This is a genomic window from Acinetobacter sp. 809848, from assembly GCF_000581275.1.
GTDB classification, from domain to species: domain Bacteria; phylum Pseudomonadota; class Gammaproteobacteria; order Pseudomonadales; family Moraxellaceae; genus Acinetobacter; species Acinetobacter pittii.
This window is the reverse complement of record NZ_JEXG01000016.1, coordinates 1-57,671: the sequence shown is the minus strand read 5'-3', so window position 1 is coordinate 57,671 and position 57,671 is coordinate 1. Positions and strand designations below refer to the sequence as shown.

Genomic DNA, 57,671 nt, shown 5'->3' with positions numbered 1-57,671 from the left:
ATAATAATTCAATAAAGAAAGCAATTTTATTCTAGCTGCGCTTTACCCATAAGAGATATAGATAAATTTTACATAAATAGAAGGATTCAATAATGAAAACAATCGGCTTATTAGGCGGAATGAGTTGGGAATCTACAGCGCTTTATTATCAACAAATCAATAAAATGGTTCATTGTAAATTAGGAAAATTGCACTCTGCTAAGGTCATTATTAATAGTGTCGATTTTGAAGAAATAGCAGCCTTGCAAGCGAAGGCTTTATGGCAAGAAGCTGGCGCATATTTAGCTGAGCAAGCGCTAAATTTAGAAAAAGCAGGGGCAGATTGTATTTTGGTGTGTACTAACACCATGCATAAAATTGCTGCGCAGATTGAAGATTCAATTTCGATTCCTTTCTTACACATTGCTGATGCAACGGCAAAAGAAATTTTGAGTCAAAATATTGGTAAAGTTGCACTGTTAGGAACAGCTTTTACAATGGAGCAAGATTTTTATAAAGCTCGATTGCAGGATTATGGAATTGATGTTGTTATTCCAAATGAAGCCGACCGAAAGACAGTTCATCGCATTATTTATGAAGAACTTTGTTTAGGCGTGATTAACCCTGATTCACAGCAAAAGTATATCGCTATTGTAGAAAGACTTATAGCTGAAGGCGCACAAGGCATTATCTTGGGTTGTACTGAAATTTGTATGTTAATTGGTGAGCTTAAATTCTCGGTTCCTTTATTTGATACTACGACCATTCACGCCAAAGAGGCGGTGAGTTTTAGCTTGAATGAAAATAAAAATTCTCATAGCACCAATTTAAATATATCTGCTGTAATTGCTGGGAATACTCTTTAGCAATATTTCGAATATCCTTTGTCATTAAACGTTAAGCTTGTGTCGTCAAATGTAAAGTGGCCCATATCCTAACTGTTGTAATTTTGGTTATTGCTTTTATAGGCACTCAATAAAAAACCAAAATATGGAATAGGACATGACGTTGACGAAAGCTATACGTTTCTATGGAACAGGAACGCCAGAAGTATTGCGCTATGAAGATGTAGAAGTAGGAGATCCAAAAGCTGGAGAAGTACGCCTACGTCATGTGGCAGTCGGTTTAAATTATGCCGATACATATTTTCGTAATGGAACCTATCAAATTCCAATGCCTAATGGCATGGGCGTCGAAGCTTCAGGCGTAATCGAAGCTTTGGGCGAAGGAGTGACTCAGCTTAAAGTCGGTGATCGAGTTACTTATACAGGTTTTTTAAATACCTTAGGTGCATATAGTACGCACCGTCTAATTCCAGCAAATGCTTTAATTAAATTACCTGAAGAAATTTCTTGTGAAACAGCGGCAGCCATGACCATGCGAGGGTTGACCGCTGCTTATTTAATGCGCCGTATTTATGACTTTAAAGCGGGCGATTCAATTTTATTACATGCAGCCGCAGGTGGTGTTGGGCTGATCGTTTCTCAATGGGCTAAATTACTTGGCTTGACTGTTATTGGTACCACATCTTCAGAAGAAAAAGCTGCCGTAGCGCGAGCTCATGGTTGTGATCATGTCATTAACTACAGTCATGAAAATGTTGCTGAGCGTGTACGTGAGTTAACAGGCGGCGTGGGTGTAAATGTCGTTTTCGATAGTGTTGGCCAAGCCACTTTTATGAGTTCATTAGACTCGCTCAAACGCCGTGGTTTGTTGGTTTGTGTAGGAACAGCGTCTGGTCCAATCCCTGCTTTTGATCCGGTATTACTCGCCGTGAAAGGATCATTGTTTGTCACACGTCCAGCTTTAGCAGATTACATTGCAGATCCTGCCGAGAAGAAAGAACTGGCAAATGAATTATTTGATCATGTTCGGCATGGACGAATCAAAATTGAAATTAATCAGCGCTATGAGTTAAAGGATGCCGTGCAAGCTCATCGTGATTTGGAAGCACGTAAAACAATAGGTTCATCAATCTTTGTAATTTGAAGGGATTTCTTATGCAAATTGAACAGTTAACTTGCAATATTGGTGCAGAGCTCAGTGGCGTCAAACTTGCTGATGCGATTTATGATGATGGATTATTTGCTGAAATTCGCACACAACTACTTAAACATCGTGTGTTGTTTTTACGAGATCAGCACTTAACTCGTCAGGATCATGTCGCATTTGCAGAAAAATTTGGACAGTTAGAAGATCATCCTGCGGTAGGCAGCCATCCTGATCATCCGGGTTTGGTGCAGATTTATAAACATCCGGAAAGTCCTGTCGATCGTTATGAAAATGCTTGGCACAGCGATGCAAGCTGGCGCAAGGTTCCACCGATGGGATGTGTGTTGCATTGTGTTGAATGCCCACCTGTAGGTGGTGACACCATGTGGACGAATATGGTCATGGCCTATGAGTCTTTACCCGACGATATTAAGGATAAGATTGCTGACTTACGTGCCTACCACAGCATAGAAGCGAGTTTTGGTGCGGCTATGCCACTTGAAAAACGCTTGGACTTAAAAGCAAAGTTTCCCGATGCTGAGCACCCTGTGGTACGTACTCATCCTGAAACGGGAGAGAAAATTTTATACGTCAACGCGTTCACAACTCACTTCAGTAACTATCACACCAAAGACCGAGTCAGATTTGGACAAGATGCCAATCCGGGCGCAGCTGAACTACTGCGTTACTTAATTTCTCAAGCCTATATTCCTGAGTTTCAAGTGCGTTGGCGTTGGAAGCCTAACAGCATTGCCATCTGGGATAACCGCAGCACACAACATTATGCAGTCATGGATTACCCACCTTGCCACCGAAAAATGGAGCGGGCCGGCATTATTGGTGACGCAACCTATTAAATCTATAGGTTAATAATTTTATCTAATTGAAAATTCTAAAAAATATATGAGGAGATGCACATGCAATTCTTTGACGACTCATTGCACCCGGAAAATATGGAAAAAGTGGTGATCACGGTTGCGCCGTATGGACCCGAATGGATGCCAGAAGACTTTCCCGAAGATATTCCAGTGACCATGGATGAGCAAATTCAAAAAGCGGTTGAGTGCTATGAAGCGGGCGCGACAGTGCTGCATTTACATGTCCGTGAGCTTGATGGCAAAGGCTCTAAACGCTTGTCAAAATTTAATGAGCTCATTGCAGGGGTTCGTGAAGCTGTGCCTGACATGATTATTCAGGTGGGTGGTTCGATTTCATTTGCACCAGAAAGTGAAGGTGAGGCAGCCCTATGGTTAAGTGATGATACCCGACATATGTTGGCAGAACTCACTCCAAAGCCCGATCAGGTCACGGTGGCAATTAACACCACACAAATGAATATTATGGAATTGCTCTATCCTGAATATTTAGAAGGGACTTCATTGGCACATCCAGCGACTCAGGCAGCATATGCAGAGATGACTGTGCCTGCAGGGCCTGCATGGGTTACCGAACATATTAAGCGCTTATGTAAAAACAATATTCAACCGCACTTTCAGTTAACAGGTATGCATGGGTTTGAGACGCTAGAACGTATGGTGCGTAAAGGGTTGTACATGGGGCCGTTAAACTTAACTTGGATTGGAATTGGCGGTGGTTTTGATGGTCCAAACCCATTTAATTTCTTTAATTTTATTCATCGCGTACCTGATGGATGTACTTTGACATCAGAATCTCTGCTCAAAAATGTATTACCTTTTAACACCATGTCGATGGCAATGGGTTTACATGCACGAGTGGGTAACGAAGACACGATCATTGATCATCACGGACGCCGTTTTTCATCTGTAGAGCAAATTAAGCAAACCGTTCGGATTGCCCATGAATTAGGCCGTGAAATTGCCTCAGGAAAAGAAGCCCGTGAAATTTATCGTATTGGGGTGCAATACAACAGTATTGAAGAAACTCTAATCGCAAATGGTATGGCACCCAACCGTAAAGCAGGGCAAAAAGGCGTGCCGCAGCGTAACTAATGTGACAAGGTCTAACGGAATTTAGACCTCAAATGTAGTGCAGCTTATTCACTTTGTTTTTAAAAGTGCGCTGCTGCACTAGCTAAATAGAAATTATAAAAAATACAAGGAGGTCGTATGAATACACATCAGTATTCAGATCAGATGAGCGATGTTGATACGTCAATCAGTATACCTCGTCGTTATGCATGGCTTGTTTTTGCTTTGACATTTGGTTTGCTCATTTCAGATTACATGTCAAGGCAAGTCTTAAACGCAGTCTTTCCTTTACTTAAAAATGAGTGGTTGCTCAGCGATAGCCAGTTAGGTTTGCTCAGTGGCATTGTCGCGTTAATGGTGGGTTTATTGACTCTGCCGTTATCTTTAATGGCAGACCATTTTGGGCGAGTGAAAAGCTTGGCTATTATGGCGGCTTTATGGAGTTTGGCGACTTTAGGATGTGCACTGGCTGAAAATTATGAGCAAATGTTTATTGCTCGTTTTATGGTTGGTGTGGGTGAAGCTGCTTATGGCAGCGTTGGAATTGCAGTGGTTGTGGCTGTTTTTCCACGAGAAATGCGCGCAACACTCGCCAGTGCTTTTATGGCGGGTGGCGTATTTGGTTCATTTTTGGGTGTAGCTTTAGGTGGTGTACTCGCACAGCACTTCGGGTGGCGTTGGGCATTTGGAGGCATTGCTTTATTTGGTCTCATTTTGGCTTTTCTATATCCAATTTTAGTGAAAGAAAACAGAATAAATGCAGCACCTCAAAATAAAATTCGTAGTAAAACCCAGCACATAAAAAGCCCTTTAAAAACTTTATATTCAAGTCGTTCAGTCATTGCCACTTACATTGGTAGTGGTCTGCAATTATTTGTTGGTGGCACAGTGATTGTCTGGATGCCGAGTTATCTCAATCGCTATTACGGCATGAGTACCGACAAAGCAGGCGTAATGGCAGCGATCATTTTGCTATGTAGTGCAGTAGGCACAATTCTATGCGGCATGTTGTGTGATTATTTGGGCCGTAACTGTCCAGATCGTAAGGTCAGTTTAGCGATTACATACTGCTTGCTCGGTTGTGTTCTTTTATCAATTGCTTTTGCTATGCCTGTGGGACGTAACCAGTTACTTCTCATCTGCCTCGGAATGTTTATTGCCCTAGGAACCAATGGGCCATCTAGTGCCATGGTGGCCAATCTCACACATAACTCAGTTCATGGCTCTGCATTTGCAACACTCACCTTAGCTAACAATTTTCTTGGTTTAGCTCTTGGTCCTTTAGTGGTTGGCAAAGTATCTGATGTGATTGGTTTACATAGCGCATTTCAACTCATGCCATTGGTCAGTATTGCAGCTGCAGCAGTATTTTTTTATGCCAAACGCCATTATCACAAAGATATCTCACGCTTTGAGCAGCAAGCAATAACTGAGCTTGAAAATCATTCAGGTAACCAAATACAAAAATGCGGGATGAATAACAAATGATGATTCGGCAATTACACATTGATGTATTTTTTGACTTTATTTGTCCTTGGTGTTTGATCGGAAAACGTCAGTTACTGATCGCTATAAATAGATTTTATCAGCTTCACCCCAAAGTCAAAGTTATCGTGCACTGGCGAGGTGTTCAGCTTATACCTGACTTAGCTGTTGAAGGTGTACCGTTTCAAACGTTTTATTTGAAACGGTTAGGTAGCTTGACAGCAGTTCGTATGAGACAAGAACAGGTCAATAAAGCTGCAAATAAAGTTGGGCTCAAGATCGATTTTGAGCAAATTAAACGAATGCCAAATACGGCCAAAGCTCATCGCTTATTTGATAAAGCTTTAAAGATAGGAACTCCTGAGCAGTGCAATGCGTTGTTAGAACAACTCTTTGCTGCATATTTTTATGATGGGTTAGACATCGGAAATACCACTACTTTATACAAAATCGCCAAACGCTGTGGTTTCCCGCGTGAACTGATCAAAGATTTGCTTATTCAAGATCATCAAGATTTTATCTCTGCAAGTACAGGAGGTAATGGCGTGCCTTACTTTATTTTTGATCGGGCTTCTGCCTTGGTGGGCGCGCAATCAGCAGATGCACTTTATCAAGCGATGCAAGAGGCAATGCTGGCACAAGGAGAGTTGATATGACCAACCGATTTCAAGTGCCTTTTGAAAAAATTCCAAATTCAGGTGAGCGGGCTTTTTTTAAAATTGGAGATAAAACTCTCGCACTATTTAACGTTGCGGCTCAATTTTATGCAATCGATGACAGTTGTCCTCATCAGGGCGCATCGCTATTTAGCGGACGTCTAGAAGGACGAGTGATTCAGTGCTGTGCCCATGGTCTACGTTTTGATTTAACAAATGGCTGTTTGGTTAATTCCTCTCAGCTCAAAGTTGCAACCTATCCCGTAGAAGTGATCGAGGACAAGGTATTTATTGTGATGGGCTGTGGGGAAAATCATGAGTAGTTTAGTTTTGAAAAATTTTTCCCAGCGTACAAGAGAATTAGCACCAGGTTTTGTGGTCAGTTCGGTCGTTGCAGCAGCTGCCTGTTTTTTATCAGAGCACTATGGCGCGCCAGTTATGCTATTTGCATTATTACTCGGCATGAGCGTGAATTTTTTAGCTGCTGAAAGTAAATGTAAGGCAGGTATCGAGTTTACTGCACGTAGTGTGCTCAGAATGGGTATCGCGTTACTCGGAATGCGTATAACTTTAGGACAAATTACCGCACTAGGTTGGCAACCAGTTGCGTTAGTTATCACTTTGGTTGTTGTCACAATTACAGTTTCTGTTATTGCCGCTAAAATTTTAGGCTTCCAAAAACTATTTGGCATGCTCACTGGTGGATCAACGGCAATCTGCGGTGCCTCAGCCGCACTGGCGCTATCCGCTGCTTTTCCAAATCATCCGCAAAAAGAAAAGGCGACTTTGTTTACCGTGATTGGCGTGTCGGCACTTTCAACCTTTGCAATGATTGTCTATCCGATGATTGCGAAGTGGCTAGAGCTATCTCCACAAGCGGCTGGTGTGTTTCTTGGTGCTACGATTCATGATGTGGCGCAAGTGGTCGGCGCTGGTTATAGCATGTCTACTCAAACTGGCGATACGGCGACTGTAGTTAAACTTATGCGTGTGGCCATGCTGCTTCCAGTAATCGTTTGTGCAGCCATGATTACCCGCATGCAAGGAGCAGATTCAACCGGAGAGCGACCACCATTACTGCCTTGGTTTGCCGTTGGCTTTCTACTACTCGCTTGTATTAACAGTACAGGATGGGTGCCAACGATGGTTCAAAATGGAATCAATGATTTATCGCGCTGGTTTTTAGTCATCGCAATAAGTGCTTTAGGAATGAAAACTCAGTTAAAAGAATTAGCATCTGTCGGCATTAAACCGATTCTTTTAATGATCGGCGAAAGCATCTTTTTAGTGGTATTGGTTCTTGGGCTTATGCGCTTGTGGTTTTAATTTCAAGAATTAGATTTTTAAGGAAGTTCTGGAGTAGTTTCCCAGCTTCCTTATACTTTAAATGACTTTATGGGGTGTCAAATAAAGAGAAATTAATTGAGCAGGGCTTTATTGTGACTACGCCACATATTTGGTGACATACCAAATTGGCTAATGAACCAACGGGTAAAAGAACTCGGCATTGAGTAACCTAAAATATCAGACACTTGAGCAAGTGAATAATTTAGATTTTTTAAATAACGAAATACGAGATCTTTGCGTACTTCATTCATTAAATCACTAAAACTCGTCTGAGCTTCTTCTAATCGACGTTGTAAAGTTCGTACATGAATACCATGTGTTTGAGCGACTTGATCAATAGTAGCGCGGCCCATTGGCAAAAGAAGATAAATACTTTTACGAATATCAAAAATCATGGTCGATTCATTGCTATTCTGCAAAATATCTAAATAACGTTGTGCATGGTTAGCCATAGCCAAATTTGCTTGAGGGTTTGTTGTATCAAGTTCGGCCGCAGTACAAACAATGCCATTAAAGTCACTACCAAACTCGAGCGCACAGCCAAAAATTCGCCGATGCAAAGTTAAATCACTAGGCGGGTTATGAGTGAAGTGTACACTTAATGGTCGCCATTTTTGCATCATGAGTGCTGCACAAAAACGATGGGTGATTCCTAAAGCAAGTTCTGTGGCTTGACGGCTATACCCGCAAGTTGTTGTTACAACTTCTTCTCGAATAACTACTGTATCGTCAATTTCTTCTATATATATTTCAAGTGAGTTATTGAGTAAATTCCTGTAACGAACAATCGTTTGCAGCGCTTCTCTCAAAGTATATTGGTAACTTAATAATAGGCTCAGTTCACCAAAATCCGCGATTTCGCGTTGCTCTGCCATATGTAAACCGAAAACATCGCAATTACTCATTTGGGCTGAGTCTTCAAGCAAGGTAATGGCTTTATCTACAGGAATACGTTGTTTAAGATCATTCAATTGAGTTTGGCTAAGCCCAACACGTGATAATAAATGGTAGGGATTTAGATCTAATTGCTGAGCAACTGCCAAATAATTTTTTAAAGAGGCGGTATGCGCAAGAGGCACCATTTTATTATCTCCTGTTCTTAATCAGCCATATTCCTTACAGCTCATATCTAGTTATAACTAAAATATCCACATTACAAAAGCTTTTATTTAAGCGCCTAATCATGATGTCGATTTAATTTTAAAGCTGTTCTCTTAATTCATTTGTAATTACAAAAACTATTTTAATTAATTTACGAAATTTTAAAAAGATGTGTCGTCAAATGAAAAGTCCGTGACGTCTTATGTACACCATTAACTGAAATGAGCCTTTATTGTGAATAGAGTTTTATAAAAATTCTTATGCATCCTAGATGGCAAAATTCACAGGCGTCGAAATGGAAAAAATACAAACCAAAGCAACAATTTTAATTATTCCGGGGTTACGCGATCATGTTCCCGAGCATTGGCAAACGATCTTAGAAACAAAGCTAGCAAAGGTTCGCTCTGTACCACCTGTAGAAACTAATAAACTCAATTGTGAAAATAGAGTTGCTGCTATTCAGGCACAACTCGAACAAATACAAGGGCCTGTCATTTTGGTCGCACACAGCGCTGGTGTGCTGATGACAATACACTGGGCTGCAAAATATCAACGACCAATTCAAGGAGCTCTACTTGTGGCTCCACCTGACTTAAACGAAAGCTGGCCAGAAAATTATCCAAGCCCAACTGTACTTCATCAAGAAGGATGGAGTCCTTTACCAGATCAAGAACTACCTTTCCCCAGCATTTTGGTTGCAAGCACCAATGACCATTTAGCTTGTTATGAAGCTGTCAGTGAAATGGCAGAAAAGTGGGGTAGTCGACTCGTAAATTTAGGTGAAGTGGGACATTTAAACCCTGCATCTGGCTTTGGCTATTGGCCTTTAGCTGAACAATTCATTCAACAGTTAGATCAGGTCGAACAACCAGCCTAGTGCAAAAAAATACCTGCTTATGTAAACCATTTAAAGCCAATGGATGGCTTTGAGTAATAAGCAATAAATAAAAAAATCATAGTTATAGGGAGATAATATGATGGGTCAGTACGTCTATTTAAATCAAAGAAATAATCACGTTCTATATATTCAAAAAATAGGTATTTCATTAAGCCTAATTTTATTCATGTCTAAAGCAAATGCAGCCAATTTTGATATTGATAAAGACTGGAAGTTCGAGACAAGGACGACATTAAGCTTAGGTGCCAGTTGGAGTACGCAAGATCCATCCGTTTCATTACTTTATCGGCCTGACGCAAACAAAATAGGTAAACAAGGCGCTAGCATTGATGTGAATGGTGATGATGGGCGTATGAATTTTAGTAAATATGATGCCATTTCACAGATCATCAGAGGCATAACCGAAGTTAAGCTAAATGGAAAACAGCAGGGTGCGGTCATTAGCACTAAATACTGGTATGACCATGCCTATGAGACAGGGCACGGAGACTTTAAACCCTTTAATGATTCAGCGTGGCCAAGGCTCGCAAAGTTCAAAGGTATCGATTTATGGAATGCCTATATATGGAAAGATTTTGAATTAGACGATGGAAAAAGCATCAATTTAAAATTAGGCAAACAGACTTTAAATTGGGGGAAATCTCAGTTTTTTCAAAACGGTTTAAATTCGGTGAGTGCTTTTGATTTTGCTGCAATTAACCGACCGGGTGGTGATGCAAAAGAAAGAATCATTCCAACCGAAATGTTTTCATTCGACACAAGCATTAATAAAAATTTGAAAATAGAAGGGTTCTATCAATTTAAATTTAGACCTTCAGTTGTTGATGGTAACGGAACTTTCTTTGAGATTTCAGACTTTGTGCCCGAAAATGCAGGTCCAGTTCTGATTGCTGGAGGTGGAGATAAATTATCGGATACCGCAATTCGTTTACGTACCTATATTCCACGTGCAGAAAGTAGAAAAGCAAAGGATAACGGCCAATATGGTATTGCTTTAAAACAGACATTACCCAGTTTAAATAATGCTGAGTTAGGTATTTACTATGCGAATTACCATAACCGTAATGCAAACTTTGATGGAACGGCCGTAACAGCTGCAGGACCCGAACATTTTAATAGCGCGAGTTATTTTTCTATCTATCCTGAAAATATCAAAATGTTTGGATTAAGTTTGACTGGTAAAGTTGGAACAACAAACGTTTTTAGTGAGTTAACCCACAAACCTAATCAACCTTTGCAACTAAACGGTACAGACATTGTCTATGCTCAAGTATTATCAGAAGGAACACCATTTGCACCGCCGGGAAAAACTGTTGGATTGGGTCAATATATCCAAGGATATGTACGCTTACCTGTAACACAATTTTCGGTTGGAGCAACTGGCAGCATATTCAATATTTGGGGTGCAAATTCGATGACATGGTCTACAGAGTTTGCCTTAAACCATATTGCAGATATTGGTAATCATCGGATTGGCCGGACAGGCGCATTTGGTCGTAGTGAGCTTTCAACAGGTGCTTATAATCCTGAAACAGGTGAGTTTAAATGTACGCCGTATGGTACAGCTCATCTTACCAATGCAGAAATTGATAACTTGAATGAACGCTTTTGTAATAAAAACGGTTTTTTTAATGAATGGTCATTAGGTTACCGATTACGTGGAGCATTAAATTATCAAGATATTTTACCCTCTACAGTGATTACGCCAAGTCTTAGTTTTAGACACGATGTTTATGGATATAGCCAAAACTTTCAAGAAGGGCAAATGAGTGTAACTGCGGCGTTATCTATGACTTATCAGCAAAAATATACAACAGAGATTGCCTATAATAACTTTTTTGGTTCTAATGAATTTAGCACGATAGATGATCGAGATTTTGTATCATTAACATTTAAAGCTAATTTTTAGTTCAATTATTTTATAAAAAATATAGAAAGGCTCGTTATAAATGATATTTATACGTGGAGGATAACTTTGAAATTTAGATCAAAAATTGATTGGTGGCTTTTACTCATATTTATTGTTGTCACTGGCAATATCCTTATGAAAATTTATGAAGCAAATCATCATTATTCTTTAGCTTCAAATTTTCAGCACCTCTTCATTTATAGTTTAGTCATTTTGGTTATTTGGCTTCCGGTCTTTAACACGTATTACGTAGTAGAAAACAACACATTAATCATTAAGAGCTTGGTATTTCGATGGAAAATTAATATCAATGATATTACTCAAATAGAACCTACCCATAATCCACTTTCTTCTCCAGCATTATCGCTAGATCGACTTAAAATTTATTATATGAAAGATGGAAGAATGGCTACAGTAATGATCTCGCCCAAAGATAAAGAGAGCTTTTTAAATACTTTAAACAATAGTTCTGGGACCAAGTTCTAATTGATAGTTAATTAAGAAAGTAAATTAAGTGCCTAATAAATACTCAGTTATGTATTAGATTTTTGAAAAATACGGTCTGTAATGCTCAGCACAGTTAAATAAATCAACTATAAGTCTCTCTTCTAAAGCATTAACCTGTATTTATTGCGAATAAATAAAATGGAGATAAAAGATGCTTAACGATTTTTTGAAGCCAACTTTAGGCATTACGGTTGTATGTGTACTTGCAGGATGTGCGTCATCCTCTCAATATCCAATTACTGATAGTTATGGCCCAGAACCAAAACTTCCTGAACCAAAAACAAGCTTATTACCGACCGTTAATATAGCCCCAGCAGAAGGTTGGCCAAATGGCGCTATGCCTACTCCAGCAGAAGGTTTAAAGGTCAAAGCCTTCGCCAAAGGACTTGAGCACCCGCGTTGGCTTTATGTATTACCAAATGGCGATGTATTGGTTGCTGAAACAGATGCTCCGCCTAAACCGGAAGACAGCAAAGGTATTAAAGGTAAAATCATGACTTTTGTGATGAGGCGTGCAGGCTCATCTCATCCGAGCGCAAACCGTATTATTTTACTTCGTGATACCAATGGAGACGGCGTCGCTGACCAGAAAACGGTATTCCTTAAAAACTTAAATTCTCCATTTGGTATAGCATTGGTAAGTAATAACTTATATATCGCCAATACGGATGCACTGGTGCGTTTTCCTTACCAAGAAGGGGAAACTCAAATTACAGCCAGTGGAACCAAAGTATTGGACTTACCGGGTGGTGCTTTAAACCACCACTGGACCAAAAATGTAATTGCTAATCGCGAAGGTACAAAGCTCTACATTACTGTCGGTTCTAACAGTAATGTTGCTGAAAATGGTTTAGATCAAGAAAAAGGTCGTGCACAAATTACAGAGTTTGATATTGCAAGTGGTCAGTCTCGCCCATTTGCAACAGGACTACGTAATCCTAATGGTATGGCTTGGCAACCTCAAAGCGGTAAACTTTGGACAGTGGTTAATGAGCGCGATGAAATCGGTAGTGACCTAGTACCCGATTATATGACTTCGGTTCAAGACGGTGCTTTTTATGGTTGGCCTTATAGCTACTATGGTCAACATGTAGATGTGCGAGTAAAACCGCAAAATCCTGAAATGGTTGCTCGTGCAATTAAACCCGACTATGCACTAGGCAACCATACGGCTTCTTTAGGCCTTGCATTTTATGCAGCCGAACTGATGCCACAATTTAGAGGTGGGGCATTGATCGGTCAGCATGGTTCTTGGAACCGTAAACCTCACAGTGGTTATAAAGTCATTTTTGTACCATTTAGAAGTGGTCAGCCTTCTGGTCCACCGCAAGATATTTTGACTGGATTCCTCAGCGATAAAGGCAAAGCGTATGGTCGCCCTGTGGGTGTAGCAATTGATTTCTCAGGTGCTGTGTTAGTTGCAGATGATGTGGGCAATACGATTTGGCGCGTTTCGCCAGTTGCAGAGACAACTTATGAGAGTCCAACCCAGCAATCCATTAGTAGTTCAGTGACTCAACCTTAAAAAGGTTGGACAAAATAGGTTTATTTTATGCAAATATTACGGTTATCTGATTACCCTCAATACAAAGAAATGGCTGCACAGTGGTTTTCTGAAAAATGGCAAATCCCTGTGGAAGCCTATCTTGATAGCATTCAGATTTCCATTGATCAAAAACATGCTATTCCACAGTGGTACATTGTTTTAAATGAAGATAAGCATTTAATTGCTGGAGCAGGAGTCATTGATAATGACTTCCATGAGCGTAAAGATTTAACACCAAACTTATGTGCTTTATTTGTAGAAGAGAACTATCGAAACCAAAATATTGCAAAGCACATTTTAGATTTTATACGTGAAGACTTGAGTAATCAGGGCATCCAAACACTTTATTTAATAACAGACCATACCGAGTTTTATGAAAAATGTGGTTGGCGGTTTTTAATGTTGGTAAAGGATGAGGAAGGCGAGATGGTACGTATGTATGTAGCAGATACTTTTTAATAGAATTTAAAGAGCATCTAAAAAAAAATAGCCTCTATAGAGGCTATTTTTTTATAGGCTTATTTACTTTTAAAGTTTTTAAAAATCAAAAGAAGGGCAACAAACGATAGTAAAATAATAAAACTAATATAACTATTTGCTGTACTCATCAGCCCAATTTTCCCAACAAAATAGCCAGCTAAAATTGCTGGAACACTAAAAGCCAAATAACTTTCAACAAAAAATGCAGCCATAAGTCCTGCGCGTTCCTCTGGTAAAGCTAGAGGCATTACTGTGCGAATTGCTCCCATGAAAGCTGTACCAAAACCCACACCCGTAATAATAGAACCAAGAAATAAAACTACTGCATTTGTAAAATTAATTGCTAAAAATAAAACAGTTGAACCAATAGCAATTGAAAGAGTACCTATTAATAAAATACGATAATTTGTCGACTTTCTAAGCGTTAATATACCTGCCGCACCTGAGAGTGCTAGCGCTATAAACATAACACCGTTTAGCCATGCAGATGAAGTATGGAAAATTTTTGCCAGTAAAGAGGGCATAAGTGATAGGAAGAAACCACTGACCATCCAAAGAGCAATATTAATAGGGCTAATACTCAATAAAGCACTTTTTGTTTGTGGAGGAATAGCCATATTGGGCTTTAAAGAGGCAAGAGCACCCGATCTCTTTTGGGCTGTTTCAGGAGTAAAAAAACTTAAAATGAGTTCACAAATAAGAAGAAGACATAAAAATTCAAAAACAAGCTGTAACGGTTGGGCAGAGAATTGCAAAATAGAACAAGTTAGAAATATACCAACAGCCATGCCGACCATTGGTGCGATACTATTAATAAGCGAACCCTGAAGCTTACTAAAATCTAAAATTGCTGCGCCTATAGCCGAGACAGCAAGCCCTGTTGCGATTCCTTGTAAGCCCCGTGCAATAAATAACATCGAAACATCTGAAGCAAATAAGAAAAAGCTCATCGAAATAATTTGCAGAAAAATGGCTGCAATAATGACAGGACGACGTCCAATATAGTCAGACAAAGAACCAATAATCAGTAATGAACCCAGCAAAGTAAAAGCATAAGTTGCAAAAATTAAAGTCAAAGTGACAGGTGAAAATTGCCAAAGCTGTTGGTATAGACGATAAAGTGGAGTCGGTGCACTAGACGCTGCCATAAAAGTCATGAGCGTGATTGTATTGAGTGTCAATGCACTTGCACTATCTAACTGAAAAACTGATCCAGACCGTTTTGAACTTGAATTGTTCATATAAGATGAATAACATAAAAGCGAATATTTAGCTTTTATACATTATTTTCACACTAAAGCAAATCTTTAGCTTTAGTGTATTTTGTATATAGATATAAATATTTATAAATTTTTTGATTCCTTTTACAGAGTTTATAAATGGCAAAAGTTGTTACTGGTTTACGTCCTGGCGGTCGTAGTGAAAGAATTCAAACTGCGGTGCACCAAGCGGTAAAAGAGCTTCAAAAAACCTTAGAGCAGAGCCAGATTACCATACCTATGATCGCTCATGAGGCAGGAGTAACACCTTCGACAATTTACCGCCGTTGGGGCGATATTAATCAGCTATTTTCAGATGTAGCCCTAAATGAACTTAAACCTGATATGGAACCAAAAGATTTAGGTTCATTTCAGCTAGATATCACTGCATGGATTGAACAATATTTTGAGGAGTATTCTTCTGAAGTTGGTCAAACATTATTGCGTGATGTGCTATATACAGCCGACTCTTCAAATGCAAGAAAATGTGAAACCTTAATTATTCAACAACTTGATATTATTCAAGCCAGAGCTAAATCGCGTAATGAACCCACTATAAATAATGAAGAAATTATCGAAGCTGTTATTGCCCCTATGCTATTTCGCATCTTATTCACTGAACGTACCTTAAGCTTAGATTACGTCCACATTTTATTGGAACGGTTATTTAACGCTCCCTAATTTGAATTAATTTATCAAAGCCTATTAGTAGGATTTTTTTAACAAAAAAGAGACACTTTATCTTGTTAAAAAATTATATATCAATTTTTCTTATTATTTTTAAAATAAATTTTCATAATTTATAATTTACATGTTTTTTATAAAATCATTTATTTAATAAATGTTGTGCTGGTATGAGACAATTAAACTTCTACAGCCATTTTTGTGCATGTTTTTACTTAAAATATTAAGATTAAATAATGCTTTATAACGAATTTTGGTTGTTTTTTTATTTTTTAAAACTAGAAAATTAAAATGATTTTATATAATTTATTGCATGATTATTGAATTTGACATTTTTTAAATTTATAACACAGGCCGTTTTTTATTCTTTACAATGGCTTTTCCTTGATAAAGCAGCTTGTGGTGCACGCTTTATATTTTATTTTTTTATCCCCATCGAAAAGGTATTTAGATAATGGATTTCAATACCCTTGACCAAGAAACGGTACAGAAAAAACAGAAGTTTCACCAAATTTTGTATGTACAGGTCATCTTTGCAATTATTTTGGGCATTTTAATTGGTCATTTTTACCCAGAACTTGGCGAAAGTTTAAAACCGCTTGGTGATGCATTCATCAAGATCGTTAAAATGATTATTGCTCCCGTCATCTTTTTAACCGTTGTTACAGGCATTGCCAGTATGACAAACATGAGCCGAGTTGGCCGTGTAACTGGTAAAGCTATGCTTTATTTCCTTACCTTCTCAAGCTTGGCGCTAGTAGTTGGTATGATTGTGGCAAATATTATCCAACCAGGTAAAGGTCTTAATATTGACCCCGCTACCTTAGTCAACGATAAAGTAAATACTTACGTTGAAAAGGCGCATGCAACAAATATTACTGACTTCTTCATGAATATTATCCCGCAAACTCTAGTTAGCCCTCTGGCAGGTGGCGAGATTTTGCAGGTTCTGTTTGTGGCGGTGTTATTTGGTATTTCTTTGGCTGCATTGGGTGACCGTGCACGTCCAATTACCGACTTCTTAAATAACTTAACAGCTCCAGTTTTTTACCTTGTTGGTATGTTAATGAAGCTGGCTCCAATCGGTGCTTTTGGTGCAATGGCTTTTACCATTGGTGCGTATGGAATCGAATCAATTGGTAATTTATTACTATTAATTATGACATTCTATATTACAGCGGTATTGTTTGTCATAGTGATCCTAGGAGCAGTAGCCCGTTACAATGGCTTCTCAATTATTCATTTAATCCGTTATATCAAAGATGAACTTTGGTTGGTTTTAGGAACAAGTTCTTCTGAAGCAGCTTTACCATCTTTAATGGATAAAATGCAAAAAGCAGGTTGTGAAAAATCGGTGGTAGGTTTGGTGATTCCGACAGGTTATTCATTTAACCTCGATGGTACAAATATCTACATGACTATGGCGGCTCTATTCATCGCACAAGCGTGTAATGTTGACTTATCAATTAGTGAACAAATTGCATTGCTTCTTGTGGCAATGGTAAGTTCTAAAGGTGCAGCAGGGGTGACTGGTGCAGGCTTTATTACTCTGGCTGCAACTCTATCGGTTGTACCGGCGGTTCCTGTAGCAGGTATGGCTTTAATTCTTGGTATTGACCGTTTTATGTCAGAGTGCCGTGCATTAACAAATTTAGTTGGTAATGCTTGCGCAACAATTGTTGTAGCACGATGGGATAAAGCTTTAGATAAAGATCTTTTAGATAAAGCTTTAAAGAATCCTAAAGCAGAATAATCTTATAAAAAATCTGTAGCTGAGGACAATTTGGGAGAGTAGCCCCGCTACAGATTTTTTGTTTAATATCTAACAATATATTTTAATTAAACCATTCTAAAGTTTTGCAATATTACTTATCTTTCAAAAAGACAATACTGTAAATCGAGTCGTAAAAAATTATGCTTTTAAGTGATCCTCAAACTCTTCACCTAATTGCATCGCTAATGAATTACCTGCTAAATCACAGGTCACTAAACCATATTCTTTTTTAAAACTAAAAGTAAAACCTTTTCCATCAGCAAGATTTTTAACTGAATACCCTAACTTTTCTAACCAAATACGAAACGCAATCAAATTTTTAGCTTTAACAACCTTTTTCACGTGAGAACTCCTTCTATCCGTGGCATTACATCTTATTTATTAATAGGGTTTTAATTAGATTTTTTAAAGGGGGAAAACTTTGTTTTATTTTGCAACTTGTAAAAAAAGTAAGATAGAGAAAGAACAGTTTTCATTTTTATAAAAATATGGTGGTGTTATGTAACTAAAAAATAATAACTTTTTATTTAATGGATTGTTTGTTGGCGTGTTTTTAAGAAAATATAAATTCGAGGGAATTTTTAAAAATATGAATAAATATGAAGATACTAAATGTAAAAAATAATTACGATCAACGTGCACTATGCAAAAAGATACAGTTTTTAAAATGAAACTGTATCTCTTAAAAGGAGAGGCTTTAACTTTAAAAGTTATCTTTAAGTGCACGTAAATGAGCAAAGTCTTCAGCACTTTCTGCACGAAGAAAAGGATTGGTGGCTAATTCGAGTTCAATCGTACTCGGAAGGGTGATTGATCCTTGTTTACGTAGCTCACGAACTTCTTCAGCTCGTTCAGATAAGGCGTGGTTATGCGGCTCTACCGTTAAGGCAAATTCGGCATTTGAAAGCGTGTATTCATGCGTACAATAAACTTTGGTTTGTGTTGGTAGCGCTGCTAAACGACTAAGTGAGTGATACATTTGTTCAGCCGTACCTTCAAATAATCGTCCACATCCCATTGCAAACAAAGTGTCACCGCAGAATACAGCTTCTAACTCTTCAATAAAATACACAATGTGCCCTAAGGTGTGACCTGGGGTCGCGATAATCTCTACTTTTAAATCATTAAATTTTAAATGATCGTCATGTTGTAAGGGGTGAGTAATTCCCGGAATTTTTGAGAGCTCATCACGTGGACCATAGACAGTAATATTTTGGCCAGCCGTTAAATCCGCTACACCACCGATATGGTCTTTATGCCAATGAGTGAGCCAGATTTGTTTTAAAGTGAGTTGATAATTTTGACAAAATTGAGTCACAAGATCAGCTTCTGTTGGATCAACTGCAACAGCCTCTTGGGTTTCAGTATCTTCTAAAATCCAGATATAGTTTTGGAGGGCATTCTGTACATCAATAAAATGAATTCTATAACGCATTGTTTTATCCTAAAACCAAATCCAAAGAATAAGTAATCACTGTTTTCGATAATAACAGAAAATGGTATTAAGCCACTCACTCAACCTTTTTATGAAAACGATGTATATAAAACAAAAAAGCCCCCATTTAGGGAGCTTTTTATATGAGTAATTTAACGGATCTTAGAGAGCCAGTTACCTAGCGTCTGTACAATCTGTACTAAGAGCAATAGAACAATTACTGTTAAAATTACAACGCTTGTATCAAAACGTTGGTAACCATAAGAGATTGCTAAGTCACCAATACCACCTGCGCCCACTGCACCAGCCATTGCTGTTGCACCAATCAAACTGATTGTCGCTGTTGTGAGGTTTAAAATGAGTGAACTGCGTGCTTCTGGCAAAATAAAGCGGTAAATAATTTGCCAAGGTGTAGCACCCATCGCCTGAGCAGATTCAATAATTCCTTCATTTACTTCGAGTAGGGAAGTTTCAATCAAACGTCCCATATATGGACCAACGTAAATTGTTAAAGGGACAATCGCAGCCCATGTACCAATTGAAGTTCCTACCAATAACTTGGTAAGAGGAATCACTGCAATAAGTAAAATAATGAATGGGAGAGAGCGTAACGCATTTACAATTGGGTTGAGTAAATGATAGACGAATCTATTTGGCAAAATACCTTCTGGTCGAGTTACAAGCAAGATAACCCCTTGAATGAAACCCCAAATACCACCAAATAAAAGCGCAAAAAACACCATGTGAAATGTTTCTTGTAGAGCTGTTACAAACTGGTCAATTGAAAGAGAACTGTGCCAGAAAGGTTGAGTAAGTTCAGTTAACCACTGTACGATTAAATCTCTCATACTTGATCTCCTGATTGAACTACACTCACTTCATTTTTCTCTAAAAACTCGATAGCCTGTTTAATCAACTGTGGCTCACCTAGAAGCTGTACAAACATTTGACCAATGACAGTACCGTTAATTTCAGTCATGTTAGCGAATAAGATATTTAAACTAATATCAAATTGTTTAATCAGTGACTGAATTACAGGTTCTTGAGCAGAACGGCCCAAAAACTGTAAACAGTAGATGCTATGGTGATGCTGATTTTCGAGTTGATTTAAAATATTCACAGGCAACTGTTGATGTAACACAGTTTGAATAAAGTTTTTAGTCGTCGGATGTTGAGGATTACTAAAAATATCAATCGTTGAACCTTGTTCAATGACTTTACCAGCTTCCATCACAGCTACATGATCACAAACAGTTTCAATGACATCCATTTCATGGGTCACCATAACGATTGTGATTTTTTGCTCTTGATTGATTTTCTTGAGTAACTCTAAAACAGACTTGGTTGTTTGTGGGTCTAGGGCAGAGGTTGCTTCATCACACAAAAGAATTTTTGGATGATTTGCCAAAGCACGAGCAATACCGACACGTTGCTTTTGGCCGCCAGAAAGTTCATCAGGATAAGCATCTTTTTTATGCTTAAGATCAATGAACTCCAATAACTCATTTAAGCGCTTTTCACGTTCTGCTTTATTGTAATTCAGCAGACACATTGGCATTTCGATATTTTCAGCAACCGTTTTGGTTTGTAGCAAATTGAAGTGCTGAAAAATCATACCAATATTTGCACGTTCCTGACGTAATGAACGCGCATCCAAAGCAGTGAAGTCCTTTTGATTAATGATAACCTGACCTTCATTTGGTCGTTCAAGTAAGTTAATCAGGCGGATTAAAGTACTTTTACCTGCACCACTATAGCCAATAATACCAAAAATACTCCCTTCAGGAATTTCCAAATTAATTTGGTCCAGAGCTCGTATGGTTTGGCCTTTAAGCTGATAGTGCTTTGAAATGTTTTTAAATTGAATCATGTCGTCAAAAACTATGCTAAAAAGAAAAAACAGGCAAAGAGTCTTTGCCTGTTTCGCGTTGCAGCTATTATATTACTATTTAGCTTCCGTGAGGTAGCTGATTGGCTGATTCACGTCAACTTTTGTACCACCAAAGTGTTGTTCAACGTATTTTTTAACAGCTTCAGTGTGGTATAGCTGACCAACTTTCTGAAGAATTGGGTCATCTTTGCGAGATTCAGCTGTTGCAAGGATGTTTACATTCAGTTTAGTGCTTTGGTCAACAGGCTCATAGTAGATAGAATCTTTAAGTACGTTCAGACCACCTTCTAAAGCTAACGTATTACCTAAAACAATTGCATCAACTTCATCTTTTACGCGTACAGCTGTCGCCATTTGGATTGGTTTGATATCAATTTTTTTACTGTTATCTATAATATCGCTTGGTGTGCCTTTAGCAGGGTCGAAGTCAGCTTTAAGTTTAATTAAGCCAGCACTTTGTAATAACAATAATGCACGAGCTTCATTCGCTGCATCATTAGGAATTGCAATGCTTGCACCTTGTTGGAATTCTTCTACTTTTTTATGTTTACTTGAGTAGATCCCCATTGGCTCAAGATAAGTTGTAGCAACTGGAGCAATTTTATCTTTATTTGATGCATTGAAAGCCACCAAATATGCATAAGATTGGAATGCATTTAAGTCAACTTCTTTATTTGCTACAGCTGTATTCATTGCAACATAATCAGTGAAATTTTTCACCTCAAGCTTAACACCAGCAGCTTTAGTTTCTGGTAAAGTCGAAATATAACGCCAGATATCAGCGTCAGAACCAGTTGAGGCAATAACCACAGTTTGAAGTTGTGATGAATCACCACTCTTTCCAGCTTGTGGTTCACTTTGTTGTTTACCGCAAGCTGCAAGTAATAGCACAGACAAGCTTAAAAAAAGACTGATCAGCTTTTTCATGTAAAAAAAGTCCTGATTAAGAGAGATATCAACTATTTAGTTGGCTCTCTAGAAAAGAAAATGAGTTTTGTTGTCACGTCACAAAGTTTTGAATGCTAAAAGTTATAGCTTTTAGGTCTTTTCTAATTCCTCAGATACTTGTTTTACCGTTTTTGATCTGTACTAAATAAAACTATTTTCACAACAGTTCTATCATGAGTTGACAGTCTTTAAGCGATTTCTAAAAGTATTTAATGTTAAAAATAAATATTATCCCTAACAGAATTAGATGATGAGCCTCAATATTTAAAGGCACAATAACTTTGTGGAAAGTTCCAACGCTTTATCTAATCATATCAATAAAAACATATTCAATATAGTGGACATGTTTCGATCTTATTGATTGGAAGTGAATAAAAACTGGGATTTATATAAAATTTTCTGATAAATAAGAATGAAATATAAAAAGCCCTCTTTAATAGAGGGCTTTTTATCAGTTGAGAGTTTTTTACTCAGCTTTTTCTCGTGCAATTGCGCGATAGCCAATGTCACTACGATATTGCATACCTGTAAAGGTTACTTGTCCGCATACTTCAAGTGCGTTAATTTGTGCTTCAAGCACGCTGTCGCCTAGCGCAGTTACACAAAGAACTCGACCACCAGAAGTCACGATGTGACCATCTTCACGAGTTGCAGTGCCTGCGTGGAAAATTTTAGTATCTTCAGGTGATTGTCCAATACCTGAAATTACATCACCTTTGCGTACGCTATCAGGATAGCCTTCGGCTGCAAGTACGATACCGATTGACTTACGCTCATCCCATTCAGCTTCTTTTGGCAAATTGCCAGCAATGCCAGCTTCTACCAATTCAACAAGAGATGACTTTAAGCGCATCATGATTGGCTGAGTTTCAGGATCACCGAAACGACAGTTGAACTCGATCACACGCGGTTGGCCTTGTTCATCAATCATTAAGCCAGCATATAAGAAACCAGTGTAGACATGTCCGTCAGCAGCCATACCTTCAACAGTCGGACGCATGATTTCAGTCATAACACGTTCGAAAATGTCAGAAGTTACCACCGGAGCAGGAGAGTAAGCACCCATACCGCCAGTATTAGGACCTTGGTCACCTTCAAAAATACGCTTGTGATCTTGTGACGTTGCCATTGGTAAAATGTTTTTACCATCAATCATACAAATGAAAGAAGCTTCTTCACCTGCAAGGAACTGTTCAATTACAACACGTGAACCAGCATCACCGAATTTGTTGCCTGCAAGCATGTCATCAATTGCTGCAAAAGCTTCTTCGTTGGTCATTGCAACGATTACACCTTTACCAGCAGCAAGACCGTCTGCCTTAATTACAATTGGTGCACCATTTTTTTCAACATAAGCTTTAGCTGCATCAACTTCCGTAAATACTTCGTAAAAAGCAGTTGGAATGTTATGACGCTTTAAAAAATGTTTAGCAAATGCCTTTGAGCCTTCAAGCTGCGCAGCATATTGAGTTGGTCCCCAAATTTTTAGACCTGCTTCGCGAGCAGCATCTACCACACCATTCACTAAAGGTGCTTCTGGACCAACAATAATAAGTTCAACATTATTTTCTTTAGCAAAAGCGATAATTGCAGGGTTGTCTAAAATATCAAGCTGAACATTAACGCATTTGTCTTCAGTTGCAGTTCCCGCATTTCCCGGTGCAACGAAAACTTGAGTAACTTTGGTATCTTGCGCGATTTTCCATGCCAAAGCATGTTCACGACCACCACTACCTAAAACTAAAATATTCATTTTTAATTTGTTCCTTAACTTTAATCCTTTTCATCCCCCTCTATTCCTCAAGGTGGAGTTAGCTCCATTATTGTGGAAAACCCTCCTGAATGAAAGGAGGGTTAGGGAGGACTAAATTTAAATTAGTGGCGGAAATGGCGCATACCAGTGAACACCATTGCAATACCAGCTTCGTCTGCTGCAGCGATTACTTCTTCATCACGCATAGAACCACCTGGTTGAATGATGCATTTAATGCCAGCTTTAGCAGCATTATCAATGCCGTCACGGAACGGGAAGAATGCATCAGAAGCCATTACAGCACCTTCAACAACCAAACCAGCATGTTCAGCTTTAATGGCAGCAATACGCGCTGAGTTAACGCGACTCATTTGACCTGCACCCACACCAATAGTTTGGCGGTTTTTAGCATAAACAATTGCGTTTGATTTTACATATTTTGCAACTTTCCAAGCAAAGATAAGATCATCAATTTCTTGCTCAGTTGGCGCACGCTTAGTAACTACTTTAAGATCATCTTTAGTGATCATGCCCAAGTCTTGATCTTGAACAAGTAAGCCACCATTTACGCGTTTATAGTCAAGTTGCGGTGCACGTGCATCAATTGCAGGTAACTCGCCACATACTAAAACACGTACATTTTTCTTAGCGCCAGTTACTTCAAGCACGCCATCAGCAATACTTGGAGCAATAATAACTTCAACGAATTGACGCTCTACAATTGCTTGAGCAGTTGCAACGTCTAATTCACGGTTGAATGCAATAATACCGCCAAAAGCAGATTCTGGATCAGTTGCATAAGCTAAATCATAAGCAGCTTTAATGCCGTCTAAAGAAACCGCAACACCACAAGGGTTAGCATGTTTCACGATGACACAAGCAGGTTTTGCGAATGATTTAACACATTCAAGTGCAGCATCTGTATCTGCAATGTTGTTATAAGACAATTCTTTGCCTTGTAACTGTTTTGCAGTAGAAACTGATGCTTCTTTTGCATTAGCTTCGACATAGAAAGCAGCCGATTGATGTGGGTTTTCACCGTAACGTAAATCTTGTGCTTTGTTCAATTGAGTATTGAATGTACGAGGGAATAAGTCAGCTTCACCTTCAGTCTTACCAACGCGAGCGCCTAAGTAAGAAGCGATCATGCCATCGTATTGAGCTGTATGTTCAAATGCTTTAACTGCTAAATCAAAACGTGTTTCATAAGAAAGTGAACCAGCAGTTTTTAATTCATTAATTACAGTGTCGTAATCAGAAGCATTAACTACAATACCTACTGAAGCATGGTTTTTAGCAGCTGCACGAACCATTGTAGGACCACCGATGTCGATATTTTCGATTGCATCAGGAAGAGTACAATCAGGTTTTGCAACGGTTGCAGCAAATGGATAAAGGTTTACAACAACAATATCAATCGGATCGATGTTGTGTTCTTCCATAACTGCTTCATCTAAACCACGACGAGCAAGAATACCGCCATGAATTTTTGGATGTAAGGTCTTAACACGACCATCCATCATTTCAGGGAAGCCAGTATGTTCAGATACTTCTACAACCGCGATATTATTATCTTTAAGCAACTTATATGTGCCGCCTGTAGATAATAGTTCTACCCCTAGAGCTGCAAGGTTTTGAGCAAATTCGACAATTCCTGTCTTATCAGATACAGAAATCAAAGCACGTTTAATAGTCATGATGTTTAATTCAACAATTTCAAGTCTACGGATTAAAACCAATAAGCATAAAAAAATGCCCACGACGTCGTGAGCATTTTATCATTTATTCACTCATTAAACCGTGAGCTTTTAACTTTTTACGTAAAGTGCCACGGTTGAGTCCAAGAATTTCTGCAGCACGCGTTTGATTACCACGTGTATATTCAAGAACTACAGATAAAAGAGGTTTCTCCATTTCTGCTAGCACCATGTCATATACCTGAGATGGTTGCTCACCTTGCAATTGTGCAAAATAATGGCGAACTGCGCGATCCACGTGGATGCGAAGAGCAACATCAGATTGTGCAGTAAAAATAGGAGATTTGCTATTCATGCGAGTTAATCCGAAAATCAAATACTAGCTTGGGTAAAGTAGTATATAAATGTGGTCTAAAAATACGGAGTCCTGTTTTAGATCCTAAAACAGTGACTCTAAAACATAAGAACAATTAGCTTGCCATATTTCTTCGTATTGAATAAAAAATAAGCGTAACAATAATTAAATATTTGTTACAGCCCCCTCAAAAACAAAAAAAGTTAGGCTATGCGCTTAAAGTAGAAAAGCACACATGCTTAACAGTATTTTTTTTGGATTGAGAGCGAGGAGTATATGAGTCAAAGCTTTCGTGGCGCGTATCATACCATTGTCTAGGAAAAAGTGAGCAAATTAACTGCATTTTTTTTTATTTTTTTTTTCACTTTTTTTACATTTTAGGGGTGGACAATTTCTAATCGATAATTTACTAGCCTTTTTTTGCTTTTGTTTAGCTCAAATTGGAATCGGAATGGAGTGTTTGATGGAATACGTTGAATACCCCTTAAATTTTCGACTAGGTATTCTTGAGGAGTTAATATGATTTCCTCTGTTTTGTCTGGCTCTGTTGCAAAAATCAAGTTTAGGTTAGGAAGCTCAATACTTTTATCATTCTGGTTGAGCAATATGCCTGAGAACTGGGTATGGTTCGCATCGATCTTGCGGACTTTTAATTTTTCTATATAGATAAGTTGATAAAGTTCTGCTGATTTGTTGCAGTGCAGTATTTGGCAAACGTAATTAAAAGCATGGCTAACGGTTGGGCTTGCATGCATGAGCTTAGGGTTAAACCAGAGAATTTGAAAAGTAAAAACTAAAATTAAAATAAGGTTGGCAGAGCTCCAGAGCGTATAGTAAAGCCAACTATGCTTTTTATTGTTGTCTTGTTCTTGTGGGGATGCCTGCTCAGCTAAATTAAGATTTGGTAGAGCATTAATAGGTTCATTGTGAAAGTAATTTAAGTTGTTGAGGTAAGTTAAAAGATCAATATTAGAGTTTTCTACTTTTTGGTCAAAGATATCTAATACGTGAGAATGCGTCATATATCTTGTCTGCATTGAACCATTGGCTAGAGTCGTTGAGTTGACCATAACTGGCTGTTCAATATTGATTAGATGGGTTAAGGCATTAAAGCTTGAATTACATTTAGGGCAACAAACCATACCCTGGGCGACAGTCAATTGAGTAAGAGATACTTTATAAACTGTTAAACACTTAGGGCAGCGGGTTTGTTTTTCATTCATGAGTTAAAAATCTCAATTTATTGTTTTACGTTTTCCTGAAATGCGACACCAGTTTTCTTCGCGCTTTTCGACATCTAATATATCAAAAAATTCAGAATAAACACGTGAAACATCAGCAACTTGCTCTTCAATCACACCAGCAAGTGCGAACTCGCCCTCAGATTTGATTAAATTTGCAAATTCAGGCGCAAGCATCATTAAAGGTCCTGCTAAAATGTTTGCAACTAAAACATCGGCTTGTTTAGGTGTGAATTCTTGATCAAACTCTTCAGGAAGACCTACATATAGTCGATCTAATACACCATTAAGCTCTGCATTTTGTTTCGTTGCTAAAACAGCTTGCGGGTCAATATCTGTGGCATATACTTTTTTAGCGCCTAGTAATAAAGCTGCTACGCCTAAAATGCCTGAACCACAGCCATAATCAATCACGATTTTATCTTTAACGTCAGTTTTACCCAGCCATTGTAAGCATAGGAAAGTACTTGCGTGATTACCTGTACCAAATGCAAGACCTGGATCTAACTTAATATTAGTTGCATCCGCTTCTGGGGGCTCTAGCCATTCAGGCACAATCCAGAACTTTTCCCCAATCTGAATTGGCTCATAGTAATCCATCCATGCGCGTTCCCACACTTGATCTTCAAGTTCTTCATGACGCATAGGAACATCTGGAAGTTGAGCTTTTAAGAAAGCTTCTAAAGTGTCGACATCAATTGGGTCTTGTTCGTCTTGTTGATAGATGCCTGTCACAATAACTTTGTTCCATAAAGGTGTTTCACCCGGTAATGGTTCAAGTAAAGCCTGATCTTCAGCATCATCCAGCGTTACGCTTACCGCACCTAGAGACATTAAAAGTGTTTCTGTGAACTCAACTTGTTCTTGATCAACGGTAATGTGTATTTGTAACCACTTCACGAAAAGGACCTAAAAATTTTATTTAAAGGCGTATTGTAGCGGACTAGACCATTTTAAAAAAGAAAGCGGCCCATCTTTAATGGACCGTCTTTGAAAATACTGATGAGATATAGCGGAAAATAAATGACTTCTTCTATACCTATGTCAAAACAGATTAAGGAGCAGGGGCCTTAAATTGTAACTTGCCATTTTCATTTGGTTGGCAAGTACCGTTAAAGGTCACACCATTGTGATTGTAAGAAACCCATTCACCTTGCTGTTTTTTTGCACAGACTCGAATTTGTTTTTGCATTTCGGCTTTGCTCGTGTCAGCAGCATGGGTAAAAGTTACGCCTGAAAAACAAATTAGAGATGCAGTTAAGATTTTTAACATGGTCGTTTTCATTTTGTATTCCTTCTCGTTGCGTTAATTTTAAAGTCATAGAAGTGCTGTACATTTTTTATTCTAAGATGAATTAATTTTAAAAACATTCACTTTGTATTGAATTCATGAAACAAAATGTCAAATCATGTGGCATAGCGTAAATTATGTGAAGACAATTTTGTAATTATGTACATCAATAAGCAGATAATTTTGCTATAATGTTCCGTCTTTTTTTTCTGGTGTTTTTGTACTCATGCACTATCCTAAAGTTTATGATGTTATCGTTATCGGTGGCGGTCACGCAGGTACGGAAGCGGCCCTTGCTGCTGCGCGTATGGGACGACAGACTTTGCTTTTGACCCATAACATTGAGACTTTGGGCCAAATGAGTTGTAACCCAGCAATTGGTGGTATTGGTAAGTCTCACCTAGTCCGTGAAATTGATGCACTTGGTGGTGCAATGGCTCTGGCTGCCGATAAAGGTGGTATTCAGTTCCGTATTTTAAATTCGCGTAAAGGTGCAGCTGTGCGTGCAACACGTGCTCAAGCTGACCGCGTGCGCTATAAAGCTGCTATCCGTGATACTTTGGAAAATCAAGCAAATCTTGACATTTTCCAGCAAGCAGCTGATGATCTGATTGTTGAAGGCGATACCGTTAAAGGTGTTGTTACCCAAATGGGTATTCGCTTTGATGCAAAAACTGTTGTGTTGACTACAGGTACATTCTTGGGTGGTGTAATCCACGTTGGTTTAGAAAAATCAAGCGGTGGTCGTGCGGGAGATCCTCCTTCTATTGCACTTGCTCAACGTTTACGTGAGTTAAAATTACCAGTGGGACGTTTAAAGACTGGTACTCCACCACGTATTGATGCACGTTCAGTTGATTTTTCAGTCATGATTCCGCAGCCGGGTGATTTCCCATCTCCAGTGATGTCATTCATGGGTGATGCTTCTATGCACCCTGAACAAGTAAACTGTTATATCACGCATACGAATGAAAAAACCCACGATATTATTCGTGGTGGTTTAGACCGTTCACCAATGTACACTGGTGTTATTGAAGGTGTAGGTCCGCGTTACTGTCCATCAATCGAAGATAAGATTCACCGTTTCGCTGATAAAGACTCACATCAAGTATTCTTGGAACCAGAAGGTCTAGATACACATGAGCTTTATCCAAACGGTATTTCGACTTCTTTACCATTTGATGTTCAGTTCGAGCTTGTACGTTCAATTCGTGGTATGGAAAATGCTCATATCTTACGTCCGGGCTATGCAATTGAATATGACTATTTCAACCCGCAAGCTTTGAAATTTACACTTGAAACTAAAGCGATTAATGGCTTGTACTTTGCTGGTCAAATTAATGGTACAACAGGTTACGAAGAAGCTGGTGCCCAAGGTTTACTTGCAGGTTTAAATGCTGCGTGTCGTGCGTGGGAGCAAGAAGAGTGGACGCCTAAACGTGACCAAGCTTACATGGGTGTATTAGTTGATGACCTCATTACGTTAGGTACTAAAGAACCATACCGTATGTTTACCTCACGTGCCGAATATCGTTTGATGTTGCGTGAAGATAATGCGGATCAGCGCTTAACTTCTATTGGTCGTGAACTTGGTTTGGTTGATGATGTTCGTTGGGCTGCTTATTGCGAGAAAATGGAAGCGGTTGAGCGTGAAACCTCTCGTTTACAACATTTATGGGCAGCACCAAATAACCCTATGGGTAAAAAATTCGTTGAAATGACGGGTGCTGATTTGAGTAAGGAATGTAGTGCGATTGATTTGCTTAAGCGCCCTAATATCACCTTCGGTCAAATTGCTGAACTTACTGGCTCTGAAGTTTCAGAACAAGTGGGTGAGCAAATTGAAATTGCTGTGAAATATGAAGGTTACATTAACCGTCAGCATGAAGATGTTGCTCAATTAAAGCGTCTTGAAGAAACTAAAATTCCTGCCGACTTTGACTATGATGTCGTGTCTGGGTTGTCACGTGAAATCACGCAGAAGTTAAAAACAGTTCTTCCAGAAACTTTAGCTCAAGCAAGCCGTATTCCTGGTGTTACGCCAGCAGCAGTTCAACTCGTAATGATCACAATTCGTAAAAACAATATGATTAAGAAAACAGCTTAATCATTTAAATGTACAAAAAGCCCATTTATTGGGCTTTTTTATTTTCTATTCAAAAAATATATGGAAACTTCCTAAGGAAGAAAAGAGATTTCGCTTCCTTTTTTTCTTATTTCACATATTTTAAGCCGCCAGTTATATTGAATTCACGTTCAAACAAGAGGGCTTTAACCATGACAATGAAATCAATTCGCTACAATGGATATGAAATGGCATGCCAATGCTCATGTTCAAAATAGCGCAAAAGAAAGAGCAGATCAGTTTTGGTGGGGGAGAATACATTGATCTGAAACAAGTAAAAAAATAAGAACAATATAAAATTAAGAAAATTATAATTCAAAATCTAAAGAGAACCTTACGGTTCTCTTTTTTATATCTATTTATTCTCAGTTTCAATTTCTCGCACAGCATTATGTACTTGTACTGGCTCAATATGCAGTAATTTCTTACCAAAACTACGTAGCCACCATACTAGTTGAGATGTAAAAGGTACAGTCGCTGAAACTTCTACAATATTTTCTTCAAGCGGAGTAATCGTTTGGTCTTTACTTAACTGACTTTCATAAAAGGTTTTAGCAGTTTGCTCTGTCATGGTTAAGGTGAGCTGAATTGATTCAGTTGGTTGGTTATAGTCCACTCTAAAGCCTAAAGCCCCTGAGTCAATATAATGATCAATATCAAAATTAACTGGATGTAGTGCTCGACTGTCTAATACTTTTGCTGATTTAAAACGGTGCAGAGCAAATGTTTGAACTTCAGTTTTGTCATGTCGTGTGCAAATTAAATAAATGACTGCACCTTTTTGTACCAAAGCCAAAGGATTTAAAACATAAGTTCTGTCTTCACCCTGATTGACCCGTGCCCGATAAACACATTCTATTTGCTTGTCTTGGAGCAAACCTTCATAAATTGCTTGTTGAGCATTTCGGTCAACTACAGGTGGAATTAACGGTTGGCTTGCCGGAACAATACGTACACGGTTAATCCACTGTCTCACATTATTTTGAGTAGAGAGACTACGTTTGGCCAAATCGAACCATGGTCCCATCTCATCAAGCAGGCTCGGAGGAAGGAGGTGCTTAAGGTGCTCCTCAACCATCATAAAGGTTACCGCTTGAGAACTTGTCATGTGAGGTAAGCTTTGAATAGGCGCATCGGATTGCCACCGCCAGCCTTGAGGTACGGCTTTATTGCTCTCTATCGGAAAACGCTGAGCAATTTGATTTAAGTCACGCTGAATAGTCCTTAAACTAATATCAATACCTTCACGCTCAAGCATTTCTTGCAATTCTCGAGTCCCGATCCATTTGCCGGTCGGTAGGCGAGACAAGATCTGCCATTGGCGATATAAACTATTCGAAGTTTCTTTTTCTATTACAGACATAAGCGTAATACATCTATATCCAATTGCTTTGGTGTCAACACAATAAAAAATCTTTACAGATTTAGCAAGTTTGTCAGATTCAGTTTATAGCCCATTGGGCAAACGATGATAAGATTTAGAAGAAAGTTATAACAATGATGCCGTACAAGTATTACAGATATATAAGTGGCACTGAAATTGCTTATTTAAAAATGAAATATAGATAAATGATAAGACGAGGTGGTTATGTCAGAACAAGAGCATGAATTACATCTAGATAATGATTTTTTTATACAAGAGCAGACAACAACAGCACTCATTAACCCAACCTCTTTTTTAGAACATATTTCTGTGCAAACCAATTTCTTTGAGCAACTCAAATCACAGTTCTTTAATGAGATGCTTGATGATGTAACATCAAATGGTGCAGCTTCTAAAAAAATTGAACAATGGTTGAGCATCCGTACTTTAGATGAGTTAAAGGAGTTAAATACCCAAGCAAAACAGCATTTTCTTTATCATGGGATTACTTTTAATGTTTATGGCGATAAAGAAGGAACGGAGCGCACTATTCCTTTTGATTTAATTCCAAGAGTAATCGAGAAAAAACAATGGGAAAAAATTGCCTCAGGCTGTGCACAGCGTGTTAAAGCATTAAATTATTTCCTAGATGATATTTATCATGGACAACATATTTTAAAAGAACAAATCATTCCCGAAGAACAAATTATGGGAAATGATGCTTTCCAGCCCCATATGCTTAAACATTCTTTAAAAGGAAAAATTTATTCACAAATTAGTGGGATCGATATTATCCGTGATGGTGAAGGGGAGTTTTTTGTATTAGAAGATAATTTGAGAACACCTTCTGGGGTGTCTTATATGATTGAGAGCCGAAATATTAGCCAGAAATTAATGCCTGAGCTATGTACAGCCAATAATTTACAGGGGATTGAGCATTATCCAAAACTTTTAAAAGAAATATTGCAAGAAAATTCTTCTGCAGATCAACCCTTTATTGTGGTGCTAACACCCGGGCGTTTTAACAGTGCTTATTATGAGCACGCTTTTCTAGCGCGTGAAATGGATGTGCCATTAGTTACAAATCGGGATTTATTTGTAGAAAATGATCAAGTATTTGTCAAAACTATTCGTGGGCGTCAAAAAGTAGACGTAATTTACCGCCGTTTAGATGATGACTTTCTAGATCCTTTAGCATTTCGACCAGACAGTGCTTTAGGTGTAGCAGGTCTTATGTCTGCTTATTTACAAAAAAATGTTGTGATTGCAAATGCACCTGGAACAGGCGTGGCTGATGATAAATCTATCTATCCTTATGTAGATCAAATGATTCAATATTATTTGGATGAAACACCAATTCTAAAAAATGTACCCACTTATCAGTGCCGTAAAGAAGAACACTTAGACTATGTACTCTCTAATCTTGATCAATTAGTCGTTAAGGAAGCACAAGGTTCGGGCGGATATGGCATGTTGATTGGACCTAAAGCAAGCTCATGCGAAATTGATGAGTTTAGAAAAAAATTGATTGCGATGCCTCATATGTATATTGCGCAGCCTACCTTAGCTTTATCTGTCGCTCCAACTTTAACTACGGGAGGAGTAGCGGAACGTCATATTGATTTGCGTCCATTTGTATTGAGCTCACCTTATCGTACAGAGATTGTGCCTGGTGGCTTAACACGTGTGGCCATGCAGGCGGGTTGTTTAGTTGTAAATTCGTCTCAAGGTGGCGGTATAAAAGATACATGGGTTGTTGAAACATTACATTCCTGATTGTGGGTTAAAGAGGAACTTTATGGTTTTACTCAATTCGAGTGCGCATCAAATATATTGGTTGGGTCGATATTTGATGCGAGTTAAATTTGCAGCCTCTCATTTACCCTTTACAGAAGATGAGAAAGCAACAAGATTTGCAGCAGCATTTGGTTTGGTCATAGAAAATGCTGAATTACTAAATCACTATATGTTAGACAAGAAGCAAACATTTTCATTACTGAACCAGCTCATTATTGCTAAAGATAATATTCAGGAACTAAGAGGTATTTTGTCATCACATGCTTATGCAGAATTAAATAATGTGATTAATACGCTTCAAGCTCAACCTGATGCATTGAGTAAAGCAGTCGAACAATGCACGCAAATACTAGAAGTGGAACATGAAGACGTTCGTTTATTTCTGCATTTAGGCCAAAAAATAGAGCAATTTGATATAGAACTGCGTTTTGGAGAAGATTTATCTGTTCTCATATCAGAGCTAGATATAGTGGTGCAACAGCTCGCTAATTTGAATTGGGAAAATATAAATGAAAATTGGCAAGCGCTAAAGCAGCAACTTATGTGGGACGCTTACTATACTTTTACACAGCAGTTGGAAAATATGTTTGAGGGCTGATTATGAAATTGATGGTTAATCATCAAACGCATTATAGCTATACTGAAACTGCTCGGAACAGCATTCAGTATATTAAAATGATGCCTCAAACATCGCCTCACCAACATGTTATGAATTGGGCAATTAGCGTGCCGGGTGATAAAACAATAAAGAGAGATATATTTAACAATGTATGGATGACGGCTAGTCAGCGTTATCCATACCAACATCTTACATTTATGGCCCAAGGAATTGTTGAGCTTCAAAATATAGAACTAGGTTGTGTAGATCTCTCTACACCTACTAATTTGTTTTTGCAGATGACAGGTGCAACCCGATGTGATACGGAAATGTTGGACTTTGCAAAAAATATTGTGGTGAATAAAGACCGACAACATATTGCATTATTAAGCGAAAATATCTTACAGAAAATACTTTATCAGCCTGAAAGTACTTCGGTTCAGACAACTGCGATCGAAGCATTTCAAGCTGGACAAGGTGTATGCCAAGATCATGCTCACATTTTAATTGCGATGTGTCGTGCGCTACAATTACCTGCACGTTATGTCTCTGGTTATCTATTTGATCAAAACTATCCGCACCTGGCCAGTCACGCTTGGGCGGAGGTATTTTTAGAAAATCAGTGGTATTGTTTTGATGTAAGCAATCAGTTGTTTACACCCAAACATCATATCTACCTTGCAGTAGGACGTGACTATCTCGATGTGGCACCTATTCGTGGCGTAAGAGAGCAAGGTGGAGTTGAGAACATGATGTCTGTGGTTCAAGTGTTGGCATGTTGAATGTAAAGAGAATGAAATGACCTATTGTTGTGCGTTAAGATTGGAACAAGGTTTAGTGTTTATTAGTGACACAAGAACCAATGCAGGAGTTGACCATATTTCTGTGTTCCGAAAACTGCATACTTTCGGCGTTACCGGAGAACGTTTTATTGCCTTGCAAACTGCAGGTAACTTAGCAACAACGCAAGCTGTTATAGGTCATTTGCAAAATGCCCTGACTTTGCAGCAAGAGCCTAATCTATATAGTGTTAATACGATGTTTGAGGCGGCTGAACTAATTGGAAAAACCTTAAAAACTGTTTTAGAGGATATTAGTTCGGACACTCAAGAACAAATGAATTATGCCTGTAGTATTTTGGTGGGTGGGCAGATTAAGGGTGGTGACATGCAACTTTATAATGTCTATCCACAAGGCAATTTCATTTGCGCAACTACAGATACACCTTATTTTCAAATAGGTGAGAGTAAATACGGGAAGCCTATTCTGGATCGAGCTTTATATTATGCAATGCCACTAGATGATGCATTACGTTGTAGCCTGATTTCTTTTGATTCGACTTTGCGTTCAAATGTTTCTGTTGGCTTACCACTTGATGCATTGGTCTACATTAAAGATAGCTTTGTTATCCCCATGGGAAAACGAATAACCGAAGATGATCCTTATTTCTCACAGATTAGTAAACAATGGTCAGATACTCTTCGTCGGGGTTTACAGGAAATGCCAAAGCCTACAGATGATTACTGGCGATAAATTTTGAATGTTTAAATAAAAAAAATCCAAGCATGCTTGGATTTTTTTTATATTTTATTATTTAAGTACTTTTACGAGTGGGGCGATTGCTTAATCGACAGAGTAATTCATATCCTATCGTTCCGTTTGCATCCGCAACATCATCAACTAAGCGATGTGGACCCCAGAGTTCAACTGGAGTGCCTAATTTTACTTTCATGCCTGTCACGTCGATTGCAATCATATCCATACTCACTCGCCCTACAACCGCACAGGGTTGTTTATCAATAGCGACATAGTTCGGTTTAATATAAGCTCGTGGATAACCATCACCGTAACCTATAGAAACAATTGCAATATCCATTGCTTGAGTGGCACAGAAAGTTGATCCATAACCGACATGTTCATTAGTTTGAATATGGTTGAGTGCAATTACTTCTGCTGAAAAAGTCATCACTGGTTTTAAGTCAAGATCATGGACTGTTTGATCTGCAAAAGGTGAGGCGCCGTAAAGCATGATACCCGGACGAACATAATCAAAATGTAACTCTGGCCATTTATAAATAGCAGCAGAATTACAGCAAGAAGCTAACACTGGATCACAAGCTTGTTTAACTTGTAGAAATTGTTGTTTTTGTTGCTCGTTAAGTGGATGGTCTACATCTGCATTTGCGAAATGCATTGCAAGTACACAAGTAAATCCTTCAGATTTTAAAGTCTTAATAACTTCAATAACTTCTGGATTTTTAAAACCTAACCGGTTCATCCCACTATTAAGTTTAACCCAGACTTTTAAACCTTGATTGATGTACGCTTGTTTGTGTTTAATCAACCATTCAAACTGTTGTTGATGGTGAATGATACATTCAAATTTTTGTTTAATTGCAATTGGCATTTCATCTTCAGAAAATACCCCTTCAATTAAAGTGACAGGTTGTTGAAATCCTAATTCACGAATTTCCAAACCTTCTTGTAGGCAGGCGACACCAAAGGCATCTGATGCATTTAAGGCTGCTAAACAGTCTTTGATTCCATGTCCATAAGCATTGGCTTTTACCATACTTACAATTTTTGAATTTGTTGCGAGTTGTTTGACACGGTTTAAGTTATATTGAAGTGCATTGCGGTCAATATAAACTGTTGCTTGGCGCACCCTCATTTACTCCTTTGGGCTAGAGATAGAGCTTATTCTTCATCATCATATTGGCTGTAATACTCAGGAGAGAGATTACTAAATCGAGTATATTGACCTTCAAAAGCAAGACGAACTGAACCAATTGGACCGTTACGCTGCTTACCAATAATAATTTCTGCAGTGCCGGCCTCTTTTGACTCTTTGTTATAAACCTCATCACGGTAAATAAACATAATTAAGTCGGCATCCTGCTCGATCGCACCGGATTCACGTAAGTCGGACATTACAGGGCGTTTATTTGGACGGTTTTCCAGACTTCGGTTAAGCTGAGAAAGTGCAATAACAGGACATTGCATCTCTTTCGCCAATGCTTTTAAGCTACGAGAAATTTCTGAGATCTCGCCTACACGGTTATCACCCATGCCCGGGACTTTCATGAGCTGCAAGTAATCGACCATGATACAACCGATTTTACCATCATGCATTTTGGCAACACGACGAGCACGGGCACGAAGTTCAGTTGGAGGTAGGGCTGATGAGTCATCAATATACAAATGCATTTGCTGAAGCTGCAAAATTGTACCAGTCACCTTGGTCCATTCATCTGCATCGAGGTTACCAGAGCGTAAATGTCCTTGATGGACTTTACCCATTGCGGAAATAAGACGCATCGCAATAGAGTCTGCTGGCATCTCCATTGAAAAGACCAGAGCAGGTAACTTGTTATATTGCAAAACACTCTCAACCAAATTCATGGCAAAAGTAGTTTTACCCATTGATGGGCGTGCAGCAACGATAATTAAGTCACCAGGTTGCATACCAGATGTTTTATTATCAAGTTCTAAGAAGCCAGTCGTTAAACCTGTAATATTGCCATCTAATTTTGAAAGCTCATCAAGCTTACTAATTACGTCTGCGGTAACAGAACTAATAGATTTAGGACCAGCATCTTTTTTATTGTTATTGTGCTGTTCTGCTAATGAGAAAATACTTGTTTCAGCTAAGTCTAAAATTTCACTTACACCGCGGCCTTTCGTGTCATAAGCATTTTGCAAAATTTCAGTACTAACTTTAATCATGCTACGAAGCGTAGAAAACTCTTTAATTTTAGTGGCATAAGTTTCTAAGTTATAGAAACTTGAAGGTGAGTCAGCCATGAGCTGCATTAAATATTCTTCGCCACCGATAGCATCAAGTAAATTTTGTTTTAAGAGCCAGTCACTTACTAAGACAGCATCATAGGGTGAGTTTTCTTGTGCTAATTTCTCGATTGCACGAAAAATATATTTATGGCGAGTCGCGTAAAAATCATTTTCTTTGAGTACATCGTTAACTTGTTCGAAAGATTCGGCAACTGTCATCAGGGCAGCTAGCACAGCTTGTTCAATAGCTAAATTGTGTGGGGGAGTGCGAAACTCTTTAAGTTGGCCTGATTCACTCGTTTTATTTTCTGTTGGAGATGAAAGCGCTAAAGAAGTGGCATTCGCCTGAGACATAATTAGACCTGATGATAAAGAAAGGTGTACACAAAGAGGCTGTAAAGCCGAGAACTATCTTAAAACAAAATTAAATAAACTACCTAATTAAAAAACCAATTAAACTGAAGAACTGATCAGGAATTAATATATCTTATTTTAAAATTTGAAACATAAAAAAAGAGCATGCAAAAGCATGCTCTTTTTTTGATGAGAAATTACTCAGATACGATAGTAACGAGAACTTCTGCAACAACATCATGGTGCAATTGGATTGCGATGTTGAATTCACCAGTGTGACGAAGCGCGCCATTTGGTAAACGAACTTCTGCACGGTCAACTGTAAGACCAGCATTCGTTAATGCGTCAGCGATGTCACGAGTACCGATAGAACCGAAGAGTTTACCTTCGTCACCAGCTTTAGCAGTGATAACGATGTTAACTTCATTCAATTGTTCAGCACGTGCTTGAGCAGCAGCTAAAACTTCAGCTTCTTGCTTCTCAAGTTCAGCACGACGAGCTTCAAAAGCAGCAGTGTTAGCTTCAGTAGCTGCAACTGCTTTACCTTGAGGGATAAGGAAGTTACGGCCGTAACCAGCTTTAACTGATACTTTATCGCCTAATTTACCAAGGTTCTTAATGCGTTGTAATAAGATAACGTCCACAGATCACCTCACTTATGGTTGTCAGTGTACGGAATCAAAGACAAATAGCGAGCTTGTTTGATAGCAAGTGCTAATTGACGTTGATAACGAGCTTTAGTACCAGTGATACGGCTAGGAACAATCTTGCCGTTTTCAGTGATGTACTGTTTTAAAGTGTCGATATCTTTGTAGTCGATGTACGCAACATTCTCAGCTGTAAAGCGGCAGAACTTGCGACGACGGTAAAAACGTGCCATTGATGTTCTCCTTATTCAGCTTCTTGAGCAACTTGCTGTGCTTCTTCGCGTTGAGCTTTACGCGCACGCTTTTCTTCAGCACTCTTAGCAAGCAATGACTCTTCAGTGATTGCGTGTTCACGACGGATGATAAGGTTACGAATGATCGCGTCGTTATAACGGAATAATTCTTCTAACTCATCAAGCGTAGTTTGACCACATTCAACATTCATAAGAATGTAGTGCGCTTTGTGAATTTTGTTAATTGGGTAAGCCAATTGACGACGGCCCCAATCTTCTAAACGGTGAATTTGACCTTCAGCTTCTTTGATCTGAGAGATATAGCGTTCAACCATACCTACAACTTGATCGCTTTGGTCTGGGTGTACCAAAAGTACGATTTCGTAATGACGCATTGTCAGCTCCTTACGGTTTAAACAGCCCCTAATAAAAAAATTAGAAGCAAGGAGTCATAACTTAATAAGTTATGTCGCAAAATTTGCGAAGGCTGAATTATAGGTAAAAGTTCGACTAAAAACAAATCTTTTGATCAGAAAAGTAAAACTTCTTTACTATAAAGAGGAATCCTCTCTTGTTTAAAAGAGAGGAAGATTTGGAGCAGGGGATTGATAGGTAAAGCTAAAGCTCAAACTTAACAGGGTAATTAATATGACCGAGTACAGGAAAAAACGTTTAGCCCACAATTGATCATTTTCGGCTTTAAATCCAATAACTGATAAATATAACCAATATGCAGTCAAAGCATTAAAGGTAATTAAAAAGAATACATTGGTATAGCCAAAACAATATAACCCATTCAAAACAGCTGCAAATAATAGGATATATATTACACATTCAATTTTCGTACGATAAATAGAACGTGCTACAGGCAAAATTGGAATTCCCGCATTTTTGTAATCATCAAAACGATAAATTGCAATTGCCCAAGAGTGAGGCATTTGCCATAAAGCGTATGCTAAAAACAAAAGCAAGGCTGCCACATCAAATTGATGAGTTACTGCTGTATAACCAATAACAGGAGGGCTCGCTCCGGAGATACTACCAATGACGGTTTGATGGATTGAGGTGCGTTTGGTCCACAAACTATAAAAACCGACATAGACAATAAAACCAATCATTGCAAACAAAAATGCATAACCATTTACACCGAACCACAAAATGCTAAAACCAATTACTCCAAGCACTAATGCATATATCAGCGCAACAGTAGGAGAGATTGTTTTTTTAACTAGTGCGCGGTTTTGTGTGCGCTGCATCTTTGTATCAATATCTTGATCTATAACATTATTAACCACACAACCAGAAGCTACAACTAAAGTTGTTCCAAGTAGGGTGAGAAGTAATAATAAGATGTCTATAGAGCCTTGGGCGGCTAAGAAAAAGCCGCCCAAGGTGGTAATGAAATTACCGAAGAGAATTCCTGGTTTAGTCAGGAATAGATATTTTCTCAACATGACAATCAGTTTAGATCATCATATTGTAGTGAAGGTAATTCATAATCCACACAGAACCGATTAAAAGTACGGCGATACATAGGATTGTGTAGATGAATGCAATCATATTCCAACGTTGTTCAGATGATGTATTCATGTGTAGGAAGTACACAAGTTGTACAAGAACCTGAGCAACCGCAGTGATTGCAATCACTGTAACTAAAAGACCACGACTGAAACCACCCGCCATCACCATCCCGAAAGGGATGATGGTGAGGATAACAGAAAGGATAAATCCAACAGTGTATTGCTTAAAGTTACCGTGTGACGCACCAGCAGCATTATGCTCATGACTACTCATTAGAGAACTCCCAGTAAGTAAACGACGCTGAATACACAGATCCAAACGATGTCAAGGAAGTGCCAGAACAAGCTTAAGCAAGCAAGACGACGTGTATTCGGTAAAGTCAAACCTTTAGTTTTGATTTGATACATTAATACTAGCATCCACACTAAACCAGAAGTTACGTGGATACCGTGTGTACCAACCAAAGTAAAGAACGATGATAAGAATGCACTGTGAGTTGGACCATGGCCTTCATGTACAAGGTGATGGAATTCATAGACTTCCATTCCAATGAACGATGCACCAAAAAGGAATGTAATAAATAACCAAGTGATAACTTGATTTACATTCTTTTTATAAGATGCAAGTACAGCAAAACCAAAGGTTACCGATGAAATCAATAAGGCAAATGTTTCAGTTAACACGAAGCCTAATGAGTCATGGAATAGGTCATATGCGCTTGGAGTGCCTGCTGGAACATGACTGCTTAATACAGCGAACGCAATGAAGAGTGATCCGAAAAGAATCAAGTCACTCATCAAGTATGTCCAGAAACCAAAAACCGTTAAGTCGGTATCATCATGTTCATGATGACCGTCATGGCCGTGGTTGTCGTGATGAAGTACTTCAGCCATTTCCTTAGTCCTTCTTCAAGTGTTTTTCAAGTAAAGCATAGCGTTCGTTTTCAATACGCTCAACTTCAGCAGCAGGAACGTAGTAGTCAACATTCTTAGTGAATGAGCTTACGATCAAGCTAACAACAGCTGCAACGAATGAAACAACAACGAGCCACCAAATATGCCAGATGAGTGCAAAGCCAAGAAGAGTAATGAACATTGCAATGACAAAACCAGCAGCACGATCAGTCGGCATGTGGATGTCTTCATATTTAGTGTTACGTGCGTATGCTACACCATTTTCTTTGTCAGTCCAGAAACGGTCGATACCGCTTGCATCTGGTTCATGTGCAAAGTTGTAGAATGGAGCAGGGGAAGAGGTCGCCCATTCAAGCGTACGAGCATCCCATGGATCGCCAGTAAGGTCCATGTTGTCTTTGCGTTGTAAGAAACCAACGATGATTTGCATTAAGAAACATGCAATACCAATCGCAACAAGAACAGCACCAAATAATGCAATCGCAAGGTACGGATCCCATTCAGGGTTGTCATATGTATTCAAACGACGAGTCATACCCATGAAACCAAGGATATAAAGTGGCATGAATGCAAAATAGAAACCAAAGAACCAGAACCAGAACGCAGCTTTACCCCATGCTTCGTTGAGCTTCCAACCAAACATTTTTGGCCAGTAGTAAATGATGCCGGCAAACATACCAAACACCACACCACCGATAATTACGTTATGGAAGTGAGCGATCAAGAATAATGAGTTGTGTACCAAGAAGTCCGCAGGTGGAACAGCCATAAGTACACCAGTTAAACCACCGATACCGAATGTTACAAGGAAGCCAAGCGTCCATAACATTGGAGTAGTAAAGGTGATGCGACCTTTATACATGGTGAATAACCAAGAGAAGATTTTAACACCAGTAGGAATCGCAATAACCATGGTCATGATACCGAAGAACGCGTTAACGTTCGCACCAGCACCCATGGTGAAGAAGTGGTGAAGCCATACAACAAACGCAAGAACAGTAATCGCGATAGTTGCATACACCATAGACTTGTAACCGAACAACGCTTTACGAGAGAAGGTTGCAACGATTTCTGAGTATAGACCAAATGCTGGTAATACCAAGATATATACTTCAGGGTGACCCCATGTCCAGATCAAGTTCACATAAAGCATTGGGCTACCGCCAAGCTCATTTGTGAAGAAATGGAAGCCGAAGTAACGGTCTAGAGTAAGCATTGCAAGTGTACCTGTTAATACAGGGAATGATGCAATGATTAATACAGCCGTACAAAGTGAAGTCCACGTGAAAATAGGCATGTCCATTAATTTCATGCCCGGTGCACGCATTTTGATGATGGTAACGAAGAAGTTAACACCAGATAAAAGCGTACCTAGACCAGAAACCTGAAGTGCCCAGATATAGTAGTCGACACCTACACCAGGAGAATATTGAATGCCAGATAGAGGAGGGTAAGCCATCCAACCAGTCGCAGCAAATTCACCTAACACAAGTGAAAGCATCATCAAACCAGCAGCACCAGCGAATAACCAGAAGCTTAAAGAGTTCAATAATGGGAAAGCAACGTCGCGAGCACCAATCTGTAAAGGTACAGAGATGTTCATCATACCTACAACGAGACCCATTGCTACGAAGAAGATCATGATTACACCGTGTGCGGTGAAGATCTGGTCATAGTGGTCAGGATGTAGATAACCTTCGCCGCCGCCTTTAGCGAGGAAAAGTTGTAAACGCATCATGATCGCATCGGCGAAACCACGCAGAAGCATGACAACAGATACGATGATATACATGATACCAATCTTTTTATGGTCTACCGTAATAAACCACTCATTCCACAAATATCCCCATTTTTTGAAATAGGTGATACCGCCAAGCACTGCAATTGCACCAATTGCCATAAGGACCATGGTGACAAGTACGATTGGCTCTGTCGGGATAGAGTCCCAACCCAGTTTACCAAAAATCATATCCATGTCTTATTCCCCTTGAGCAGCGTGTTCAGCTGCAGCATGAGTGTCAGCTGTTGCGTGTTCAGCAGAGTGGTCAACACCATGATAGTTACTCATATAGTGGTTGATAATTGTTTCAAACAATTTAGGCTCAACAGTAGAGTAATAAGTCACAGGGTGTGGCTTAGTCGGGAACGGTTTCATAGCTTCAGCTTCAGCAACTGCTTTTTCATCACCAGCAGCTTTAGCACGATTTACTAAATGCTCGATCTGATGCTTAGAACGGTTACCATCACGTAAGGTTGCCAATTCAGCTTGGTCAAGCGTAGTTTTTTGAACTGCTTCTGGGTTAATGGTTGAACCATTACCTGCTTTAACCGCTGCTACCCATTCGTTGAATTGTTGCTCTGTAACACTATGCGCCTTGAAACGCATTTGAGAGAAACCGTAACCTGAGTAGTTAGAAGAGAAACCACGATATACACCAGTTTCATTTGCTAACAAATGAAGGTGAGTTTGCATACCTGCCATTGCATAAATCTGGCCGCCTAACTGTGGAATGAAGAATGAGTTCATTGTAAAGTTAGAAGTGATTTTAAAGCTTAACGGAGTTTTTTCAGGGAAACGTACTTCGTTAACTGTTGCAATGTTTTGTTCAGGATAAATAAAGATCCACTTAAACTGTTCAGCAATAACTTGAATAGTTAAAGGTGCTTTATCTGATTCTAAAGGACGGTATGGGTCATACTTGTGGGAACCCCACCAAGTTAACCAAGCTAAAATACCAATAATAATGACAGGGATACCCCATACTACAACTTCAATTGCAGTTGAGTGTGCCCATGTAGGTTTATAGTCTGCATCTTTATTTGACGCGCGATATTTCCAACCAAACCATAATGCCATGATGATTGAAGGAATCACCACAAGTAACATTAAATAGATCGCAGTCATCATAAGGTCACTTTGACCTTGACCAACTGGACCTTTAGAGTTTAGAAGTACCATATCACCACCACACCCAGTCAAAAGTGCGGCAAGCGTTGATAAAGACAATACAGCTAAAATCGTTTGTCTCATTTTACAACCTCGGTGAAGAGTCCCATTCCCTAATTAAATATGGGATAGCGATTAAAGTGTCGCATGATTGAGAACGCTAATCCTTAAATTTAGACTTCTCAATTATATGACACCGCTACGTTGTAGGGCATTATGCCTCATATCGACAAACTAAGCTATACATAAAGTAGGCTGAAATAATTGTTTTAAAACCCGATTTTTTTTGTAGGGTATCTAATTTCAATAGAGCTTTTATTTAAATATCAACTCACTATAGAAAAAAGGAGGCAGGGTGCCTCCTCTTTTTTTAGACATTAAATGAATGAGTCATTCACTATCATTTGATCACTTTTGTTCTTGCAATTTTGTCATGTAAAGCTTGTCGCTTTTGTCCTAATGCAAAAGCATAGTCAATAATTGTACTGATCGGCATAAACAGTAAGTTTAATATGATAAAAACAATACTTCTTAATAAGAAGATGCGAGTTAAATTAACCTTGCTATTGTCCTCAGCATCTACAATTTTAATTCCAACGATTTTCTTACCTATACTCTGACCAAACTTTGTTAAAAGAACGGCTTGAATTGCAAGCATAATTACGACGTAAAGAAGCATTGAATGCCAAGCTTCTATTGGAATTAAAGTAAAAAGTTGTTGTTGCAATTCTGCAGCTTTAGTCGATGCGACTTCGGCAGATTGCATCTGTTTTTGCAGCTCGAATAATTGCTTATATTGAGCTTCATTAAAGAAAAAAGAAGGAATTGCAGCGATTGGTAACCAAAGCAATAAATCAATAATTTTTGCTAAAGCCCGAGCCGGAATAGACGCAAGTTCATGAACTTTAGGTTCTACACGAATTTGACGAATAGTTTCATTAGTTGATGTATTCGTGTTTATTGTAGGTACAGAATAACCGATAGGTTGATATACAAGTTTACCTTGGGTTAATTCTCCTAAAGCTTTCCATTCTGTCATGCCTTCATGCCAAGCTAAATCAGTTAACAAAATTTGTTGGCTAGCCAACATTTGATTTACTTGTTCTAAAGTATAAGGCCCAGCTTGTTGATTATTACGTGCCAAGTAAATTTGCATAAATAAAAATTCTCTATTCTAAAGATGAAAAAAGACCCACGGATGGGCCTTTTTTTATAACATATTAGATTTGCTTGATTTTTTCTTCAGCAAGGAAGAACCATGTATCTAAAACTGAGTCTGGGTTAAGAGAGACAGATTCGATACCTTGTTCCATTAACCATTTTGCAAGATCTGGATGGTCTGAAGGACCCTGACCACAGATACCTACATATTTACCTGCTTTACGGCAGGCATGGATTGCCATTGAAAGAAGAGCTTTAACAGCTGCATCACGTTCATCAAATAAGTGTGAAACAATACCTGAGTCACGGTCAAGGCCTAACGTTAACTGAGTTAAGTCATTAGAACCAATAGAGAAACCATCGAAGTGCTCTAAGAATTGTTCAGCTAACAAGGCATTAGTTGGTAATTCACACATCATGATTACTTTTAAGCCGTTCTCACCACGTTTTAAGCCATTTTGTGCAAGTAATTCAATAACACGTTTCGCTTCAGATACTGTGCGTACAAAAGGAATCATGATTTGAATATTGGTTAGACCCATTTCATCACGAACTTTCTTAAGTGCGCGACATTCTAATTCGAAACAATCACGGAAGTTATCAGATACATAACGGCTTGCACCACGGAAACCGAGCATTGGGTTTTCTTCTTCAGGCTCGTATAACTTACCACCAATTAAGTTTGCGTATTCGTTTGACTTGAAGTCAGACATACGAACGATCACTGGCTTGTCACCAAATGCAGCAGCAAGAGTCGCAATACCTTCAACCAATTTTTCAACATAGAAATCTACAGGTGAAGCATAACCCGCTGTACGAGTTAAAACCGCAGCACGAGTTTCACGAGGTAGGCTATCAATGTTGAGTAGGGCTTTAGGGTGCACACCGATCATACGGTTAATGATGAACTCAAGACGAGCAAGGCCAATACCTTCATTTGGAATTTGAGCAAAGTCAAATGCACGGTCAGGGTTACCTACGTTCATCATAATTTTGAACGAAAGCTTAGGCATAGATTCGATTGAGTTGCGTTGAACTTCAAAATCTAAAGCACCTTCGTAAATGAAACCTGTATCACCTTCAGCACAAGAAACAGTTACTTCCTGGCCATCAGTTAATACTTCTGTTGCGTTCCCACAACCAACAATCGCTGGTACACCAAGTTCACGTGCAATAATTGCTGCGTGACATGTACGACCACCACGGTTAGTGATAATTGCAGCAGCACGTTTCATTACCGGTTCCCAGTCAGGATCGGTCATATCTGATACAAGAACGTCGCCTTCTTGAACTTTGTCCATTTCTTTAATTGAGTTAACAATACGGACTTTACCAGAACCAATACGTTGACCAATTGAACGACCTTCACAAAGAACAGTACCTCTTTGTTTGAGAAGGTAGCGTTCCATAGTGCCTACATTTTGGCGGCTTTTTACAGTTTCAGGACGGGCTTGAACAATATAAATTTGACCGTCATCACCGTCTTTTGCCCATTCGATGTCCATTGGCGCACCGTAATGCTGCTCAATGATAAGCGCTTGTTTTGCAAGCTCTTGTAACTCATGGTCATTTAAAGCGAATTGTTGACGATCTTGTTTTTCAACATCAACAACAACAACAGATTTACCCGCGGAACCTTCTTCACCATAAATCATTTTTTGGTGTTTAGAGCCAAGGTTACGACGTAAAACAGAATGTCTTCCTGCATTTAATAATGGTTTAGATAAGTAAAACTCATCTGGGTTAACGGCACCTTGTACAACCATTTCACCTAAACCGTAAGAGGCAGTGATAAATACAACATCACGGAAACCAGATTCTGTATCAAGTGTAAACATTACACCCGCAGCGCCAGTTTCAGAACGAACCATACGCTGAACACCCGCTGAAAGTGCAACGATGTCATGATCAAAACCTTGATGCACACGGTAAGAAATTGCACGGTCATTATATAAAGAAGCAAATACTTCTTTAATCGCAATAAGTACGTTATCAATACCGCGAATATTCAAGAAAGTTTCTTGTTGACCCGCGAAAGAAGCATCTGGTAAATCTTCAGCAGTTGCAGATGAACGAACGGCAACCGCGATATCAGGGTTGCCGTTAGAAAGTGCTGTAAAAGCGGCGCGAATTTCTTGTTCTAAGGTTGCAGTGAGTGGAGTCTCTACAATCCATTGACGAATTTTAGCGCCTGTTTCTGCAAGAGCATTTACGTCATCGACGTTGAGTTGAGCAAGTTCTGCTTGAATTCGAGCGTTAAGACCACTTTGGTCTAAGAACTCACGATAGGCAGCAGCAGTAGTTGCAAAGCCACCAGGTACCGATACACCAGCATTTGATAAATGGCTGATCATTTCACCCAAAGATGAGTTTTTCCCACCTACGAGTTCGACATCGTGTTTCCCTAATTTTTCTAGACCGATTACGCGCGCTTCCAAAGTTTTCACTCCACTTTTGCAGTATTAATGTCTATCTTGGCATGAAATTATAAAAATAAAGTGCTTAGTTGAGAATTATACTAAGCGACAGTCATGTAAGATCAGTTTACTATAAAGATTATATAGCACTAAGACAAATGTTTAAGGAGAATTTTAATGTCAGAAAGTAAACAATTTAAGCGGAGTGTTTTTTTTATTTCTGATGGAACTGCAATTACTGCCGAGACTCTTGGACATTCGTTATTAGCACAATTTCCCAATGTAGATTTTGATATTCACATCATGCCATATATTACAACTGAAGAGGCGGCAATGGATGTGGTGGTTGAGATTAATCGATGCCAAACCAAAGACGGTTGTCTACCTTTAGTATTTGATACTTTAGTCGATCCGCATGTGCGAGAGATTATTAATACGGCTAAAGCGGTTAATCTGGATGTGTTTGAAGGTTTAATTAGTAAACTTGAACAAGAACTTGGAACACCACCAACAACATTGGTCGGGCAGACTCATGCGGTAACCGATTCTGAATATTATAAAGCCCGTATCGATGCTGTTCATTTTGCGCTTGATAATGATGATGGGGCACGTACTCGTCATTATGATAAAGCGGATTTAATCTTAATTGGAGTTTCCCGTTCGGGTAAAACACCGACTTCCATTTACTTATCTCTTCAATTCGGTATTCGCGTTGCAAACTACCCGTTAACTGAAGAAGATTTAGATGATAACCGTTTACCAGCAGTATTAAGAGCTCATCGTAGCAAGTTATTTGGTTTGATGATTGATGCTGAGCGTTTGGTCGCAATTCGTAGTGAACGTAAAGCGAATAGCCGTTATGCAAGTTTTAGCCAATGCCAAATGGAGCTAAGAGCAATTGAAGGGATTTATATTTCAGAAGGCATTAAATATTTAAATGTGACCGAAATGTCGATTGAAGAGATTTCAACTCGTATTTTACAAATGACGGGATTAAAACGTCGTATTGGTTAATTTAATCAATTGTTTATTTTAACCATTCAATTTTTGTATATTAATTTATAGATAAGTTGAATGGTTTTTTAATATATATCACAGACAAAAATTAAAGTTTTATATATAAAACTAAATATTATTAAATAGTTTTTATTGGTTATAAGCCCGTAGTTATTTTGAAACTCATTTGTAAATTTAAATAACACTATTGAAAAGAAGTGTATGTTTTTTATTGTGCTGAAAAATAGTAATTCTTTATTTTTTATAAATATTTTTTAAAAGCATTCATGAAAAATCCACAATTTGTAAAATGTTAAATAGGTCACACTTTTTTGGTATTGTGTGATTGGTTTTTAATTTTAATTATACTTTCCCACCTCGATATGGGACTATCCGATTATCAAAATGCTAAAAAAATGTGTTTTTTCATTGGTATATATCTTGCCTCTTAATTTATATGCTGCTCAAGTAGATGAATTGCGAGAGCAAGCTATTCACACTTACAAAACTGGGCAAACTCAACAAGCAATATTGCAATTAGAACAATTGCTAAATAAGTATCCACATGACCAAAAATTACTGGCTGATTATTTAGTTGTAATGTCAAGTGAAAAAAGAGATTTATTAACTTTTTCTTCTCAGTATTTAGCAAATGTTAATTATGTGACTTTTCCAGAATATGGGCAACTACCATTAATACGTAATTTTCGTGATTTTAAACACTTTAAAAATGCAATTGAGTGGTCGAATAAATTTAATATTCAAAAGACATCTGATGGGCAGATTTTATTAGCGGTTCTATATGCTGAGGCTAAAGATCCTGTAAATGCTAAGGTGCATTTATCTGGTATTAAGAGTAAAAATCTTACAGCCGATCAATTTGTTCAAATTGCTTATGCATATCGACTCATTAATTCACCTGTAGATGCTTTATCTGCAATCGAGCAAGCTTATCAACAACAACCAAAATCTTTTGCGGTTTTGCAAGAATATAGTTACGACTTGGCGGCTGTAGGCGCTTATAAAAAAGCTCAGCAGTTGCTGACTGCCAGTGATAAAAATGCGCAAACAGAATCGTTACAACACTGGTTACAAGTCAGCGAGTTTTCTCAACGTGTAAATAACGCAATTACCCGCTATAAATATTTGAATCGTGAAGGCATGTCGGACAGTGAAGGCTTTGCCGAGCTTGATGCTGTGTTGAAACAAGGTGAACAAATACAGCCTTTGATTCAACCGTCAGACCCTAATTATTTAAGATTTCATTATGACTATTTGTATGCTTTGGACTTTCGTGGGCGTAGCCGTACGGTATTAGATGAATTTACTAAATTAAATGTACCGTTTGAAAAGCTACCAGCTTATGTTCGTCATGCGATTGCTGATAGTTATTTAGCTGAAAGACAACCGCAGCAGGCTGAACTCGCTTTTAAAACCTTACTTACCGAAAAAAACTACTCAGATATGACGGTATATACGGGGCTTTATTATTCTTATATTGAACAAGAAAAATATAAGCAAGCTGAACAACTTTTAAGTGAGGTTGATCGTTTAATCCCTACGTATAAATATAGCCAAGCCAAGGGAGTAGATAAATCAAGCCATCCTGATCGTGATGATTATATTGCTTTACAAGGCATGCATTTAGCTTATGCAAATCATTTGGATAAATCAGAAAAGCACTTTCAAAAACAAGTAGATCTTGCACCTGCTAATGAAGGTTTAATTAATAACCTTGCTCGTGTTGAGCGCTGGAGAGATAAACCGTTACAGGCAAAGCAAACAATTGCTCGTTTAAATGGTTTAACACCCGTTGCTAAAGATACGCGTATTAATCAAATGCAAAATGCTCAGGCTTTAGGACATATTCCTGAATGGCGCAAAAGTACAGAAAGTCTTTTGCAATATTATCCTGAAGATAGCGGTGTAGTTAAAAGTCGAAAAGAGTTGGATGATCGTGATAGAGCAACCATCTCGCACTCTACAACTTGGGGGCAGAGTAAAGCAGAAAATAGCGATTCTGTGAGTGGGCAAAATGGCTTAAAAGATCGAGAAATGGAAACTCGTGTTAATAGCCCTTGGATTAAAGATAATTATCGTCTATTTGCTTGGCATCAAGATCGTTACGGTGAATACCGTTTTGGTGATGTGCATGACCAACGTTATGGGGTTGGTGCTGAGTGGCAAGCAAACCGTAAGGCATTGTCGGCAATTTTGTCGCAAAGTACAGATGGTGGCCAAGCAGGTGTTCGTCTTGATTGGTCGCAATGGTTAAACGACCACTGGCAATATCAATTGCAATATGACAGTCAGGCTAATATTCCATTACAAGCAATTGATGCTGGTGAGGATGGGCAAGCTTACCGTGCTGCTTTGACATGGCAAAAATATGAGTCACGCCAAATTGGAGCGAGCTATGGCTTAACCGATATAAGTGACGGTAATAAACAACAAGAATTTTCTACTTTTTGGCGTGAGCGATTATTTGATGCGCCTCACCATATTACTTACGGAACCGTTCGTGGATTTTATGGCAGCAATAGCCAAGATCAGACTGCTTACTTTAGCCCAAGCAATCATTACAGTGCCGAGTTGAATTTAAGCCATGACTGGGTCACTTGGCGAGAGTACGAACGCTCATTTAAACAACATTTTGAAGCTGGAGTAGGGCTATATAAACAAGCAGATTACTCAGCTCGACCAACATACTCTTTGCAATATCAACATCAATGGCAGCTCTCACGGACTTGGCAACTTAATTATGGAATTGGTTGGCAATACCATCCATATGATGGTCATGATGAACAACATACCTACGGTATTTTCGGATTTGAAGGGCGTTTTTAATGAATAACATGATGTCAAAAATGTTGAGCTGTGTGTTTGCCTCAACATTATTACCCGTACAATTTTCTCATGCCCGCATTGAAACTGAACTACCAAAAAATCATACGGTTTCGTTAACTTTTCATGACGTGCGAGATGACGTACTCAAGGAAGGTGACCGCGATGTTTATGCGATTCAGACCAATAATCTGGCACAGTTCCTCGATTGGCTTAGCCAGTCGGACTGGAAACCGATTCGACTAAAAGACATTGAAGAGGCACGTAAGCAAGGTAAAGAATTACCTCATAACTCTATTCTACTGACCTTTGATGATGGTGCTTTAAGTAGTTATAGCCGAGTATTTCCTTTGCTGAAGCAATATCAGATTCCAGCAGTTTTTGCTCTTCCAACCAGTTGGTTAAATGGCAATACTAAGGCAGGTTATGAAGCTTATGGGCAGGGTAACTTGGTGAACTGGGCTCAAGTTCGTGAAATGCAAGCATCGGGGTTAGCCGAGTTTGCAAGCCATAGTGATGATTTGCATCATGGTGTATTAGCCAATCCTCAAGGTAATGAGCAACCTGCTGCAACTTCTTATGCCTATTTAAAATCGCAATCACGTTATGAAACCGATGCGGAATATCAACAACGTATTTTGCAGGATTTAAAAAAATCTTATGCAGTTTTGAAAAAAGAAGTAGGGGTTAACCCTAAAGCAATTATTTGGCCTTATGGCGCCGTGAATGAACAGTTAGAGAAGCTAGCACAACAGGCAGGTTTCCAGTTTTCATTCAGTTTGGGACGTGATGGTATGAATCGCGTGAGTGACTCAACTTTTAAGCGTAGTTTAGTCATTGATAACCCTACAGCCGAACAACTGACAGAAGGAATGTTAAATATTCTGAATTTCGAAGAGTCAGATTTATTTAAGCAATCGCGTCATTTTGTGAGTATGGATTTAAAGCATTTGGCAGCGCCCCACAATACCCAAACTGATGAAAAACTTGGGCAGTTATTATCAAAACTGTATAGCTTAAAAAACAACGCTTTAATCTTAAAGCCTTTAGAAGACAAAGATGGAGATGGGCAATATGATGTCGCTTATTTCCCTACAAATAAAATATCTGTTCAACAAGATATTCTAAATCGTAGTTTATGGCAGGCTCAAACTCGTGCTGGTCAATCTGTAATATTAGAGTTGCCTGCTTATCCGCAAAAAGATAAACCATTTCTAACTGTAGATTTGGCTAAAGATATTGCGCGTTTTAACAGTAATTTAAGTGGTGTTCAGCTTAATGCAGGATCATCTTTAAATTGCGCAATGCAAAAAATAACCGTGCAAGAAAGCAGTTGCATTGAACAATCAAAACAGCTCGAACAACTGAGTCAACTGACTAAAAAAGCGGTCAAACCTTATTTAAATATGAGTAATCAGGCACAGTTTAGTTTATTGCTTACACCTGATTTAGATCATATCGAAAATCTACCTGAGCTTATAAAAACGCTTTTATTGCAACATGATTTAGTCAATTTGAAGTTCGATGTGATTGGCAAGAAAAAACAATTTAATCAGTTGTTAACGCTCTTAAATACACTTGATGAAAATAATAAGCAAAGAATAATGCTGACTTTAGTATTACCAGAAAATTCGCAAAAAAATGCTTGGGAAGAGGTTCAGCAAGGGCTCTTTTCTATTCAGCGAATAGGAATCCAGAAATTCGGTATTGATGGCTATGACTTTGAAAAATCAAAAGATGTTCATCAGTATTTATATAATCCGCTTAGTCTGAATGCTAGCCCTGTGATGTATCAGCCTTTTGCTGGATTGGTAGAGGGGAAAAAGTAATGAGAGTATTACTCGATATTCTGTTTGCTTTTGCCTTTTTATATCCCTTACTGATGGCTTGGACATGGATGGTAGGGGGACTTTGGTTTTTCTTTAAAAGAGAATACCGCGAACAAGCGCTTCCTGAACCTACAGGTGAAGGATGCAGTATCATCATTCCGTGTTTTAATGAAGAAGCGCAAGTACGCCAAACAATTCGTTATGCGCTACAAACCAAATATCCTAATTTTGAAGTCATTGCTGTTAATGACGGAAGTAGTGATAGGACCGCCGAAATTCTAGATGAATTGTCAGCGCAAGATTCACGACTTCGGGTTGTACACTTAGCAGAAAATCAGGGTAAGGCTGTAGCTTTAAGATCGGGAGTACTGGTTAGTAAATACGAATATCTTGTTTGTATCGATGGAGATGCGTTGTTGCATCCGCATGCGGTACTTTGGTTAATGCAACCATTTATTAACTTCCCGCGAATTGGTGCTGTAACTGGTAATCCACGAATTTTAAACCGATCTAGTATTTTAGGAAAATTACAAGTTGGTGAATTTTCTTCGATTATTGGTTTGATTAAACGTGCACAACGTACATATGGTCGTATTTTTACCGTATCTGGTGTGATTGCAGCATTTCGTAAAACTGCACTCGCTCGAGTCGGGTTTTGGTCAGACGATAAAATTACCGAAGATATTGATATTTCATGGAAGTTACAGCTAGACCATTGGGATATTCAGTATATTCCACAAGCACTTTGTTATATCTATATGCCTGAGACATTTAAAGGTCTATGGAAACAGCGTCTTCGCTGGGCGCAAGGTGGGGTAGAGGTTCTTATAGAATATATTCCACAAATGTTCAAACTGCGTGTTCGAAGAATGTGGCCGGTCATGATTGAGGCGCTAGTCAGTATTATCTGGTCTTATGTGATGATCATGATCTTCACGCTATTTTTTGTGGGATTGTTTATTGAGCTGCCTCAGCAATGGCAGATCAAAACGCTTATGCCACAGTGGTACGGTGTAATATTAGGCGGAACATGTTTGATCCAGTTTTTAGTGAGTTTGTGGATTGATCATCGTTATGACCGAGGGCGTTTTTTTAGAAATTACTTTTGGGTGATTTGGTACCCGTTATTTTTCTGGCTACTGACTTTGTTCACAAGTGTCGTTGCGGTACCAAAAACTTTATTTAACACAAAAAAACGTGCCCGTTGGGTAAGTCCAGACCGAGGCTTCCGTGGAGATAACCCATGAAACTTGAGGAAAATAAGGATATAGAGACTTTAGATATCCCTGAATATATTGATCAGCCGGAATATGTCAAAAATAAAACAGCAAACTATACATTACAAACCATTGGCTGGATTTGTTTAATGTGGCTGCTTTTCCCACTGGTTTCACTGTTTTTATGGGTTTTTGAAGGTCACTTAATTTATGATTACGTCTGGATAGACCACTTATCAGAAGTTAAGACCTTATTACATTTAGCATTAATGATCGGAATTAGCGCGCTTATTTTAATTTTATGGGCAAGTTATAACTGGATTAGGTTTAGTGGTGAGGACCGACGTGCTAAGGCACCTAATAGTTCTGTAGAATTATTAGCGGCCCAATTTTCAGTTACTTCCGATATGCTAAATGATTTGCAAGAAAAACAGCGCATCATTTTGCATTACGATGATCATGGTAATTTGCAAAAATATGAGTAAATAAAAAAGCATGGCCTAAAACCATGCTTTTTTTTACTTTTATGGTATTGCTCTGATAATAATATCAACGGGTTGTTCTATACCATCCATGCTGTGAATAGATCTATTGGTAATTTTAACAATTGGCCATGTTTGCAATTTACAGTTGGGTTTCTGAAGTGCTGCATAATAACTGTCGGATTTAAAAAATACTTTTTTGGTGGTTGCAGTATTGGGAGTCAAAAGACGCTTAAGCCATGGTTCGTTTACTTGGGTTTCTAGAAAACGTAATGCCAGAATGCTTTTAACACGATTGTTAAATAACCTGCGGTTTTTGATAATAAGTGGGTGAGTAATTAACTTATGTGTACCCATCTGACTATGGGGCAAAATAAAATGAGGGGTGATTTGGAAGACAGTCACAAATTTTGCTTGCTGGCAGATTTTTTCAAGATGAGTCACGCTATCTTGATTTGTACCAATAATCGCGACAGATGAATGTGAAAAGTCAAACTCTTTAATTGATGTTGAGGAAATCACTTGACCAGTAAAATCTTCGAAATCTTGAGAGATATTCTGAAAAATCACTGATTTTGAAGTGTTATTTTTAATATTAATACTCATTTTCCAAAAGTCCTTTTGGTTTTTTAAATCATGATGTTTTTATCGTTTTAATATAAATAACCAAGCAGGAAGTTGGGGTAAAGTCTTTTCAGATAGATGGTCATCCCATACTCGAAATTAATTCAAGTATGGGAATGCGAAGCGGAGTTTAATGTTCTGATTTTACATTCATGAGTTGTGTAAAGCTTTCTAAACGTTTAGCTGTATCGTATACATCACATGTAAAAATAAATTCATCAACATCGTATGTAGCTAACAGCTTTTGTAAACCAGAGCGAACCGTATCTACAGAACCAATTTGTGCCATTGCATAGAAGTTTTCGACAGAAAGTTGTTCTGCTGTATTCCATAATCCCTGCATTGATTCAACTGGAGGTTTAAGCTTCAAACTTTCTCCACGAATTAAACCTAATACGCGTTGGTAAGCACTTGTTGCTAGAAACTGTGCTTCCTCATCTGTATCTGCTACAACAACAGGTACACCCATTGAAACATATGGCTTATCTAGATACTCAGAAGGTTCAAAGTTCTCTCGATAAAGTTGAATGGCTTGACCTAACATACGTGGTGCAAAATGTGATGCAAATGAGTAGGGAAGTCCAAGTTTTGCCGCGAGTTGTGCACTAAATAGACTAGATCCAAGTAACCAAACAGGAACATGTGTGCTTTGCCCCGGTGTTGCAATAATTTTTTGTCCTGCTTGAGGTACATCGAAATATTTTAAGATTTCGACAACATCTCTAGGAAACTGATCTTCTGTTTCTTGATGACCACGGCGTAAAGCTCGCATGGTGAGTTGATCTGTACCGGGAGCACGGCCTAAACCAAGTTCAATACGATTTGGATATAAAGTAGCAAGCGTCCCGAATTGTTCTGCGACAACTAAAGGAGCATGGTTAGGAAGCATAATTCCGCCTGAACCTAAGCGAATATGCTGTGTATGTGCTGCAATAAAACCGAGTAAGACAGCGGTAGCTGAACTTGCGATTCCATCCATGTTGTGATGTTCAGCAAGCCAGAAACGTTCATAACCTAGTTTTTCTGCATGTTGTGCCAATTCTAATGCGTGACGTAATGAGAATTCGATGGTTTTATCATTACGAATAGGAGCAAGTTCCAAAATGGAGAACTTGGTATCTTGAAGTGATCGCATGCGATATTCTCGAATAAGGATATATCGAAATAATACGATATATGGGGTGTGATGTATATCGTTTTTTTTCGATATTAATTTTTAGCTATAAATAAAAAAGCACCCGAAGGTGCTCTTTTGATTCATCTGTGAATTAGCGGTTTTTATACCAACCACGGTGTAAGCCATTGTCATGGCGACGGCTACCACCTTTATAATAACGACGGTCACCATCGTAATATCTGCGGTCATCACGATCGTAACGATCACGGTCATAACGGTCATCGTAGTTACGGTCTTCAGCAACTTTACGACCTAATGCAGAACCACCAGCTGCACCTACTGCTGCACCGATGTATCCACCGTTGGTGCCGCCCATATTTTTGCCGACTGTATAACCAGCACCACCACCTAAAGCACCACCAATTGCAGCTTCTGTACGATTACGACGATCACTTGCTGCTGCTGCACCACCAGCACCACCTAAAGCAGCACCGATTGTTGCACCTGAGGTACCACCAA

General features: G+C 38.7%; 54 protein-coding genes. 25 read left to right on the top strand and 29 right to left on the bottom strand.

Annotation, left to right across the window (positions count from 1 at the left end; translation table 11 throughout):
* The first annotated feature begins 92 nt into the window (after nt 1-92).
* The 8 genes from J536_RS14630 to J536_RS14600 all read left to right on the top strand — a co-directional run bounded on the left by J536_RS14630 (nt 93) and on the right by J536_RS14600 (nt 7,387).
* Entirely contained in the window at nt 93-845 is a 753-nt protein-coding gene (locus tag J536_RS14630; RefSeq protein WP_032063208.1) for an aspartate/glutamate racemase family protein, read from the top strand.
* 136 nt (nt 846-981) lie between these two features.
* Nucleotides 982-1,968 (top strand): quinone oxidoreductase family protein, encoded by a 987-nt coding sequence (locus tag J536_RS14625; RefSeq protein ID WP_032055584.1) that lies wholly within the window; start codon nt 982-984, stop codon nt 1,966-1,968.
* 11 nt (nt 1,969-1,979) lie between these two features.
* Nucleotides 1,980-2,828: a TauD/TfdA dioxygenase family protein gene (locus tag J536_RS14620; RefSeq protein WP_032063207.1), complete on the top strand. Its 849-nt coding sequence runs from the start codon at nt 1,980-1,982 to the stop codon at nt 2,826-2,828.
* Nucleotides 2,829-2,888: 60 nt separating this feature from the next.
* Nucleotides 2,889-3,941: a 3-keto-5-aminohexanoate cleavage protein gene (locus tag J536_RS14615; RefSeq protein WP_032055590.1), complete on the top strand. Its 1,053-nt coding sequence runs from the start codon at nt 2,889-2,891 to the stop codon at nt 3,939-3,941.
* Nucleotides 3,942-4,058: 117 nt separating this feature from the next.
* On the top strand, nt 4,059-5,408 hold the full coding sequence (locus tag J536_RS14610) for an MFS transporter (RefSeq protein WP_032055593.1): 1,350 nt from the start codon (nt 4,059-4,061) through the stop codon (nt 5,406-5,408).
* Nucleotides 5,405-6,061: a DsbA family oxidoreductase gene (locus J536_RS0104525; protein ID WP_032055596.1), complete on the top strand. Its 657-nt coding sequence runs from the start codon at nt 5,405-5,407 to the stop codon at nt 6,059-6,061. Before J536_RS14610 ends, J536_RS0104525 begins: the two co-directional genes overlap by 4 nt.
* A 14-nt stretch (nt 6,062-6,075) precedes the next feature.
* Nucleotides 6,076-6,384: a Rieske (2Fe-2S) protein gene (locus J536_RS14605; protein ID WP_080759619.1), complete on the top strand. Its 309-nt coding sequence runs from the start codon at nt 6,076-6,078 to the stop codon at nt 6,382-6,384.
* Nucleotides 6,377-7,387 carry a YeiH family protein gene (locus J536_RS14600; protein WP_032063205.1) on the top strand — a complete coding sequence of 337 codons (1,011 nt, stop codon included), beginning with the start codon at nt 6,377-6,379 and terminating at the stop codon, nt 7,385-7,387. The genes J536_RS14605 and J536_RS14600 overlap by 8 nt, the downstream gene beginning before the upstream one ends.
* A 92-nt stretch (nt 7,388-7,479) precedes the next feature.
* On the opposite strand, the gene J536_RS14595 is transcribed toward J536_RS14600, so the two are convergent.
* Entirely contained in the window at nt 7,480-8,490 is a 1,011-nt protein-coding gene (locus J536_RS14595; RefSeq protein ID WP_032055603.1) for an AraC family transcriptional regulator, read from the bottom strand.
* A gap of 290 nt (nt 8,491-8,780) precedes the next feature.
* Between J536_RS14595 and J536_RS14590 the strand changes: the two genes are divergently transcribed.
* The 5 genes from J536_RS14590 to J536_RS14570 all read left to right on the top strand — a co-directional run bounded on the left by J536_RS14590 (nt 8,781) and on the right by J536_RS14570 (nt 13,828).
* The gene (locus J536_RS14590) at nt 8,781-9,386 is read left to right on the top strand and encodes an RBBP9/YdeN family alpha/beta hydrolase (RefSeq protein ID WP_080776751.1); all 606 of its coding nucleotides are present in this window, start codon (nt 8,781-8,783) and stop codon (nt 9,384-9,386) included.
* A gap of 100 nt (nt 9,387-9,486) precedes the next feature.
* Entirely contained in the window at nt 9,487-11,316 is a 1,830-nt protein-coding gene (locus tag J536_RS14585; RefSeq protein WP_080776769.1) for a DUF1302 domain-containing protein, read from the top strand.
* Nucleotides 11,317-11,382: 66 nt separating this feature from the next.
* Entirely contained in the window at nt 11,383-11,802 is a 420-nt protein-coding gene (locus J536_RS14580; RefSeq protein WP_032055608.1) for a PH domain-containing protein, read from the top strand.
* A 172-nt stretch (nt 11,803-11,974) separates the two neighbouring features.
* On the top strand, nt 11,975-13,348 hold the full coding sequence (locus J536_RS14575) for a PQQ-dependent sugar dehydrogenase (RefSeq protein ID WP_032055612.1): 1,374 nt from the start codon (nt 11,975-11,977) through the stop codon (nt 13,346-13,348).
* A gap of 27 nt (nt 13,349-13,375) precedes the next feature.
* Complete coding sequence (locus tag J536_RS14570; RefSeq protein WP_005073564.1) at nt 13,376-13,828, top strand: GNAT family N-acetyltransferase; 453 nt, start codon at nt 13,376-13,378, stop codon at nt 13,826-13,828.
* A 59-nt stretch (nt 13,829-13,887) separates the two neighbouring features.
* On the opposite strand, the gene J536_RS14565 is transcribed toward J536_RS14570, so the two are convergent.
* Nucleotides 13,888-15,090: an MFS transporter gene (locus J536_RS14565; RefSeq protein ID WP_032063204.1), complete on the bottom strand. Its 1,203-nt coding sequence runs from the start codon at nt 15,088-15,090 to the stop codon at nt 13,888-13,890.
* Nucleotides 15,091-15,228: 138 nt separating this feature from the next.
* On the opposite strand from J536_RS14565, the gene J536_RS14560 reads away from it, so the two are divergent.
* On the top strand, nt 15,229-15,789 hold the full coding sequence (locus tag J536_RS14560; protein ID WP_014207150.1) for a TetR/AcrR family transcriptional regulator: 561 nt from the start codon (nt 15,229-15,231) through the stop codon (nt 15,787-15,789).
* A gap of 457 nt (nt 15,790-16,246) precedes the next feature.
* Nucleotides 16,247-17,545, top strand: coding sequence for a dicarboxylate/amino acid:cation symporter (locus J536_RS14555; protein ID WP_002119617.1), 1,299 nt, complete (start codon nt 16,247-16,249; stop codon nt 17,543-17,545).
* Nucleotides 17,546-17,704: 159 nt separating this feature from the next.
* Here the strand turns inward: J536_RS14555 and J536_RS14550 are convergent, their stop codons facing one another.
* From J536_RS14550 to J536_RS14500, 11 genes are all read right to left on the bottom strand, one after another.
* Complete coding sequence (locus J536_RS14550) at nt 17,705-17,908, bottom strand: hypothetical protein (RefSeq protein WP_002119766.1); 204 nt, start codon at nt 17,906-17,908, stop codon at nt 17,705-17,707.
* Between the two features lie 361 nt (nt 17,909-18,269).
* Nucleotides 18,270-19,001, bottom strand: a complete 732-nt coding sequence (gene gloB, locus J536_RS14545) for a hydroxyacylglutathione hydrolase (protein ID WP_005068466.1) — start codon at nt 18,999-19,001, stop codon at nt 18,270-18,272.
* A 152-nt stretch (nt 19,002-19,153) separates the two neighbouring features.
* On the bottom strand, nt 19,154-19,849 hold the full coding sequence (locus tag J536_RS14540; RefSeq protein ID WP_002119707.1) for a methionine ABC transporter permease: 696 nt from the start codon (nt 19,847-19,849) through the stop codon (nt 19,154-19,156).
* Nucleotides 19,846-20,871, bottom strand: a complete 1,026-nt coding sequence (locus tag J536_RS14535) for a methionine ABC transporter ATP-binding protein (RefSeq protein ID WP_032063203.1) — start codon at nt 20,869-20,871, stop codon at nt 19,846-19,848. Before J536_RS14535 ends, J536_RS14540 begins: the two co-directional genes overlap by 4 nt.
* Before the next feature lie 75 nt (nt 20,872-20,946).
* A complete protein-coding gene (locus J536_RS14530; protein ID WP_032063202.1) occupies nt 20,947-21,819 on the bottom strand; it encodes a MetQ/NlpA family ABC transporter substrate-binding protein in 873 nt (290 codons plus the stop codon).
* 487 nt (nt 21,820-22,306) lie between these two features.
* Nucleotides 22,307-23,593 carry a phosphoribosylamine--glycine ligase gene (gene purD, locus J536_RS14525; protein WP_002119643.1) on the bottom strand — a complete coding sequence of 429 codons (1,287 nt, stop codon included), beginning with the start codon at nt 23,591-23,593 and terminating at the stop codon, nt 22,307-22,309.
* A 122-nt stretch (nt 23,594-23,715) separates the two neighbouring features.
* Nucleotides 23,716-25,290, bottom strand: a complete 1,575-nt coding sequence (gene purH, locus J536_RS14520) for a bifunctional phosphoribosylaminoimidazolecarboxamide formyltransferase/IMP cyclohydrolase (RefSeq protein WP_032063200.1) — start codon at nt 25,288-25,290, stop codon at nt 23,716-23,718.
* 85 nt (nt 25,291-25,375) lie between these two features.
* Nucleotides 25,376-25,645, bottom strand: coding sequence for a DNA-binding transcriptional regulator Fis (fis, locus tag J536_RS14515; RefSeq protein ID WP_001086304.1), 270 nt, complete (start codon nt 25,643-25,645; stop codon nt 25,376-25,378).
* 377 nt (nt 25,646-26,022) lie between these two features.
* Nucleotides 26,023-26,868, bottom strand: coding sequence for a zinc-ribbon and DUF3426 domain-containing protein (locus J536_RS14510; protein WP_032063199.1), 846 nt, complete (start codon nt 26,866-26,868; stop codon nt 26,023-26,025).
* Nucleotides 26,869-26,880: 12 nt separating this feature from the next.
* Nucleotides 26,881-27,786 (bottom strand): 50S ribosomal protein L11 methyltransferase, encoded by a 906-nt coding sequence (gene prmA / locus J536_RS14505; protein ID WP_032063197.1) that lies wholly within the window; start codon nt 27,784-27,786, stop codon nt 26,881-26,883.
* Between the two features lie 154 nt (nt 27,787-27,940).
* Nucleotides 27,941-28,171 (bottom strand): hypothetical protein, encoded by a 231-nt coding sequence (locus J536_RS14500; protein WP_002119672.1) that lies wholly within the window; start codon nt 28,169-28,171, stop codon nt 27,941-27,943.
* A 232-nt stretch (nt 28,172-28,403) separates the two neighbouring features.
* Here J536_RS14500 and mnmG point away from each other — a divergent pair, with 232 nt between their 5' ends.
* Complete coding sequence (mnmG, locus tag J536_RS14495; protein WP_032063196.1) at nt 28,404-30,284, top strand: tRNA uridine-5-carboxymethylaminomethyl(34) synthesis enzyme MnmG; 1,881 nt, start codon at nt 28,404-28,406, stop codon at nt 30,282-30,284.
* Nucleotides 30,285-30,657: 373 nt separating this feature from the next.
* Here mnmG and J536_RS26010 read toward each other — a convergent pair whose 3' ends face one another.
* Complete coding sequence (locus J536_RS26010) at nt 30,658-31,665, bottom strand: helix-turn-helix transcriptional regulator (protein ID WP_002119763.1); 1,008 nt, start codon at nt 31,663-31,665, stop codon at nt 30,658-30,660.
* Between the two features lie 225 nt (nt 31,666-31,890).
* On the opposite strand from J536_RS26010, the gene J536_RS14485 reads away from it, so the two are divergent.
* Genes J536_RS14485 through J536_RS14470 form a run of 4 tightly spaced genes read left to right on the top strand, consistent with a single transcriptional unit; the run spans nt 31,891 to nt 35,593 of the window.
* Nucleotides 31,891-33,441 carry a circularly permuted type 2 ATP-grasp protein gene (locus J536_RS14485; RefSeq protein ID WP_032063194.1) on the top strand — a complete coding sequence of 517 codons (1,551 nt, stop codon included), beginning with the start codon at nt 31,891-31,893 and terminating at the stop codon, nt 33,439-33,441.
* Nucleotides 33,442-33,463: 22 nt separating this feature from the next.
* The gene (locus J536_RS14480; protein ID WP_002119585.1) at nt 33,464-34,060 is read left to right on the top strand and encodes an alpha-E domain-containing protein; all 597 of its coding nucleotides are present in this window, start codon (nt 33,464-33,466) and stop codon (nt 34,058-34,060) included.
* Nucleotides 34,061-34,062: 2 nt separating this feature from the next.
* Entirely contained in the window at nt 34,063-34,842 is a 780-nt protein-coding gene (locus J536_RS14475; RefSeq protein ID WP_002119692.1) for a transglutaminase family protein, read from the top strand.
* A gap of 16 nt (nt 34,843-34,858) precedes the next feature.
* Entirely contained in the window at nt 34,859-35,593 is a 735-nt protein-coding gene (locus J536_RS14470) for a proteasome-type protease (RefSeq protein ID WP_002119721.1), read from the top strand.
* A gap of 61 nt (nt 35,594-35,654) precedes the next feature.
* On the opposite strand, the gene alr is transcribed toward J536_RS14470, so the two are convergent.
* The 12 genes from alr to ppsA all read right to left on the bottom strand — a co-directional run bounded on the left by alr (nt 35,655) and on the right by ppsA (nt 48,073).
* Nucleotides 35,655-36,725 carry an alanine racemase gene (alr, locus tag J536_RS14465; protein ID WP_080776749.1) on the bottom strand — a complete coding sequence of 357 codons (1,071 nt, stop codon included), beginning with the start codon at nt 36,723-36,725 and terminating at the stop codon, nt 35,655-35,657.
* Nucleotides 36,726-36,757: 32 nt separating this feature from the next.
* Nucleotides 36,758-38,203, bottom strand: coding sequence for a replicative DNA helicase (dnaB, locus tag J536_RS14460; RefSeq protein ID WP_002119718.1), 1,446 nt, complete (start codon nt 38,201-38,203; stop codon nt 36,758-36,760).
* A 197-nt stretch (nt 38,204-38,400) separates the two neighbouring features.
* On the bottom strand, nt 38,401-38,847 hold the full coding sequence (rplI, locus tag J536_RS14455) for a 50S ribosomal protein L9 (RefSeq protein ID WP_000382591.1): 447 nt from the start codon (nt 38,845-38,847) through the stop codon (nt 38,401-38,403).
* Between the two features lie 8 nt (nt 38,848-38,855).
* Nucleotides 38,856-39,083, bottom strand: a complete 228-nt coding sequence (gene rpsR, locus J536_RS14450; protein ID WP_000090661.1) for a 30S ribosomal protein S18 — start codon at nt 39,081-39,083, stop codon at nt 38,856-38,858.
* Nucleotides 39,084-39,094: 11 nt separating this feature from the next.
* Nucleotides 39,095-39,478: a 30S ribosomal protein S6 gene (gene rpsF, locus J536_RS14445; protein WP_002119610.1), complete on the bottom strand. Its 384-nt coding sequence runs from the start codon at nt 39,476-39,478 to the stop codon at nt 39,095-39,097.
* A 180-nt stretch (nt 39,479-39,658) separates the two neighbouring features.
* Nucleotides 39,659-40,537 (bottom strand): heme o synthase, encoded by an 879-nt coding sequence (gene cyoE / locus J536_RS14440; RefSeq protein WP_002119614.1) that lies wholly within the window; start codon nt 40,535-40,537, stop codon nt 39,659-39,661.
* Between the two features lie 10 nt (nt 40,538-40,547).
* The gene (locus tag J536_RS14435) at nt 40,548-40,877 is read right to left on the bottom strand and encodes a cytochrome o ubiquinol oxidase subunit IV (RefSeq protein WP_000094534.1); all 330 of its coding nucleotides are present in this window, start codon (nt 40,875-40,877) and stop codon (nt 40,548-40,550) included.
* Nucleotides 40,877-41,497: a cytochrome o ubiquinol oxidase subunit III gene (gene cyoC, locus J536_RS14430; RefSeq protein ID WP_002119759.1), complete on the bottom strand. Its 621-nt coding sequence runs from the start codon at nt 41,495-41,497 to the stop codon at nt 40,877-40,879. Before cyoC ends, J536_RS14435 begins: the two co-directional genes overlap by 1 nt.
* A 4-nt stretch (nt 41,498-41,501) precedes the next feature.
* The gene (cyoB, locus tag J536_RS14425) at nt 41,502-43,493 is read right to left on the bottom strand and encodes a cytochrome o ubiquinol oxidase subunit I (protein ID WP_005068497.1); all 1,992 of its coding nucleotides are present in this window, start codon (nt 43,491-43,493) and stop codon (nt 41,502-41,504) included.
* 3 nt (nt 43,494-43,496) lie between these two features.
* Nucleotides 43,497-44,549 carry a ubiquinol oxidase subunit II gene (gene cyoA, locus J536_RS14420; RefSeq protein ID WP_002119579.1) on the bottom strand — a complete coding sequence of 351 codons (1,053 nt, stop codon included), beginning with the start codon at nt 44,547-44,549 and terminating at the stop codon, nt 43,497-43,499.
* A gap of 316 nt (nt 44,550-44,865) precedes the next feature.
* A complete protein-coding gene (locus J536_RS14415) occupies nt 44,866-45,621 on the bottom strand; it encodes an RDD family protein (RefSeq protein WP_002119677.1) in 756 nt (251 codons plus the stop codon).
* Between the two features lie 64 nt (nt 45,622-45,685).
* Nucleotides 45,686-48,073 carry a phosphoenolpyruvate synthase gene (gene ppsA, locus J536_RS14410; RefSeq protein ID WP_005803576.1) on the bottom strand — a complete coding sequence of 796 codons (2,388 nt, stop codon included), beginning with the start codon at nt 48,071-48,073 and terminating at the stop codon, nt 45,686-45,688.
* Between the two features lie 147 nt (nt 48,074-48,220).
* Between ppsA and J536_RS14405 the strand changes: the two genes are divergently transcribed.
* The 5 genes from J536_RS14405 to pgaD all read left to right on the top strand — a co-directional run bounded on the left by J536_RS14405 (nt 48,221) and on the right by pgaD (nt 55,414).
* The gene (locus J536_RS14405) at nt 48,221-49,057 is read left to right on the top strand and encodes a pyruvate, water dikinase regulatory protein (RefSeq protein ID WP_002119749.1); all 837 of its coding nucleotides are present in this window, start codon (nt 48,221-48,223) and stop codon (nt 49,055-49,057) included.
* A gap of 387 nt (nt 49,058-49,444) precedes the next feature.
* Nucleotides 49,445-51,886, top strand: coding sequence for a poly-beta-1,6 N-acetyl-D-glucosamine export porin PgaA (gene pgaA, locus J536_RS14400; protein ID WP_032063193.1), 2,442 nt, complete (start codon nt 49,445-49,447; stop codon nt 51,884-51,886).
* Nucleotides 51,886-53,712: a poly-beta-1,6-N-acetyl-D-glucosamine N-deacetylase PgaB gene (pgaB, locus tag J536_RS14395; RefSeq protein WP_032063192.1), complete on the top strand. Its 1,827-nt coding sequence runs from the start codon at nt 51,886-51,888 to the stop codon at nt 53,710-53,712. The genes pgaA and pgaB overlap by 1 nt, the downstream gene beginning before the upstream one ends.
* Complete coding sequence (pgaC, locus tag J536_RS14390; RefSeq protein WP_014207132.1) at nt 53,712-54,959, top strand: poly-beta-1,6-N-acetyl-D-glucosamine synthase; 1,248 nt, start codon at nt 53,712-53,714, stop codon at nt 54,957-54,959. The genes pgaB and pgaC overlap by 1 nt, the downstream gene beginning before the upstream one ends.
* Nucleotides 54,956-55,414: a poly-beta-1,6-N-acetyl-D-glucosamine biosynthesis protein PgaD gene (gene pgaD / locus J536_RS14385; protein ID WP_017480835.1), complete on the top strand. Its 459-nt coding sequence runs from the start codon at nt 54,956-54,958 to the stop codon at nt 55,412-55,414. The genes pgaC and pgaD overlap by 4 nt, the downstream gene beginning before the upstream one ends.
* A gap of 39 nt (nt 55,415-55,453) precedes the next feature.
* Here pgaD and J536_RS14380 read toward each other — a convergent pair whose 3' ends face one another.
* From J536_RS14380 to J536_RS14370, 3 genes are all read right to left on the bottom strand, one after another.
* Nucleotides 55,454-56,017 carry a hypothetical protein gene (locus J536_RS14380; protein ID WP_032004706.1) on the bottom strand — a complete coding sequence of 188 codons (564 nt, stop codon included), beginning with the start codon at nt 56,015-56,017 and terminating at the stop codon, nt 55,454-55,456.
* A 148-nt stretch (nt 56,018-56,165) separates the two neighbouring features.
* Entirely contained in the window at nt 56,166-57,170 is a 1,005-nt protein-coding gene (locus J536_RS14375) for an LLM class flavin-dependent oxidoreductase (RefSeq protein WP_032063191.1), read from the bottom strand.
* 133 nt (nt 57,171-57,303) lie between these two features.
* A partial coding sequence (locus J536_RS14370) for a glycine zipper (protein ID WP_032063190.1) occupies nt 57,304-57,671 on the bottom strand: 368 nt, incomplete at its 5' end.

Excerpts from the sequence above, each read along its gene's own strand:
- J536_RS26010 (WP_002119763.1), bottom strand. The coding sequence starts at position 31,665 with ATGTCTGTAATAGAAAAAGAAACTTCGAATAGTTTATATCGCCAATGG.
- J536_RS14625 (WP_032055584.1), top strand. The coding sequence starts at position 982 with ATGACGTTGACGAAAGCTATACGTTTCTATGGAACAGGAACGCCAGAA.
- J536_RS14470 (WP_002119721.1), top strand. The coding sequence starts at position 34,859 with ATGACCTATTGTTGTGCGTTAAGATTGGAACAAGGTTTAGTGTTTATT.
- J536_RS14435 (WP_000094534.1), bottom strand. The coding sequence starts at position 40,877 with ATGAGTAGTCATGAGCATAATGCTGCTGGTGCGTCACACGGTAACTTT.
- J536_RS14570 (WP_005073564.1), top strand. The coding sequence starts at position 13,376 with ATGCAAATATTACGGTTATCTGATTACCCTCAATACAAAGAAATGGCT.
- J536_RS14380 (WP_032004706.1), bottom strand. The coding sequence starts at position 56,017 with ATGAGTATTAATATTAAAAATAACACTTCAAAATCAGTGATTTTTCAG.
- pgaC (WP_014207132.1), top strand. The coding sequence starts at position 53,712 with ATGAGAGTATTACTCGATATTCTGTTTGCTTTTGCCTTTTTATATCCC.
- J536_RS14475 (WP_002119692.1), top strand. The coding sequence starts at position 34,063 with ATGAAATTGATGGTTAATCATCAAACGCATTATAGCTATACTGAAACT.
- fis (WP_001086304.1), bottom strand. The coding sequence starts at position 25,645 with ATGAATAGCAAATCTCCTATTTTTACTGCACAATCTGATGTTGCTCTT.
- J536_RS14555 (WP_002119617.1), top strand. The coding sequence starts at position 16,247 with ATGGATTTCAATACCCTTGACCAAGAAACGGTACAGAAAAAACAGAAG.
- J536_RS14485 (WP_032063194.1), top strand. The coding sequence starts at position 31,891 with ATGTCAGAACAAGAGCATGAATTACATCTAGATAATGATTTTTTTATA.
- J536_RS14595 (WP_032055603.1), bottom strand. The coding sequence starts at position 8,490 with ATGGTGCCTCTTGCGCATACCGCCTCTTTAAAAAATTATTTGGCAGTT.
- J536_RS14535 (WP_032063203.1), bottom strand. The coding sequence starts at position 20,871 with ATGATTCAATTTAAAAACATTTCAAAGCACTATCAGCTTAAAGGCCAA.
- cyoE (WP_002119614.1), bottom strand. The coding sequence starts at position 40,537 with ATGTTGAGAAAATATCTATTCCTGACTAAACCAGGAATTCTCTTCGGT.
- cyoC (WP_002119759.1), bottom strand. The coding sequence starts at position 41,497 with ATGGCTGAAGTACTTCATCACGACAACCACGGCCATGACGGTCATCAT.
- J536_RS14630 (WP_032063208.1), top strand. The coding sequence starts at position 93 with ATGAAAACAATCGGCTTATTAGGCGGAATGAGTTGGGAATCTACAGCG.
- purH (WP_032063200.1), bottom strand. The coding sequence starts at position 25,290 with ATGACTATTAAACGTGCTTTGATTTCTGTATCTGATAAGACAGGAATT.
- J536_RS14600 (WP_032063205.1), top strand. The coding sequence starts at position 6,377 with ATGAGTAGTTTAGTTTTGAAAAATTTTTCCCAGCGTACAAGAGAATTA.
- J536_RS14610 (WP_032055593.1), top strand. The coding sequence starts at position 4,059 with ATGAATACACATCAGTATTCAGATCAGATGAGCGATGTTGATACGTCA.
- cyoB (WP_005068497.1), bottom strand. The coding sequence starts at position 43,493 with ATGGATATGATTTTTGGTAAACTGGGTTGGGACTCTATCCCGACAGAG.
- pgaB (WP_032063192.1), top strand. The coding sequence starts at position 51,886 with ATGAATAACATGATGTCAAAAATGTTGAGCTGTGTGTTTGCCTCAACA.
- J536_RS0104525 (WP_032055596.1), top strand. The coding sequence starts at position 5,405 with ATGATGATTCGGCAATTACACATTGATGTATTTTTTGACTTTATTTGT.
- purD (WP_002119643.1), bottom strand. The coding sequence starts at position 23,593 with ATGAATATTTTAGTTTTAGGTAGTGGTGGTCGTGAACATGCTTTGGCA.
- J536_RS14585 (WP_080776769.1), top strand. The coding sequence starts at position 9,487 with ATGGGTCAGTACGTCTATTTAAATCAAAGAAATAATCACGTTCTATAT.
- dnaB (WP_002119718.1), bottom strand. The coding sequence starts at position 38,203 with ATGTCTCAGGCGAATGCCACTTCTTTAGCGCTTTCATCTCCAACAGAA.
- J536_RS14615 (WP_032055590.1), top strand. The coding sequence starts at position 2,889 with ATGCAATTCTTTGACGACTCATTGCACCCGGAAAATATGGAAAAAGTG.
- J536_RS14480 (WP_002119585.1), top strand. The coding sequence starts at position 33,464 with ATGGTTTTACTCAATTCGAGTGCGCATCAAATATATTGGTTGGGTCGA.
- mnmG (WP_032063196.1), top strand. The coding sequence starts at position 28,404 with ATGCACTATCCTAAAGTTTATGATGTTATCGTTATCGGTGGCGGTCAC.
- J536_RS14565 (WP_032063204.1), bottom strand. The coding sequence starts at position 15,090 with ATGAACAATTCAAGTTCAAAACGGTCTGGATCAGTTTTTCAGTTAGAT.
- pgaA (WP_032063193.1), top strand. The coding sequence starts at position 49,445 with ATGCTAAAAAAATGTGTTTTTTCATTGGTATATATCTTGCCTCTTAAT.
- J536_RS14510 (WP_032063199.1), bottom strand. The coding sequence starts at position 26,868 with ATGAATGAAAAACAAACCCGCTGCCCTAAGTGTTTAACAGTTTATAAA.
- J536_RS14415 (WP_002119677.1), bottom strand. The coding sequence starts at position 45,621 with ATGCAAATTTACTTGGCACGTAATAATCAACAAGCTGGGCCTTATACT.
- J536_RS14575 (WP_032055612.1), top strand. The coding sequence starts at position 11,975 with ATGCTTAACGATTTTTTGAAGCCAACTTTAGGCATTACGGTTGTATGT.
- J536_RS14405 (WP_002119749.1), top strand. The coding sequence starts at position 48,221 with ATGTCAGAAAGTAAACAATTTAAGCGGAGTGTTTTTTTTATTTCTGAT.
- J536_RS14540 (WP_002119707.1), bottom strand. The coding sequence starts at position 19,849 with ATGAGAGATTTAATCGTACAGTGGTTAACTGAACTTACTCAACCTTTC.
- J536_RS14620 (WP_032063207.1), top strand. The coding sequence starts at position 1,980 with ATGCAAATTGAACAGTTAACTTGCAATATTGGTGCAGAGCTCAGTGGC.
- rpsR (WP_000090661.1), bottom strand. The coding sequence starts at position 39,083 with ATGGCACGTTTTTACCGTCGTCGCAAGTTCTGCCGCTTTACAGCTGAG.
- J536_RS14500 (WP_002119672.1), bottom strand. The coding sequence starts at position 28,171 with ATGAAAACGACCATGTTAAAAATCTTAACTGCATCTCTAATTTGTTTT.
- gloB (WP_005068466.1), bottom strand. The coding sequence starts at position 19,001 with ATGCGTTATAGAATTCATTTTATTGATGTACAGAATGCCCTCCAAAAC.
- J536_RS14530 (WP_032063202.1), bottom strand. The coding sequence starts at position 21,819 with ATGAAAAAGCTGATCAGTCTTTTTTTAAGCTTGTCTGTGCTATTACTT.
- cyoA (WP_002119579.1), bottom strand. The coding sequence starts at position 44,549 with ATGAGACAAACGATTTTAGCTGTATTGTCTTTATCAACGCTTGCCGCA.
- rpsF (WP_002119610.1), bottom strand. The coding sequence starts at position 39,478 with ATGCGTCATTACGAAATCGTACTTTTGGTACACCCAGACCAAAGCGAT.
- J536_RS14590 (WP_080776751.1), top strand. The coding sequence starts at position 8,781 with ATGGCAAAATTCACAGGCGTCGAAATGGAAAAAATACAAACCAAAGCA.
- J536_RS14560 (WP_014207150.1), top strand. The coding sequence starts at position 15,229 with ATGGCAAAAGTTGTTACTGGTTTACGTCCTGGCGGTCGTAGTGAAAGA.
- J536_RS14375 (WP_032063191.1), bottom strand. The coding sequence starts at position 57,170 with ATGCGATCACTTCAAGATACCAAGTTCTCCATTTTGGAACTTGCTCCT.
- pgaD (WP_017480835.1), top strand. The coding sequence starts at position 54,956 with ATGAAACTTGAGGAAAATAAGGATATAGAGACTTTAGATATCCCTGAA.